At 73.8% G+C, this 57,671-nt stretch carries 24 protein-coding genes and 1 pseudogene (1 of these 25 running past the window's edge); 7 read left to right on the top strand and 18 right to left on the bottom strand.

The window, feature by feature from the left end; translation table 11 throughout:
• Positions 1 to 152 precede the first annotated feature (152 nt).
• The 5 genes from ACZ5OX_RS33885 to ACZ5OX_RS33905 all read right to left on the bottom strand — a co-directional run bounded on the left by ACZ5OX_RS33885 (position 153) and on the right by ACZ5OX_RS33905 (position 29,422).
• A complete protein-coding gene (locus ACZ5OX_RS33885; protein WP_392878922.1) occupies positions 153 to 368 on the bottom strand; it encodes an MbtH family protein in 216 nt (71 codons plus the stop codon).
• A 3-nt stretch (positions 369 to 371) separates the two neighbouring features.
• Complete coding sequence (locus tag ACZ5OX_RS33890) at positions 372 to 24,482, bottom strand: non-ribosomal peptide synthase/polyketide synthase (protein ID WP_465635435.1); 24,111 nt, start codon at positions 24,480 to 24,482, stop codon at positions 372 to 374.
• A 103-nt stretch (positions 24,483 to 24,585) separates the two neighbouring features.
• Positions 24,586 to 26,883, bottom strand: coding sequence for an ABC transporter ATP-binding protein (locus tag ACZ5OX_RS33895; RefSeq protein ID WP_465635437.1), 2,298 nt, complete (start codon positions 26,881 to 26,883; stop codon positions 24,586 to 24,588).
• Between the two features lie 190 nt (positions 26,884 to 27,073).
• A complete protein-coding gene (locus ACZ5OX_RS33900) occupies positions 27,074 to 27,421 on the bottom strand; it encodes a DUF5132 domain-containing protein (protein ID WP_465635439.1) in 348 nt (115 codons plus the stop codon).
• A 312-nt stretch (positions 27,422 to 27,733) separates the two neighbouring features.
• Positions 27,734 to 29,422 (bottom strand): DUF885 domain-containing protein, encoded by a 1,689-nt coding sequence (locus tag ACZ5OX_RS33905; RefSeq protein ID WP_465635441.1) that lies wholly within the window; start codon positions 29,420 to 29,422, stop codon positions 27,734 to 27,736.
• A gap of 276 nt (positions 29,423 to 29,698) precedes the next feature.
• On the opposite strand from ACZ5OX_RS33905, the gene ACZ5OX_RS33910 reads away from it, so the two are divergent.
• Together ACZ5OX_RS33910 and ACZ5OX_RS33915 are read left to right on the top strand one after the other, a co-directional pair.
• The gene (locus ACZ5OX_RS33910) at positions 29,699 to 31,210 is read left to right on the top strand and encodes an ABC transporter substrate-binding protein (RefSeq protein WP_465635443.1); all 1,512 of its coding nucleotides are present in this window, start codon (positions 29,699 to 29,701) and stop codon (positions 31,208 to 31,210) included.
• Positions 31,210 to 32,526 (top strand): NAD(P)/FAD-dependent oxidoreductase, encoded by a 1,317-nt coding sequence (locus ACZ5OX_RS33915; RefSeq protein WP_465635445.1) that lies wholly within the window; start codon positions 31,210 to 31,212, stop codon positions 32,524 to 32,526. Before ACZ5OX_RS33910 ends, ACZ5OX_RS33915 begins: the two co-directional genes overlap by 1 nt.
• On the opposite strand, the gene ACZ5OX_RS33920 is transcribed toward ACZ5OX_RS33915, so the two are convergent.
• Entirely contained in the window at positions 32,516 to 33,598 is a 1,083-nt protein-coding gene (locus tag ACZ5OX_RS33920; RefSeq protein ID WP_465635447.1) for an alpha/beta fold hydrolase, read from the bottom strand. The genes ACZ5OX_RS33915 and ACZ5OX_RS33920 overlap by 11 nt on opposite strands.
• Positions 33,599 to 33,777: 179 nt before the next feature.
• Here ACZ5OX_RS33920 and ACZ5OX_RS33925 point away from each other — a divergent pair, with 179 nt between their 5' ends.
• Positions 33,778 to 34,323, top strand: a complete 546-nt coding sequence (locus ACZ5OX_RS33925) for a S1 RNA-binding domain-containing protein (RefSeq protein ID WP_465635449.1) — start codon at positions 33,778 to 33,780, stop codon at positions 34,321 to 34,323.
• Positions 34,324 to 34,365: 42 nt separating this feature from the next.
• Here ACZ5OX_RS33925 and ACZ5OX_RS33930 read toward each other — a convergent pair whose 3' ends face one another.
• Both ACZ5OX_RS33930 and ACZ5OX_RS33935 read right to left on the bottom strand, forming a co-directional pair.
• Positions 34,366 to 34,875, bottom strand: a complete 510-nt coding sequence (locus ACZ5OX_RS33930) for a hypothetical protein (protein ID WP_465635451.1) — start codon at positions 34,873 to 34,875, stop codon at positions 34,366 to 34,368.
• 333 nt (positions 34,876 to 35,208) lie between these two features.
• On the bottom strand, positions 35,209 to 37,848 hold the full coding sequence (locus ACZ5OX_RS33935) for an RICIN domain-containing protein (RefSeq protein WP_465635453.1): 2,640 nt from the start codon (positions 37,846 to 37,848) through the stop codon (positions 35,209 to 35,211).
• Between the two features lie 160 nt (positions 37,849 to 38,008).
• Here ACZ5OX_RS33935 and ACZ5OX_RS33940 point away from each other — a divergent pair, with 160 nt between their 5' ends.
• Entirely contained in the window at positions 38,009 to 38,557 is a 549-nt protein-coding gene (locus tag ACZ5OX_RS33940; protein WP_465635455.1) for a MarR family transcriptional regulator, read from the top strand.
• Between the two features lie 614 nt (positions 38,558 to 39,171).
• On the opposite strand, the gene ACZ5OX_RS33945 is transcribed toward ACZ5OX_RS33940, so the two are convergent.
• The 4 genes and pseudogenes from ACZ5OX_RS33945 to ACZ5OX_RS33960 all read right to left on the bottom strand — a co-directional run.
• Positions 39,172 to 40,371: a hypothetical protein gene (locus ACZ5OX_RS33945; RefSeq protein WP_465635457.1), complete on the bottom strand. Its 1,200-nt coding sequence runs from the start codon at positions 40,369 to 40,371 to the stop codon at positions 39,172 to 39,174.
• 368 nt (positions 40,372 to 40,739) lie between these two features.
• On the bottom strand, positions 40,740 to 42,071 hold the full coding sequence (locus tag ACZ5OX_RS33950) for an NADH-quinone oxidoreductase subunit D (RefSeq protein WP_465635459.1): 1,332 nt from the start codon (positions 42,069 to 42,071) through the stop codon (positions 40,740 to 40,742).
• A 469-nt stretch (positions 42,072 to 42,540) separates the two neighbouring features.
• Positions 42,541 to 42,813, bottom strand: coding sequence for a hypothetical protein (locus tag ACZ5OX_RS33955; protein WP_465635461.1), 273 nt, complete (start codon positions 42,811 to 42,813; stop codon positions 42,541 to 42,543).
• Between the two features lie 1,174 nt (positions 42,814 to 43,987).
• A pseudogene (locus ACZ5OX_RS33960) lies at positions 43,988 to 44,167 on the bottom strand (IS21 family transposase); the annotation flags it as partial.
• A 265-nt stretch (positions 44,168 to 44,432) separates the two neighbouring features.
• Here ACZ5OX_RS33960 and ACZ5OX_RS33965 point away from each other — a divergent pair.
• From ACZ5OX_RS33965 to ACZ5OX_RS33975, 3 genes are all read left to right on the top strand, one after another.
• Entirely contained in the window at positions 44,433 to 44,957 is a 525-nt protein-coding gene (locus tag ACZ5OX_RS33965; protein ID WP_465635463.1) for a DUF1877 family protein, read from the top strand.
• Positions 44,958 to 45,713: 756 nt separating this feature from the next.
• Positions 45,714 to 47,924 (top strand): DUF7927 domain-containing protein, encoded by a 2,211-nt coding sequence (locus tag ACZ5OX_RS33970; RefSeq protein ID WP_465635465.1) that lies wholly within the window; start codon positions 45,714 to 45,716, stop codon positions 47,922 to 47,924.
• Positions 47,925 to 48,196: 272 nt separating this feature from the next.
• Positions 48,197 to 49,498 carry an eCIS core domain-containing protein gene (locus ACZ5OX_RS33975; protein WP_465635467.1) on the top strand — a complete coding sequence of 434 codons (1,302 nt, stop codon included), beginning with the start codon at positions 48,197 to 48,199 and terminating at the stop codon, positions 49,496 to 49,498.
• Between the two features lie 154 nt (positions 49,499 to 49,652).
• Here the strand turns inward: ACZ5OX_RS33975 and ACZ5OX_RS33980 are convergent, their stop codons facing one another.
• The 6 genes from ACZ5OX_RS33980 to ACZ5OX_RS34005 all read right to left on the bottom strand — a co-directional run.
• On the bottom strand, positions 49,653 to 50,966 hold the full coding sequence (locus ACZ5OX_RS33980; RefSeq protein ID WP_465635469.1) for a sensor histidine kinase: 1,314 nt from the start codon (positions 50,964 to 50,966) through the stop codon (positions 49,653 to 49,655).
• The gene (locus ACZ5OX_RS33985; protein WP_465635471.1) at positions 50,966 to 51,688 is read right to left on the bottom strand and encodes a response regulator transcription factor; all 723 of its coding nucleotides are present in this window, start codon (positions 51,686 to 51,688) and stop codon (positions 50,966 to 50,968) included. The genes ACZ5OX_RS33980 and ACZ5OX_RS33985 overlap by 1 nt, the downstream gene beginning before the upstream one ends.
• Before the next feature lie 80 nt (positions 51,689 to 51,768).
• Positions 51,769 to 53,355: an alpha/beta fold hydrolase gene (locus ACZ5OX_RS33990; RefSeq protein ID WP_465635473.1), complete on the bottom strand. Its 1,587-nt coding sequence runs from the start codon at positions 53,353 to 53,355 to the stop codon at positions 51,769 to 51,771.
• 246 nt (positions 53,356 to 53,601) lie between these two features.
• Positions 53,602 to 54,765 carry a macrolide family glycosyltransferase gene (locus ACZ5OX_RS33995; RefSeq protein WP_465635475.1) on the bottom strand — a complete coding sequence of 388 codons (1,164 nt, stop codon included), beginning with the start codon at positions 54,763 to 54,765 and terminating at the stop codon, positions 53,602 to 53,604.
• On the bottom strand, positions 54,765 to 57,017 hold the full coding sequence (locus tag ACZ5OX_RS34000) for a cytochrome P450 (RefSeq protein ID WP_465635477.1): 2,253 nt from the start codon (positions 57,015 to 57,017) through the stop codon (positions 54,765 to 54,767). Before ACZ5OX_RS34000 ends, ACZ5OX_RS33995 begins: the two co-directional genes overlap by 1 nt.
• On the bottom strand, positions 57,014 to 57,671 hold the 3' end of the coding sequence (locus ACZ5OX_RS34005) for an SDR family NAD(P)-dependent oxidoreductase (RefSeq protein ID WP_465635479.1). The gene runs 16,790 nt beyond the window's last position; the window shows 658 of its 17,448 coding nt (coding positions 16,791–17,448); its start codon lies beyond the right edge, outside the window; it ends in the stop codon at positions 57,014 to 57,016. Before ACZ5OX_RS34005 ends, ACZ5OX_RS34000 begins: the two co-directional genes overlap by 4 nt.

Here is a 57,671-nt window from a genome sequence, read left to right on the forward strand (position 1 = left end):
TCCGTAGCAGGGGCAAGGGGCCTTGGGGGGTCAGGGGATCAGGGCGGGGCAGCGGGCCCAGGAGGGATTGGGGGGTTGGGGGGGGCTGCGGGGCGGGGGGGGCCCCGCGGTGTCGCGGCCCCCGCCCCTGGTGTCGGTGGTGGTCACGTCGGCTACCGCCGGGCGTCCATGGCCTCGGCCAGGCTCCTGGGCCGCATGTCGGTCCAGGACTTCTCGACGTACTCCAGGCAGGCGGCGTGGGTGTCGGGGCCGTGGGCGACGGTCCAGCCGGCCGGGACGTCCGCGAACTGCGGCCACAGCGAGTGCTGGTTCTCGTCGTTGACGAGCACGAGGAAGGTGCCGTCCTGGTCGTCGAAGGGGTTGGTCATGGGTCAGTCCTCCTGGTGGTGGTGGGAAACGGTGGTGTCGCCGGTGGCCTCGGCGATCCTGGCGGCCAGGACCGGTCCGATCTGGGCCAGCGATCCGGCCTGGGTCATCCGGTTGTGCCGGGTGGTGACCTCGTGCGATTCGATCCGGCCGGTGACGTAGGGCTGCCAGATCCCCGGCCCGGCGTTGTCCTCGGCGTTGCGGTCGATCGTGGAGTTGAAGAGCAGCAGGTCCCCGTCGAAGGTCCCGGGGACGAAGTCGACCGCCAGCTTCGCGTTGTTGATCATGATCTGGACGACCACCTCGACCTGCCGCTCGGTCAGGCCGGCCAGCGCGCTGCCCCGCCGGTTCAGCACCTCGGCGACCTCCGCGTAGGTGATCTCCCGGTCGCCCAGCTCGTCCGGGTCGACGTCGAGCACCCCGACGAGCACGTCCCGCTCGGTGGGCACCGGCACCTCCTCGAACTTGACGTCCTTCACCGGGTAGGCGTCGAGGATCGCCAGCAGCGCGGTCCGCTCGCCGCGCGACTGCAGCTCGCAGGCGAGCGCGTGGGCGATCAGCCCGCCGGCGGACCAGCCGAGCAGCAGGTACGGGCCCTCCGGCTGGATCTTCCGGATGTGGTCGGCGTAGTCGGCCGCCATCTCCTCGTAGGACGTCGGCAGCGGTTCGGGCCGGCCGAGGCCGCGCGCCTGGATCGCGTAGACCGGGTGCTGCGGGCCGACGTGGTTCAGCAGCCCGCTGTACGACCAGCTGATGCCGCCGCCGGGGTGGACGCAGAACAGCGGCGTGCCCGTCCCGGTCGAACGCAGCGGCAGCACCACGTCCAGCGCGTCGTCGGGATCGTTCATGACCAGGCGCTCGGTGAGCCCGGCCACGGTCGGCGCCTCGAAGAGCATGCGCAGTCCCAGCTCCAGGCCGAGGGTCTCGCGGACCCGGGAGGCCAGCCGGGCGGCCAGCAGCGAGTGCCCGCCCAGGTCGAAGAAGTTGTCGTCGATGGACACCAGCTCCCGGCCGAGGACCTCGGCGAACAGGCCGCACAGCAGCTGCTCCTGCGGCGTCCGGGGGCCGCGGCCCGCGTCCGACGTCCCGTACTCGGGGGTGGGCAGGGCGGCCCGGTCGAGCTTGCCGTTGGCGGTCAGCGGCAGCGCGTCCACGGTGACGAACGCCGCCGGCACCATGTAGTCGGGCAGTTCACGGCGCAGCCGGGCGGACAGCTCGACCACCTCGGGCGCGCCCTCGGGGGCGGGCACCAGGTAGGCGACCAGCCGCTTGTCGCCCGGCCGGTCCTCGCGGGCGACCACGGCCGCCTGGGCGACGCCCGGGCAGCCCGCCAGGACGGCCTCGATCTCGCCGGGCTCGATCCGCAGGCCGCGCAGCTTGACCTGGTGGTCGGCGCGTCCGGCGAACTCCAGCGCGCCGTCGGCCCGCCACCACGCCAGGTCTCCGGTGCGGTACATCCGGCTCCCGGACGGCCCGTACGGGTCGGCGGTGAAGCGCTCCGTCGTCAGGCCGGGCCGGCCGTGGTAGCCCCGGGCGACACCGACCCCCGCGAGGTACAGCTCGCCGACCATCCCCACGGGCAGCGGCCGCAGGTGCTCGTCGAGCACGTAGGCGCGCATGTTGGCCATCGGGCCGCCGATCGGCACGGAGGCGGCCTGCTCGGGCAGGTCGCGCACCGGGTGGCAGGTGGCCAGGGTGGTGGCCTCGGTGGGGCCGTAGCCGTTGACCACCTCGATGCCGGGGCAGGCCTCCAGCACCCGGGCGGCGGCGGCCGGGGAGACCACGTCGCCGCCGGTCCACACCTCGCGCACCCCGGCGAGCAGGCCGGGGCGCTCCTCGGCGACCAGCCGGAAGAGTCCGGCGGTGAGCCACAGTCCGGTCACCCCGTGGGTGCCGATGGTGTGCTGGAGCAGGTCGAGGTCGAGCTGCTCGGGCGGTGCGACCACGATCCGGCCGCCGCCCAGGAGCGGCACCCACAGCTCGTAGGTCGAGAGGTCGAAGGCCGTCGGCGAGTGCATCAGCACCCGCTCGTGTCCGCCGCCGCGCCATTCGGGGGTCAGCGCGTGGCCGACCACGTCGCGGTGGGTGACGGCCACGCCCTTCGGCCGCCCGGTCGAGCCCGAGGTGTACATGATGTACGCCAACTGTTCTGGCTCACACGGGACTTCGACGTCGGACGGGTCGGGCTCGGCGTCCACCAGGGCGCCCAGCACCTCCTCGGTGAGCACCAGGGCCGCGCCGCTCTCCCGCAGGATCAGTTCGATCCGGGATGCCGGGAAGCGCGAGTCCAGCGGCACGTAGGCGCCGCCCGCCTTGATGATCGCCAGGATGGCCGTGACCAGGTCCGCCGAGCGTTCCATCAGCACCGCGACGGGTGTCTCCGGCCGGACGCCCCGGCGGACCAGTGCCCGTGCGAGCCGGTTGGAGCGCCGGTCGAGCTCCCGGTAGGTCAGCTCGGTGCCGCCCGCCACGACGGCGACCGCGTCCGGGGTGGCCCGCACCTGGCGGGCGAACAGCTCCGGCACCGCGGCCCGGGGCAGCTCGGCCGCCGTGTCGTTGAACCCGTGCAGCAGTTGGTGGCGTTCCGCCTCGGACAGGAGGTCGATCCGGCCGATCGGCCGGTCCGGGTCGGCGACCGCGGTACGCAGCAGCCGGGCCAGGCGGTCGAACAGCAGCTCCACGGTGGGCGCGTCGAACAGGTCGGTGGCGTACTCCACCGCGCCGACCAGGCCGTCGGGGCCGCCGTCCGGGCGGAACTGCTCGGCCAGGCTGAAGGTCAGGTCGACCCGGGAGGTCCCGGTCGGCGCCTCCAGGTGGCCGGTCTCCAGCCCCGGCAGCGCGAACTCGCCCAGCGGCGCGTTCTGCAGGGCCAGCATGACCTGGAACAGCGGGTGGCGGGCCAGCGACCGCGCCGGGTTGACCACCTCGACCAGGTACTCGAACGGCACGTCCTGGTGGTCGTACGCGGCGAGCGCCTTCTGCCGCACCCGGCCGAGCAGTTCGGCGAATCCGGGATCGCCTCCGGTGTCGGTGCGCAGCACCAGGGTGTTGACGAAGAAGCCGACGAGGTCGTCCAGGGCCTGGTCGGTGCGCCCGGCGATCGGGCTGCCGATCGGGATGTCGGTACCGGCGCCGAGGCGGGTGAGCAGCGCGGCGAGGCCGGCCTGGAGCACCATGAACATGCTGGCGCCGCGCTCGGTGGCGAGGTCCCGCAGGGCCTGGTGGAGTTCGGCGTCCAGCCGGACCGCGACCCGGTCGCCCAGCTGGGAGGCCACCGGCGGGCGGGGCCGGTCGGCGGGCAGCTGGAGCTGCTCCGGAATTCCCGTCAACTCGTCCTTCCAGTAGGAAAGTTGCCGGGCGAACAGGCTGTCCGGGTCGGTGGCGTCGCCGAGCAGGTCGCGCTGCCAGAGCGTGTAGTCGGCGTACTGCACCGCCAGCGGGGCCCACCGCGGCTCCTCGCCCCGGCAGCGGGCCGCGTAGGCGGCGGCCAGGTCGGCGGAGAGCGGGCCCATCGACCAGCCGTCGGCGGCGATGTGGTGCACCACGACCAGCAGCGCGTGCCGGTCGGGCGCGAGCGCGTACAGCTCCGCCCGGACCGGCGGCTGCGCGGCCAGGTCGAAGCCCCGCTGGGCCGTCCGCGCCAGCCGTTCGGCCAGGCGGCCCTCGTCGAGCTCGACCAGCGGCAGCTCGGGGTACGCGTCCGCGGCGCTCAGCACGACCTGGTACGGCACGCCGTCCGTCTCGCGGAAGACCGTCCGCAGGCTCTCGTGCCGGGCGACCACGTCCGCGAGCGCGGCGTGCAGGGCCGGCCGGTCGAGTTCGCCGGTCAGGCTCAGCGCGAGCGGCATGTTGTAGGTGGCGCTCGGCCCGTCCATCCGGTGCAGGAACCACAGCCGGCGCTGGGCGAAGGACAACGGCACCCTCCCCCGGCCTTGACCGGGAGGTGCCCCCATCGGGCGCGGCCGGGCGGTCAGCGCGGGCCGCGCCGTTCCGGAGCCGTCGAGGCGGGCCGCCAGGGCGGCCACGGTCGGGGTCTCGAAGAGCGTGCGGACCTCCAGTTCCGCGCCGAGGGTCGCCCGGACCCGGGAGGCCAGCCGGGTCGCCAGCAGGGAATGCCCGCCCAGGTCGAAGAAGCTGTCCTCGACCCCGACCTGCGCCAGCCCGAGCACCTCGGCGAACAGCTCGGCGAGGAGCTGCTCCTGCGGGGTGCGCGGCGCCCGCCCGGCCACGGCCGGGCCGAGGTCGGGGGCGGGCAGGGCACGGCGGTCGAGCTTGCCGCTGGCGGTCAGCGGCAGCGCGTCCAGCGCCACGAACGCCGAGGGGACCAGGTAGTCGGGCAGCCGGCCCCGCAGCCAGTCGCGGAGTTCGCCGATGAGGGCGCCGGTGCCCCGGCTGCCGGTCGGGCGGTTGGTCAGCGAGGACAGCGGGACGCCGGCCCGTCGCGCCGGCCGGTAGGCCTCGACGGGTGCGTCCGCCGGCCCGTCGGTGGAGGCGGAGGCGGTGGAGCCGGTGGAGGCGGTGGAGCCGGTGAAGAGCGCGTCGAGGGCTTCGGGCGCGTCGGCCGACCAGGTGAGGCTGACCCGGCGGCCGAGCTCCCCGCCGAGGGCGTGGAAGTCCTCCGGGTCGGGCAGGTCGGCGCCGTCCGGGCCGTGCAGCCGCTCCAGCAGCCCGGCGAGGGTGCCGTCCCCGTCGCGCACCGCCCGGGCCAGCTCGGCCTCGCGCGCGACGCGGCGGTTCGGGATCCCGCTGAGGCGCACCGGGCCGGTGCCCGGCCGCCCGAGCAGTTCGCGCAGCTCCGCCAGGCCGGCGACGTCCCGGCCCCACGCCAGGTCCAGCGGCTGGACGGGTACGGCGGGCCGCTTGTGCAGCGTCACGTCGTAGCGGTAGCGGCTCAGTTCGTTGTGGTGGCGGCCGCGCTTGACCTCCACGGCCACCGCGCCGATGTCCGTGTCGTGCTCCGCGCCACGCTCCCGCAGGGCGGTGAAGAAGTCCGGGTCGACCAGGAGTTCCTTCTCGACCCGCAGGGCCTGCTCCACCGCGCGGCGCACCGCCGCGAGGTCGGCGCCGTCCCCGGCGCGGTGCAGCTGGACGGCCGTGGCCAGCGGGCGCAGCAGCCGCAGGTTGCGGACGTCGCCGATGAACAGCGCGCCGCCGGGGGCGAGCAGCGCCGTCAGCTTCCCGATCACGTCGGCCAGGTACTCGGCGGACGGGAAGTACTGCACCACCGAGTTGATCACGATGGTGTCGAACGTCCCGGCCGGCAGCCCGTCGGTGTCGTGCGCCGGGCGGGTCCGGAGCACGACGCGCTCGGCCAGGTCCGGTTGGCGCGCCACCTGGGCGGCCAGCGCGTCGATCGCGGTGGCGGAGAAGTCGGTCGCCCAGTAGGTCTCGCAGTGCGGGGCGATCCGGGAGAGCAGCAGCCCGGTGCCGACGCCGACCTCCAGCACCCGGCGGGGGCGCAGGGCCAGGATCCGGGAGACGGTCGCGTCGCGCCACTCCCGCATCTGCTCGACGGGGATCGGGGCGGCGTCGTAACTGCTGTTCCAGCCGACGAAGTTCTGGCCGAACGCGGCTTCCTCGGGGGTGATGGGCAGGGCGTCGTAGATGCCCCGCCACTCGTCCACGTGGTCGGCCTCGATGCCGCTGTCGCGGGCGGGCTCCTGCCGCGGGACGACGTAGCCGATGAGCCGGTCGCCCTGGGCGAGGACCGCGGCCCGGGCGACGGCGGGGTGTTCGGTCAGGGCCGACTCGACCTCGCCGGGCTCGACCCGGAAGCCGCGCACCTTCACCTGGTCGTCGGCCCGGCCGAGGTACTCCAGCTGGCCTCCCCCAGCCTCCGGCCGGGGGGACCCCCATGCACGGAAGCGGACCACGTCCCCGGTGCGGTACATCCTGGCGCCCGAGGGACCGAACGGGCAGGCGACGAACCGACCGGCCGTCAGACCGGGCCGGTTCAGGTACCCGCGCGCCAGGCCGGCGCCGGCCACGTACAGCTCCCCCGGCACTCCCGGCGGCACCGGTCGCAGCCGCTCGTCCAGCACGTAGACCCGGGCGTTGGTGATCGGACGGCCGATCGGCGGCACGCCGGACGCCGGCGACAGCGGGTCGCTCATCGTCGCGCACACGGTCGTCTCCGTCGGACCGTACGCGTTGATCATCCGCCGGCCCGGCGCCCAGCGGTCCACCAGCTCCGGCGGGCAGGCCTCACCGGCCACCACCACCGTGGACACCACCGCCACCGAGCACACCGGCAGGGCGGCCAGGACGGACGGCGGCACGGTCACATGGGTGACCGCCAGGCCCGGGTCGGTCAGCGCGGACAGCGGCTCGGCCGCCGGGGGCAGTACCAGGGCCGCGCCGCGCAGCAGGGCGGTGAAGATCTCCGACACCGAGGCGTCGAAGCTGGGCGAGGCGAACTGGAGCACCCGGCTGCCGGGTTCGATCGCGAACCGCTCGATCTGGGCGGCCACCAGACTCGCCACACCGCCGTGGCCGACCACGACGCCCTTGGGGCGGCCGGTCGAGCCCGAGGTGTAGATCACGTAGGCGGGGTGCCGGACGTCGAGCGCGACCTCCGGGTCGGTGTCCGGCCAGTTGCCGTCCGAGAGCATCGCCGGATCGTCGACCAGCACCGCCGGACGGGCGTCGTCCAGCATGAACGCGATCCGGGCGGCAGGGTACGCCGGGTCCACCGGGAGGTACGCCGCCCCGGCCTTCAGCACACCGAGGACGGCCACCACCGACTCCACCGAGCGAGGCAGCGCCACCGCCACCAGCTGCTCCGGCCCGACGCCGCGCGCGATCAGCGCGTGCGCGAACCGGTTCGCCCGCGCGTTCAACTGGCGATACGTCAGCTCGATCTCGCCGTGGACGAGCGCGACCGCATCCGGCGTCGCCGCGACCTGCGCCGCGAAGGCCCGCGGCACCGGGACGGCGTCCACCTCGCGGGCGGTCGCGTTGCCGCGCTCCAGCAGCCGGTGCCGCTCGTCGGCGTCGAGGAGGTCGATCCCCCCGATCGGCCGTTCCGGGTCGGCGGTGACCGCCTCCAGCAGCCTGGCCCACCGTGCGGCAAGGGCGGTGACCGTCGAGCGGTCGAACAGGTCGGTGGCGTACTCGACCGCGCCGACGATCCCGGCGGGGCTCCCGTCCGGGCCGAACTGCTCGACCAGGCTCACTCCGAGGTCGAACTTGGCGGTTCCGGTGGCCACCGCGTAGGTGGCGACGTCCAGTCCGGGCAGCGAGAACCGGCCCATCGGCGCGTTCTGCACGGCCAGGATCGTCTGGAACAGCGGGTGGTGGGACAGCGACCGGGCGGGGTTCAGCACCTCCACCAGGTGCTCGAACGGCACGTCCTGGTGCGCGTACGCCGACAGCGCCGTCTCCCGCACCCGGCCCAGCAGCTCGGCGAAGCTCGGATCACCGCTGGTGTCGGTGCGCAGCACCAGCGTGTTCACGAAGAACCCGACCAACTCGTCCAGCGCCTCGTCGGTACGACCCGCGATCGGACTGCCGATCGGGATGTCCGTCCCCGCACCCAGCCGGGTGTACAGCGCCGCCAGCGCCGCCTGCAGCACCATGAACAGACTCGTGCCGGTGCGCCGCGCCAACTCCGTGAGGGCGACGTGCAGTTCGGCGTCGAGTTCCAGGCCGACGTGGTCCCCGTGCCGGCCGGCGACGGCCGGCCGGGGCCGGTCGGTGGGCAGCGCGAGCAGCTCCGGGAGGTCGGACAACTGCCGCTTCCAGTAGCCGAGTTGCTCGGCGAACCGGCTCTGTGGGTCGGCGGCGTCGCCGAGCAGCTCGCGCTGCCACAGCGTGTAGTCGGCGTACTGCACCGGCAGCGGGGCCCACTGCGGCTCCTCACCCCGGCTGCGGGCCGCGTACGCCTCGGCCAGGTCCCGGGCCAGTGGGCCGGTGGACCAGCCGTCGCCGGCGATGTGGTGCATGACCAGCAGCAGCACGTGCTCGTCGGCCTTGTCCGCGAGCGCGAACAGCCCGGTCCGCAGCGGGGGCTCCACCGCCAGGTCGAACGGCTGCCGGGCGAACTCGGCCAGCCGTTCGAAGAGTTCGGCCTCCAGCACCTCGGTCGACCCTGCCCGGGGGCGGGCCGCGGCCGGATCCAGGACGCACTGGCGGGGGACGCCGTCGATCTCCGGGAAGACCGTCCGCAGGCTCTCGTGCCGGGCCACCACGTCGGCCAGCGCCCGGTCCAGCGCCGCCCGGTCCAGCGTTCCGGTCAGCCGGAGCGCCAGCGGGATGTGGTAGGTCGCGGCGGTGGCGTCCATCCGGTGCAGGAACCAGAGCCGGCGCTGCGCGAAGGACAGCGGCACCGCGTCCGGTCGCTCGTGCACGGTCAGTGCCGGACGGGCGTGGCCGGCCCCGGCCAGCACCCCGGCCAGGCCCGCCACGGTGGGCGCCTGGAAGAGCGCGCGCAGCCCCAGTTCCACGCCGAGCACCGAGCGCACCCGCGCGGCCAGCCGGGTGGCGAGCAGGGAGTGCCCGCCCAGGTCGAAGAAGTCCTCGTCGACCCCGACCTGCGGCACGCCGAGCACCTCCGCGAACAGGCCGCACAGGATCTGCTCCTGCGGCGTGCGCGGCGCCCGGCCCGCCTCCGTGGCCACGGCCTCCGGCGCGGGCAGCGCGGCGCGGTCCAGCTTCCCGTTCGGCGTCACCGGCAGCGCGTCCAGCACCACGAACGCCGACGGGACCAGGTAGTCGGGCAGCCGGTCGCGCAGGTGCGCCGCCAGCTCCACCGGCCGGACCGCCGCGCCGGGACGCGCGGCCACATAGCCGACGAGCCGGTCGTCCCCGGCCACGACGGCGGCCTGGGCGACGGCGGAGTGGCCGGCCAGGGCGGCCTCGACCTCACCGAGTTCGACGCGGAAGCCGCGCACCTTCACCTGGTCGTCGGCCCGGCCGACGTACTCCAGCTCGCCTCCCCGGACCTCCGGCCGGGGGGACCCCCATGCACGGCGCCGCACCAGGTCACCGGTGCGGTACATCCTGGCGCCCGAGGGACCGAACGGGCAGGCGACGAACCGCCCGGCCGTCAGACCGGGCCGGTTCAGGTACCCGCGCGCCAGCCCGGGGCCGGCGACGTACAGCTCCCCCACCACCCCCGGCGGCACGAGACGCAGCCGCTCGTCCAGCACGTACGCCCGGAAACCCGCGACCGGCCGACCGATCGGCGGCACGCCCGCCCCCGGGGACAGCGGCTCGCTCATCGTGGCGCACACCGTCGTCTCCGTCGGACCGTACGCGTTGATCATCCGCCGGCCCGGCGCCCATCGGGCGACCAGCTCCGGCGGGCAGGCCTCGCCCGCCACCACCAGGGTCGACGCGGTCACCGAGCCCTCCGGCAGCGCGGCCAGGGCCGAGGGCGGCAGGGTGACGTGGGTGACGTCCAGTCGCTGGTCCGCCAGGGCCTCCAGCGGGGCCTCGGCCGGGGCCAGGACGAGGGCGGCGCCGGTCAGCAGGGCGCCGCACAGGTCCCAGAAGGAGGCGTCGAAGCTGGGCGAGGCGAACTGGAGCACCCGGCTGCCCGGCGCCACGCCGAGCCGCTCGGTCTGCGCCGCCACCAGGCCCGACACCCCGCTGTGGCTCACGGCCACGCCCTTGGGGCGGCCGGTCGAGCCCGAGGTGTAGATCACGTACGCCGGGTGCCGGACGTCCACCACGACACCCGGATCGCCGTCCGACCAGTCCCCGTCCGAGACCATCGCCGGATCGTCGACCAGCACCGCCGGACGGGCGTCCTCCAGCATGAAGTCGATCCGCGCCGGCGGGTACGCCGGATCCACCGGCAGGTACGCCGCCCCGGCCTTCAGCACACCGAGGACGGCCACGACGGCCTCCACCGAGCGGGGCAGCGCCACCGCCACCAGCTGCTCCGGGCCGACACCCCGGGCGATCAGCGCATGCGCGAACCGGTTCGCCCGCGCGCTCAACTGACGATACGTCAGCTCGGTGTCACCGCAGACGAGGGCGACCGCGTCCGGCGTCGCCGCGACCTGCGCCGCGAACAGCTCCGGCAGGCTCGCCGCCGCCGCCTCGCCGTCGACGGCGGGCAGCAGCTCGCGCCGCTCCTCGGCGGACAGCAGGTCGATCCCGCCGATCGGCTGGTCCGGGGCGGCGGCGACGGCCGCCAGCAGCCTGGTCCACCGGGCCACCAGCGCCTCGACCGTCGAGCGGTCGAACAGGTCGGTGCTGTACTCGACCGCCCCGCTGAGCCCGGCCGGCGCGCCGTCCGGCCCGTGCTCCTCCGCGAATCCGAAGGTCAGGTCGAGCCGCGCGGTCCCGGTGAGCACCGTCACCCCGGAGACCCGCAGGCCGGGGAGGTCGAAGTCGCCGCCCGGCGCGTTCTGCACGACCAGCCCGGTCTGGTACAGCGGGTGGTGGGACAGCGAGCGGGACGGGTTCAGCGCCTCGACCAGGTGCTCGAACGGCACGTCCTGGTGCGCGTACGCCTCCAGCGCCGTCTCCCGCACCCGCCCCAGCAGCTCGGTGAACGACGGATCACCGCTGGTGTCCGTCCGCAGCACCAGCGTGTTGATGAAGAACCCGACCAGCTCGTCCAGCGCCTCGTCGGTGCGCCCCGCGATCGGGCTGCCGATCGGGATGTCCGTCCCCGCGCCCAGCCGGGTGTACAGCGCCGCCAGCGCCGCCTGCAGCACCATGAACAGGGTCGCGCCCGAGCGGCGCGCCAACCCCACCAGCGCGGTGTGCAGTTCGGCGTCGATCCGGAGTTCCAGCAGGTCGCCGCCGTATGACATGGTGGCCGGGCGCGGTCGGTCGGCGGGCAGCCGCAGCTGCTCGGGCAGCCCCGCCAGCGCCTCGCTCCAGTAGCCGACCTGACGGGCGAACACGCTGTCGCCGTCCTGCTCGTCGCCGAGGATCTCGTGCTGCCACAGGGTGTAGTCGCCGTACGTCACCGGCAGTGGCGGCCAGGTCGGCGCCCCGCCCCGCTGCCGGGTGGTGTAGGCGGTGGCCAGGTCGCGGGCCAGCGGGCCCAGGGACCAGCCGTCTTCGACGATGTGGTGCATGACCAGCAGCAGCACGTGCTCGTCGGTCTTCTCCGCGACCTCGAACAGTTCCGCCCGCAGGGGCACCTCCGAGGTGAGGTCGAAGCCGCGCACCGCCGCCTCGCGCAGTAGGGCGGGCAGTTCCGCCTCCCCGGCCGCGCGCACGGTCAGCGGGACGGCGGCCTCGGCGGCGTCCAGCACCCGCTGGTACGGGACTCCGGCGAGGTGCGGGAAGACGGTGCGCAGGGTCTCGTGCCGGGCCGCCACGTCCGCGAGCGCGGCGCTCAGCGCGGCCCGGTCGAGGTCGCCGGAGAGCCGCAGGGCGAGCGGCATGTGGTAGGTGGCGCTCGGCGCGCCGAACTGCTGGAGGAACCAGAGCCGGCGCTGGGCGAAGGACAGCGGCATCGGGTCACGGCGGGGCCGGGCCACCAGGGCCTGCCGCGCGGCGCCGGCGTCGTGCAACCCGGCCGCCAGTCCGGCGGGTGTCGGGGTCCGGAACAGGCTGCGCAGCTCCAGCTCGACCCCGAGGGTCGCCCGGACCCGCGAGACCAGCCGGGTGGCGAGCAGGGAGTGCCCGCCCAGATCGAAGAAGTCCTCGTCGACCCCGACCCGGGCCACTCCCAGCACCTCGGCGAACAGCTCGCAGAGGATCTGCTCCTGCGGGGTGCGCGGCGCGCGACCGCCGACGGTCGTGCCGGTCGGCTCGGGCGCGGGCAGCGCGGCGCGGTCCAGCTTGCCGTTGGGCGTCAGCGGCAGCGCGTCCAGCAGTACGAACGCGGACGGCACCAGGTAGTCGGGCACCCGCTCGCGCAGGTACGCCGCCAGCTCCGCCGCCGTCGCACCGGTCCCGGCCGCAGGGACGACGTACGCGACGATCCGGGTCTCGCCCGGCCGGTCCTCGCGGGCGAGCACCGCGACCTGGGCGACGCCCGGGTGGGCCGTCAGCTCGGCCTCGATCTCACCCGGTTCGATCCGGAAGCCGCGCACCTTCACCTGGTGGTCCACCCGCCCGGCGAACTCCAGCTCCCCGTCGGCGCGCCAGCGGGCCAGGTCGCCGGTGCGGTACATCAGCGCGCCCGCCGGGCCGTACGGGTCGGCGACGAACCTGCTCGCCGTCAGCCCCGGCCGATTGAGGTAGCCGCGGGCCAGCCCCGCGCCGGCCAGGTACAGCTCGCCCAGCACCCCGGGGGCCACCGGCCGAAGAGACGAATCCAGCACGTACACCCGGCAGTTGGTGATCGGTCGGCCGATCGGCACCGGCAGCGGGCAGTCCGCCGGGTCGGCCGGCAGCGGGTAGGCGGTGATCACATGGGTCTCGGCGGGCCCGTAGTGGTTGTGCAGCACCCGGCCAGGGCGGCGGGCCTGGAAGCGGCGCACCGCACCGCCGAGGCGCATCGCCTCGCCGGCCTGGGCGATCAGTCGGAGGGCCGGCAGCTCCAGTCCGGCCTCCTCGGCGGCCTCGGCCAGCGCCTCGACCACCAGGTTGGGCGCGAACAGCTCGCCCACCCGGTGCCGGTCCAGCCAGTGCGCGAACAGCTCGGCGCTGCGGCGCTGTTCCTCGGTCGGCACCACCAGGGTCTTGCCGTACAGCAGCGCGGAGAGCAGCTCCTGCACCGAGACGTCGAAGCTGATCGCGGTGAACTGCGCGGTGCGGGTGCCGGGTTCGCCGCCGACGGCCTCGTGGTGCCAGGCCAGCAGGTTGAGCAGGCCGGCGGCGGGCATCACCACGGCCTTGGGCCGGCCGGTGGAGCCTGAGGTGTAGATGACATAGGCCGGGTGCCGGGCGTCCACGGCGACGGCCGGGTCGTGCTCCGGCCACTCCCCGGCCGGGGTGACGGCGGCGAGGTCGTCGAGGACGACGGCCGAGCGCGCGTCCTCCAGCATGTACGCGATGCGAGCGGCCGGGTAGTCCGGGTCGACCGGCAGGTACGCCGCACCGGTCTTCAGCACCGCGAGGACGGCGACCACCAGCTCGGCGGAGCGCGGCAGCCGCAGCGCGACGACCTGCTCCGGCCCCACCCCCCACGCGATCAGCGCGTGCGCCAGGCGGTTGGCCCGGCGGTTCAGCTCCCGGTAGGTCAGGGTGTCCTCGAACACCACCGCCTCGGCCTCCGGGGTGGCCCGGACCCGCGCCTCGAACAGGGCCGGCAGTGTGGCGGCGGGCACCGGCCGGGCGGTGTCGTTGCGCGCGACCAGCAGCTCGTGCCGCTCCTCGGCGGTGAGGACGTCGATCCGGCTCAGCGGCCGGTCCGGCTCGGCGGCCACCGCCGCCAGCAGCCGCAGCCACCGGGCGACCAGCGCCTCCACCGTGGCGTGGTCGAACAGGTCGGTGCGGTACTCGACCCGCCCGACGATGCCCTCGGCCGGCCCGCCGGTGCCGCCGCGCTCCAGCAGGTGGAAGCCGAGGTCGAACATCGTCGTCGGCGTCCGCACCAGGAGGATCTCGGCGCTCAGACCGCTCAGCGTGAACTCGGTGCGGGGCGTGTTCTGCAGGGCGAGCAGCACCTGGAACAGCGGCTGGCGGGCGAGCGAGCGGGACGGGTTGATCGCCTCGACGACGTGCTCGAACGGCAGGTCCTGGTGGGCGTACGCGCCGAGCGCGGCCTCCCGGACCCGGCCCAGCAGCTCGGCGAACGACGGGTCGCCACTGGTGTCGGTCCGCAGCACCAGGGTGTTGACGAAGAACCCGACGAGGTCGTCCAGCGCCTGGTCGGTGCGGCCGGCGATCAGGCTGCCGAGCGGGATGTCCGTGCCCGCGCCGAGCTTCTCCAGCAGCGAGGCCAGGGCGGCCTGCAGCACCATGTACACACTGGCGCCGTGCTCCCGGCCCAACCGGACCAGCCCGGCGTGCAGTTCCGCGTCCAGCTCGACCGCCAGGTGGCCGCCGCGGTGGGAGGGGGTCGCGGGGCGGTGGCGGTCGGCGGGGAGCCGGATCTGCTCCGGCAGGCCCGCCAGCGTCCGCTTCCAGTAGGCCAGCTGATGGGCGAACAGGCTGTCCGGGTCGGCGGCTTCGCCGAGCAGCTCCCGCTGCCACAGGGTGTAGTCGGCGTACTGCACGGGCAGCGGCGCCCACCGCGGCGCCTCGCCCCGGCGGCGCGCCGCGTAGGCGGTGGCCAGGTCGGCGGCCAGCGGACCCAGCGACCAGCCGTCACCGGCGATGTGGTGGATCACCAGCAGCAGCACGTGTTCGTCGGCGGAGAGCTCGAACAGCTCGGCGCGCAGCGGCGGTTCGGTCGCGAGGTCGAATCCCCGCGCCGCCACGGCCGTCAGCAGCCCCGACAGCTCCGCCTCGCCGACGCGGGTGACGGGCAGCCGCGGCGGGGCGCTTCCGGCGTCCAGTACGTCCTGGTGGGGCACCCCGTCGACCTGGGGGTAGACGGTGCGCAGGCCCTCGTGCCGGGCGACGACGTCGCCGAGCGCCGCGTGCAGGGCGGCCCGGTCGAGCCCGCCCGACAGCCGCCACGCCAACGGCATGTTGTAGGCGGAGCCGGCGTCCTCCAGTTGGTGCAGGAACCAGAGCCGCTGCTGCGCGGACGACAGCGGCACGGTGCCGGGCCGCTCCGCGCGGCGCAGCGCGGTCCGCGCCCGGCCGCTCCGGCCGAGCCCGGCGGCGAGCCCGGCCACCGTCGGCGTCTCGAAGAGGGCGCGCAGCTCCAGTTCCACTCCGAGGGTCGCCCGTGCCCTGGCGACCAGCCGGGTGGCGAGCAGGGAGTGCCCGCCGAGGTCGAAGAAGTCGTCGTCGGCCCCGACCTCGGCCACGCCGAGCACCTCGGCGAACAGCTCGGCGAGGACCTGCTCCCGGGGCGTGCGCGGGGCCCGGCCGGTGCGCGCCGCCCCGTGGACGGGTGCGGGCAGCGCGCGCCGGTCCAGCTTGCCGGTGGCCGTCAGCGGCAGGCTCTCCAGGGGCACGAAGGCGGCCGGGACCATGTGGTCCGGCAGTCGCTCGCGCAGGTGCGCCCGCAGCTCGTCCGCTCGGAGTTCCGCCCCGGCGACGGGCACCGGATAGGCGACCAGGCGCACGTCCCCTTCCCGATCCTCTCGGACGGTCACGGCGACGTGGGCGACCTGCGGGTGTTCCGCCAGCGCCGCCTCGATCTCGCCGAGTTCGATCCGGAAGCCGCGCACCTTGACCTGGTCGTCGGTCCGGCCGAGGAACCACAGGTTCCGGTCCGTGCCCCAGCGCACCAGGTCGCCGGTGCGGTACATCCGCGAACCGCTCGGACCGAACGGGTCCGCCACGAACCGTCCCGCGGTGAGTCCGGGCCGGTTCAGGTAGCCGCGGGCCAGGCCCGCTCCGGCGAGGTACAGCTCGCCCGCCACGCCCGCGGCCACCGGCTGCAGCGCGCTGTCGAGGACGTACAGCCGGATGCCTCCGAGCGGCCGGCCGATCACCGGGCGGGGGCTCGACGCCACTGCCGCGACGACCGCGTCGACCGTGCACTCGGACGGTCCGTAGTAGTTCAGGCAGGAGACGTCCTCGACCGCCCGCAGCCGCTCCCACAGCCGGTCCGGAACGGCCTCCCCGCCCATCGAGACCACCGCCGGACGACGCGTCGGATCGTCCAGGAGCCCCCGCGCCACGAGCACCTGAAGGTAGGACGGGGTGGCGTTGACGTAGTCCAGCCCGGCGCGTGCCACGTAGTCCACGAAGGCGTCCGGGTCGGACCAGGTCGCCTCGTCCAGGACGTGCAGTTCGTGGCCCGCGTACAGGCTGGAGATCTGGTCGCAGGAGGCGTCGAACGACACGGAGGTGGTCAGTCCGATCCGCAGCCGCTCCTTCGTCCGCCGGGGGAAGAGCAGCGGACGCTGGCTGACGAAGAGGTTGAGCAGGCCGCCGTGGGTCGACACCACGCCCTTGGGCTTCCCGGTGGAGCCGGAGGTGTAGATCACGTAGGCCGGATGCCTCGGGTCGATGGCCACCAGGGGGTCCGTCGCCGGGCAGCCGGCCACCATGGCGGCCGTCCGCGGGTCGTCGAGCACCAGCCACCCGGCCGGGCCCGCCTCCGGCAGCCCGTCCCGTGTCCGGGCGTCGGTCACCACCAGGACCGGACGGGCGTCATCGAGCATGTGCCCGATCCGCGCGGCCGGGTACTCGGGATCGAGCGGGACGTAGGCCGCTCCGGTCCTCAGCACGGCGAGGATCGCCACCACCAGCTCGGCCGACCTCGGCAGGGCGACCGCCACCAGCCGCTCCGGCCCCGCGCCACGCGCGACCAGGGCGTGTGCCAGCCGGTTCGCCCGCGCGTCCACCTCCTCGTACGTCAGCGAGACGTCCCCGCACACCAGTGCCACCTGCTCCGGTGTGGCGCGCACCTGCGCCCGGAACAGCTCCGCCACGCTCGCGGCCGGAAGCTCCACCTCCGGTCCGGTGCCGAGTGCCGCCAGGTCGCCGTGTTCCGCGGCGGAGAGCACGTCGCACCGGCTGAGTCGCCGCCGCGGGTCGGCGATCACGGCGCGGAGCAGTCGCTCCCAGCGCGCGACCATCGTCTCGACGGTGGCCGGGTCGTACAGGTCCGCGGCGTACTCGACGACGACGTCGATCCCCTCCGGGGTGGGGGCCCCTCCCGGGCCGCCGGACCCGGCGGGACCGTCCGACGCGTGCCGCTCGGACACCGTGAAGGTCAGGTCGAGCTTGGCGGTGGTCGTGGTCAGCGGCATGTCGTCGACGTGCAGCCCGGGCGGCGTGAAGTCGGCGCCGGGGGCGTTCTGCAGCACCAGCATGACCTGGAACAGCGGGTGGTGCGCCAGCGAGCGCGCCGGGTTGAGGTCCTCGACCAGGTGCTCGAACGGCAGGTCCTGGTGGGCGTATCCGGCCAGCGCGGTGTCCCGGACCCGGCCCAGCAGTTCCACGAAGGTCGGGTCGCCGGAGGTGTCGGTGCGGAACACGAGGGTGTTGACGAAGAAGCCGACCAGCTCGTCCAGCGCCTGGTCCGTCCGGCCGGCGACCGGGCTGCCGAGCGGGATGTCGTCGCCCGCGCCGAGCTTGCTCAGCAGTGCGGCCAGACCGGCCTGGAGCACCATGAACAGACTGGTGCCGTGCGCACGGGCGAGCTCGCGCAGACCGCGGTGCAGTTCGGCGTCCAGTCCGGCGTGCACGAAGCCGCCCCGGTGCGAGGCGACCGCCGGGCGGGGCCGGTCGGCGGGCAGCTGGAGCAGCTCCGGCAGATTCGCCAACTGCCGGGTCCAGTAGGAGGACTGGCGGGCGAGCAGGCTGTCGCGGTCGCCGGCTTCGCCGAGCAGCTCGTGCTGCCACAGGGCGTAGTCGGCGTACTGGACCGGCAGTTCCTCCCACCGCGGCGCCTCGCCGCGGCGGCGCGCCGTGTAGGCGGCGGTCAGGTCCCGCGCGAGCGGGCCGAGCGACCAGCCGTCACCGGCGATGTGGTGGAGCACCAGCTGGAACACGTGGTGGTCCGGTGCCGGCTCGAACAGAGCGACCCGCAGCGGCACGTCGACCGCCAGGTCGAACGGGCGGTCCCTCGCCGCCGCCAGCGCGGCCGGCAGCCCGGCCTCGGTGGTCGGGCTCACGAGCAGCCGCGGGCGGGCCGCCGCGACGTCCAGCACCCGCTGGTGCGGCACGCCGTCCACCGCGGGGAAGACGGTGCGCAGGCTCTCGTGCCGGGCCACCACGTCCGCCACGGCGGCCTCCAGGGCCCGCCGGTCCAGCACCCCGGACAGCCGCCAGGCCAGGGAGATGTGGTAGTTCGCGTCGGCGCCCTCCAGCTGGTGCAGGAACCACAGCCGCCGCTGCGCGAACGACAGCGGGATCGCCTCGGGGCGCTCCCGCCGTACCAGGGCGGCCTGCGCCGGTCCGGCCGCCACCAGGGCGGCGGCCAGGCCGGCCGGGGTCGGTGCCTCGAACAGGGTGCGCAGCGGCATCTCCACGCCGAGCGTCGCGCGGATCCGGGCGGCCAGGCGGGTGGCCAGCAGCGAGTGCCCGCCGAGGTCGAAGAAGCCGTCGTCGACGCCGGCCGACGCCACGCCGAGGACCTCGGCGAACAGCTCGCAGAGGATCTGCTCCTGCGGGGTGCGCGGCGCGCGGGCGGCGGCCGCCGGGGCGAGGTCGGGGGCGGGCAGGGCGCGGCGGTCGAGCTTGCCGTTGGCGGTCAGCGGCAGCGCGTCCAGCAGGACGAACGCGGACGGCACCAGGTGCTCCGGCAGCCGCTCGGCCAGGTACCCGCGCAGCTCGGCCGGGCGTGGCGCGGCTGCGGCGGCCGGCACCAGGTAGGCGACCAGCCGGGTGTCGTCGGCGCGGTCCTGTCGGGCCAGCACGGCGGCCTGGGCGACGCCGGGGTGCGCGGCGAGGGACGCCTCGATCTCGCCGAGTTCGATGCGGAAGCCGCGGACCTTCACCTGCTGGTCGGCCCGGCCGACGTAGCGCAGGCTGTGGTCCGTGGCCCGGCGCACCAGGTCGCCGCTGCGGTACATCCGGGAGCCGGCCGGCCCGAAGGGGTCGGCGAGGAACCGCCCGGCGGTCAGGCCGGGCCGGTTCAGGTAGCCGCGGGCCAGGCCCGGGCCCGCGACGTACAGCTCGCCCGCGACGCCCGGGGCGACCGGGCGCAGGCCGTCGTCGAGCACGTACGTCCGCAGGTCCGGCAGGGCCGTGCCGATCTCCCCGGCGGCGGTGCCGGGGCTGTCGAGGGCCGCGTGGGTGACGTGCACGGTGGTCTCGGTGATGCCGTACATGTTGACCAGCAGCGGCGCGTCCTCGGGGTGCCGCTCGTACCAGCTCGCCAGCCGGGCGTGCTCCAGCGCCTCGCCGCCGAACACCACGGTGCGCAGGGCGAGTTCGGGGCCCGCCTCCTGGTCCGCCCGCATCAGCTGGTAGAAGGCGGAGGGTGTCTGGTTGAGCACCGTCACCCGCTCGCGGGCGAGGAGTTCCAGGAACGCGCGGGGCGAGCGGCTGGTCTCGTGGTCGACGACCACCAGCCGGCCGCCGTGCAGCAGCGGGCCCCACAGCTCCCACACCGAGAAGTCGAAGGCGTAGGAGTGGAAGAGCGTCCAGACGTCCTCGGCGGAGAAGTCGAACAGCTCCCGGGTGGTGTCGAACAGCCGCACCACGTTCCGGTGCGGGACCACGACGCCCTTGGGGTTGCCGGTGGAGCCGGAGGTGTGGATGACGTAAGCCGCCTGGCCGGGGTCGACCGCGACCTTCGGATCGGTGTCCGGCTGTCCGGCCAGGTCGGCGGTGTCCAGCGGAAGCCGGTCCACGCCGTCCGCTCCCGGCAGCTCGCCGGCCGCGCCGGTCGTCACCAGCAGCGCGGGGCGGCCGTCCTGGAGCAGGTAGGCGATCCGGGCGGCCGGGTAGTCCGGGTCCACCGGGAGGTACGCGCCGCCCGCCTTGAGCACGGCGAGCACCGCCACGACCTGCTCCGCCGAGCGCGGCAGGGCCAGTGCGACGAGCTGCTCCGGGCCCACCCCCCGGTCGATCAGGGCGTGCGCCAGCCGGTTCGCCCGGGCGTTCAACTCGCCGTAGGTCAGGGTGACTTCGCCGTCCGTGAGGGCCTCGGCGGCCGGGTTCGCCCGCACCTGCCGCTCGAACAGCGCGGTCAGGCCGAGCTCCGGCGGCCGCTCGCCCCGGTCGGTACGGGCCGGGAGCAGCGCGGCGAGTTCCTCGGCGGACAGCACGTCGACCCGGCCGATCCGCCGGCCGGGGTCGGCGGCCACGGCGCGCAGCAGCCGCAGCCACCGCTCGACGATCCCGGCGGCGGTGGCCTCGTCGAACAGGTCGGTGCTGTACTCCAGGACGCCCGAGAGCCCGTCGGGCTGTTCGGCCAGGATGAAGGTCAGGTCGCACTTGGCCGTCCCGGTGTGGACCAGGTCGGTGGCCACCCGCAGCCCCGGCAGGTCGAAGGTGGCGAGCGGCGCGTTCTGCAGGGCGAGCATGGTCTGGAACAGCGGGTGGTGCGCCAGTGTCCGGGTCGGGTTCAGCGCCTCCACCAGGTGCTCGAACGGCACGTCCTGGTGCGTGTACGCGGCGAGCGCGTCGGCGCGCACCCGGCCGAGCAGTTCGGTGAAGGACGGGTCTCCGGAGAGGTCGGTGCGCAGCACCAGGGTGTTGACGAAGAAGCCGACCAGCTCGTCCACGGCCTCGTCGGTGCGTCCGGCGATCGGGGTGCCGATCGGGACGTCGGTGCCCGCGCCGAGTTTGCCCAGCAGGGCGGCCAGTCCGGCCTGGAGCACCATGAACAGGCTGGCTCCGCCGTCCCGGGCGAGCGCACGCAGGCCCTGGTGGAGCTCGGCGTCGATCCGCACCGGCAGGTGGGCGCCCCGGTAGGACATCGCGGCCGGCCTGGGCCGGTCGAAGGGAAGCTCGACCTGTTCCGGAAGGTCCGCCAACTTCTCCTTCCAGTACGCGAGTTGGATGCTCAGCAGGCTGTCCTGGTCGGTGCCGTCGCCGAGCAGCTCGCGCTGCCAGAGGGCGTAGTCGGCGTACTGGACGGGCAGCGGCGACCACTGCGGCTTCGCGCCCTGCGCGCGGGCCGCGTAGGCGGTCGTCAGGTCCCGTGAGAGCGGCCCGGCCGACCAGCCGTCACCGGCGATGTGGTGCATCACCAGCAGCAGCACGTGCTCCTCGGCCGCCGTCCGGAAGAGTTCGGCGTGCAGCGGCGGCTCCCCGGCGAGGTCGAAGCCGTACCGGGCCGCCGCCGCCAGCCGCTCCGGCAGCTCGCGCTCGGCGGTCTCGGTCATCCGCAGCCGAGGCCGGGCCTCGTCCGGGTCCAGCACCCGCTGGCACGGCACGCCGTCGACCGTCGGGAAGACGGTGCGCAGGCTCTCGTGCCGCTCGACCAGGTCCGCCAGGGCGGCCTCCAAGGCCCGCTGGTCCAGCTCGCCGGACAGCCGCAGGGCCAGCGGGATGTTGTACGTGGCGCTCTGGGCGGGTTCCATGCGGTGCAGGAACCACAGCCGCCGCTGCGCGAAGGACAGCGGAACGGTGTCCGGCCTCTCGCGCGGCCCCAGCGCCGGGCGTGCGCGGCCCGCGACGTCCACGGCCGCCGCCAGTTCCGCCACCGTCGGCGCGTCGAACAGGTCGCCGAGCCGCAGTTCCACGCCGAGTGCCGAGCGGGCCCGGGCGACCAGCCGGGTGGCGAGCAGGGAGTGCCCGCCGAGGTCGAAGAAGCTGTCGTCCAAGCCGGGTTCGGACACCCCGAGCACCTCGGCGAACAGTCCGACGAGCAGGTGCTCGGTCGCGGTGCGCGGGGCGCGGCCCCGGACGGCGGTGGTCTGCTCGGGCGCCGGGAGGGCGCGCCGGTCGAGCTTGCCGTTCGGGGTCAGCGGCAGGGCGTCCAGCAGCACGTACGCGGCCGGCACCATGTGCCGGGGCAGCCGGTCCCGCAGGTGGTCGCGCAGCGCGGTGTCGGTCGGCGCGGCTCCGGGCTCCGCGACGGCGTAGGCGACCAGCCGCGGTTCCTCCTCGGTGCGCACCAGCACGGCGGCCCGGGCGACCAGCGGGTGCTCGGCGAGCACGGCCTCGATCTCGCCGAGTTCGACCCGGAAGCCGCGGACCTTCACCTGGTCGTCGGTGCGGCCGAGGAACTCCAGGTTGCCGGACGCGTCCCAGCGCACCAGGTCGCCGGTGCGGTACATGCGCGATCCGCTCGGCCCGAACGGGTCCGCCACGAAGCGCCCGGCGGTCAGCCCCGGCCGGTCGAGGTAGCCGCGGGCCAGCCCCGCGCCCGCGACGTACAGCTCACCCGCCACACCGGCCGGCAGCGGCCGCAGGGCGCCGTCCAGCACGTACAGCCGGGCGTTGCCGACCGGCCGCCCGATCACCGGGCGCGGGCTCGAACCCAGCGGCGCCACCACCGAGTTGACGGTGCACTCGGACGGTCCGTAGAGGTTGAGGCAGCGCACCCCCTCCGCCGCCCGCAGCTGCGCCCAGAGCCGCTCCGGGACGGCCTCGCCGCCCGCCGCGACCACGGCCGGCCGCCGCCGCGGGTCGCTCAGCAGCCCGTGCTCGACGAGTACCCGGAGGTAGGACGGGGTGGCCTCGACGTAGTCGAGCCCGCACCGCCCGGCGTAGGCGACGAAGGCGTCCGGGTCGGTCCAGGTCGCGTGTTCCAGGACGTGCAGCTCGTGGCCCCCGAACAGGGCGAGCAGCTGGTTCCAGGAGGCGTCGAAGGAGACCGAGGTGGTCAGCGCCACCCGCAGCCGCCGCCGCTCCGCGAGCACCGGCGCGAGCTGCACCTGGCGGAGGTCGGTGAGCAGGTCGAGCAGGCCGCCGTGGGTCGGCAGCACGCCCTTGGGCCGCCCGGTGGAGCCGGAGGTGTAGATGACGTACGCGGGGTGGTCCGGGTGGACGGCCACCATCGGGTCGGTGTCCGGCAGCCCGTCCAGGTCGGCGGTGTCCAGCACCAGCCGGTCGACGGACCCGGCCTGCGGAAGCCGCCCCTCGCCGCGGGAGTCCGTGACCAGCAGGGCCGGCCGGGCGTCGTCGAGCAGGTAGGCGATCCGGGCGGCCGGGTACTCGGGGTCGACCGGGACGTACGCCGCGCCGGTCTTCAGCACCGCGAGGATCGCCACCACGAGCTCCGCCGAGCGTGGCAGGGCCACCGCGACCCGCCGCTCCGGCCCGGCTCCCCGCGCGATCAGGGCGTGCGCCAGCCGGTTGGCCCGCCGGTCCAGCTCCGCGTACGTCAGCGAGACGTCGCCGCAGACCAGCGCGACCAGGTCCGGGGTCGCCCACGCGTGCTCCCGGAACAGCTCCGGCAGGCTCGTGGCCGGGGCCGGCGCGACCGGCCCGGCACCGAGCACCGCCGCCTCGCGCCGCTCCTCGGCGGTGAGCAGTTCGATCCGGCCCACCGGCTCGTCCTGGTCGCAGTCCGCGACGGTGTCCAGCAGCGCGAGCAGCCGCTCCTGGTGGCCGGCGAGGTCGTCGTCGCCGTAGGCCTCCGGCGAGCCGTGCAGCCGCAGCAGCGGCGGGTTGCCGTCCCGGTAGTCGAAGACCCAGACGGCGAGGTCGGTGGTCGACCCGGACACGAAGTGGTGCACGTCGGCGGGGTGCCCGGCGAAGCTCGGCCGGGAGTTGAAGGCCATGATGTTGACGATCAGCGGGAACGCCGTGCCGATGCCGCCGGGGGCGCCGAGGTCGCGCAGCAGGTCCTCGCTGCGGTAGCGCTCGTGCGCGACGGCCGTCTCGACCTCCCGCGCCGCCTGGGCGACGAGCTCGCGCCACGGCAGGTCCGGTCGCACCGTCAGCCGCAGCGGCACCACGTTGGACATGGTGCCCGGCACCGCCGTCAGGTCGCGGTCGGCGCCCCGGCGCGCGGTGACGGGCATGGCGAGCACCACGTCCTGGTTGCCGGTCAGCCGGTGGACGTAGAGCGCCGTCGCCGCGATCACCAGCCGGGACCACCGGACGCCGGAACGGCCGGCCGCGGCCCGCAGGGCGTCCGGGCGGCGCAGTTCCCGCTCCTCGGCCAGCCGGAGGGCGCGGTGCGGGTCGGTGGCGGAGGTGTCGGCGAGCCAGGTCGGGGCGGGCAGGTCGGCGAAGCGCCCGGTCCAGTGGGCGCGGTCGGCGGTGAAGTCGGCGGACGCGCGGTAGGCGGCGTCGCTGTCGACCAGGTCCCGTAGCGAGCCGAAGGGGCACGGCGGCACGGCGCCGCCCTCGGCGAGCGCCGAGTACACCTCGCCGACCCGCTGCCGGAGCATGGAGCTGCTGATCGCGTCCAGCACGACGTGGTGGTAGTTCAGGTACCAGAGGAACTCCGTCGGCGACGCCTTGATCAGCGCGTGGCCGAACAGTGGGTCCCGGGCGAGGTCCAGCGGGCGCAGCAGGTCCCGTTGCATCCACTCCACGGCCGCCGCCCTGGGGTCCGGCTCCCCGCTGAGGTCGAGGTGCGCGGGCGCCCAGTCCCAGCTCTCCCGAAGGACCTGGCGCGGGCCCTCGCCGTCCTCGACGAAGGTCACGTGCAGGGCGTCGACCTCGTCGACGACCCGGCGCAGCGCGGTCTCGAAGAGCTCCCGGTCCACCGGCCCGTGGATCTCCAGGCACTCGCCGACGCGGTAGCCCGGGATCGGTGTCCTGGAGCGTTGCTCGGCGAGCCAGATCTCGCGCTGGGCCGCGGTCAGCGGAAGGACGTCGCCGTCGCGACGGGACATGGGGGTACCTCCAGAAGTGTGGGCAGGCGTGCGGGCAGGGCGCGCCGGGCCCCGCCGGCCGCGGTGGCGTCACGCGGTCGGCGGGCGGGCGCTGCCGCTGTGGTCAGGCGGCGAGTTCGCCGGCCTGGAGCTGCCAGAGGGATGCGTAGAGCCCGCGCAGGGCGAGGAGTTCGTCGTGGGTGCCCTGTTCGGCCACCACGCCGCCCTTGTCCATGACGTAGATCCGGTCCGCGTGGCGGACGGTGGAGAGTCGGTGGGCGATGACGACCATGGTCCGGTCGGCCGCGAAGCTGCGCAGGGTGCGCTGGATGGCGGCCTCGGTCTCGTTGTCCACGGCGGAGGTGGCCTCGTCGAGGATCACCACCGGCGAGTCCTTGAGGATCGCGCGGGCCAGGGCGATCCGCTGCCGTTGGCCGCCGGAGAGCGCGGCGCCGCGTTCGCCGATCAGGGTGTCGTAGCCGTCCGGGAGCGCCGCGACGAAGGTGTGGGCCTCGGCCATGGTGGCCGCCCTGGCCACGGCCTCGTCCGAGGCCCCGAAGCTGCCGTAGCGGATGTTGTCGGCGATGCTGCCGTCGAAGAGGAACGGGTCCTGGGCGACGAAGCCGATGGCGTGGCGCAGGTCGTGCCGCCGCAGCTCCCGGATGTCCTGTCCGTCGAGCAGTACGCTGCCGGACTCCGCGTCCTGGAAGCGCATCAGCAGTTTGGCGACCGTGGTCTTGCCGGAGCCGGTGGCGCCGACGAGGGCGGTGACCTGCCCGGCGGGGATGGTCAGCGAGAGGTCCTCCAGCACCGGCGGCCGGCCGGGGTAGGCGAAGGTCACGTCGTCGAGGACGATCTCGCCGCGCACCTTGTCGGTGTCGAGCGGGTCGCCGGTGCCCTCGGCCTCGACGGGCAGGGCGCGCAGCCGGTGGACCCGGTCGTAGGCGGAGAGGGTGCGCTGGTACTGGTCGACGATGCCGCCGAGCCGGTTCATCCGCAGCAGCACCATCTGGGGCAGCCCGATCAGCGGGCTGAACACCTCGAACCGCAGGCTGCCGTCGAGCACCGACCGGCCGCCGATCAGCAGGGTGCCGGCCATCGAGCTGGTCGTGCAGACTCGGACGGTCTCGGCGTGCCGGATCGTGCTCCGGTCGGTCTGCTCGTTGCTGTCCTGGGCCCGCGCGCTCAGCCGGTCGATGCGCCCGGCCTCGTAGTCCTCGGTGCAGAAGCTCTTGACGGTGGCGCCGGCCTCCAGGGTGTTCACCAGTTGGCTGTGCAGCCTGGCCCGGTCCTCCCCGGCGACGGCGTAGTCGGCGGTGACCTCCTCCTGGTAGCGGAGCGACAGCCAGGCGATGACCGGGATGGGCAGGAAGGCGATCCAGGCGATCTGCGGTGCCAGCAGCAGGAACACCGGCACCAGGACGGCCAGGCTGGTGCCCATCTGCAGCACGTCGTTGGCCGAGGTGGCGAAGAAGGCGCCGAGCTGGCGGACGTCGTCGGTGAGCACTCCGGCGATCCGGGTGGTCCGCTCGCCCTCCAGGTGCCGCAGTTCGAGGTGCTGCACATGGTCGTAGGTGCGGCTGCGCCAGTCGTGCTCGATGTCCTGGCCGAGCCCGCGCCACTGGAGGTTCGAGGAGTACGACAGGCCCGCGACGGCGGCGCAGGCGACGGCCACCAGCCCGGCCAGGCCCCAGAGTTGGGCGGAGGCGGTGGTCAGGCCGAGGCGGACCAGCGGTGCGGCCTCGCCCTTGATGAGGACCAGGGCGGTCCAGCCGAGGAAGGTGGCGAGCGCCATCTCCGAGAACTGGCAGGCGACCGAGAGCGCGGAGGCGCGCAGGAGCCGCCGCCGGTGTGGTCCGACGATCTCCAGCAGGGGATGGCGTTCGTCCCCGAGCCCGGTCAGTTCGCCGGCCGTGTCGACGGTTCTGCGCCAGGCCTTCCGCAGGACGGCCACGGACGCGGCCGCGACCCCGCCGAGTGCCACCAGCTGCCTGCTGAGCGCCGACCCGCGGATCAGTGCGACACCGGCCGCCACCCCGCCGCCGACGGCGAGGACCGGGCGTACGACCAGGCCACGGTCCGGGCGCGGGGCCGGTGCGGCGGCGGGCCGGGGCGGCGGCGGACCGCCCGTCCCGGCCGGCCCCTGGGTGACCAGGGCGACCGCCCTGCGGATGATCCGGCCGACGTCCGCGGCGCGCACCCGCGCGTCGTACCGGACGAGGACCCCACCGGTGATCGGGCTTGCCTGCGCCTCTGTGATCCCGGGGACGCGCCGTAGGGCGGCGGCGAGGATTTCGGCGGTCCTGGGCCGCCCGAGGACCGGCTTGACGTCCCAGCGCTGGCGCCCCGGGACGACCGAACGCGGGCGCACGTCCGAATCCACGGAGAGGTTCCCGGCTGCGGCACCCAGCAGAGATGGCATGTGTACGATCACCTGTTTGCGGAGGTCGCGGATGGGCCGTCATTGGGCATGGCGGAGCACTGCGACGAAGTGGGAATTCTGGAGGGGAATGCGGTGCGGCCTTCGGGCCGGCGGCCGACCCGCCGCTCGGACACATCCTCCGGGTTCGACCGGAACATGCACCCGGGCGGCGGCTCGGGCGGCGGGGGCGTCAGTTCGTCTTGCCTGCGCCGGAGCCGGCGGTCGCGCGGATCCTGGGGCCCCTCGCCTCGTGCTCGGCCCGCTGGACGGCCTCGTCCTCCTTCTCGCCGTTCGGCGTGGCGCTCTCGGCGGCCCGGTGGTGGTGCTCGTCGGACGCGACCTGCGCGGCCACCATGTCGGCGGCCACCTCGGCCGCGAGGTCGTGGATGTTCTCCCCGGCCTCGTGGGCCGCCTTCTTCACCTCCATCACGATTCCGACGGACGTCTTGACGACGCCGCGCACCAGCGGCTTGAGGAGGCGCTTGGCCAGTGGCGCGACGATGAGGCCGACCAGGAAGGGCGGTACTACGGGCGGCATGATGCTCCAACCTCTCTACGCAGACGGATGACAGGGGACCCCGGGGGCACTGCGAACTCCGGAGCACGCACAACAGAGCGGGCCGAAGCACCCATGTCCGGAATTCTCGATATCCCGTGCCGGATTTCCCTGCTGGGCCGAATTCCTCGTCGATGGGGTCCACCGCCCGCTCCTTTGCCACCGTAGTCGAGCCGGTCCCGTCGGGACCAAATATCCTCGGCAGATTCACCCGTGCGAGTGCTTTACAAAACACCCCTTCCGCAGGTTGTGCCATACGGGACCATTGATTCAATAAATGATCCCATTTTCAGATCAATGCAGATTGCCGGCCTCCCGCTCCACCCGCCGCCCCAGCGCCGGAAACGGCAGCCCACCGCCACCCAGCACCGCCTCGTGGAAGGCCCGCACCTCGAACCCGGCGCCCAGCTCGGCCTCCGCCCGGGCCCGCAGCCGGACGAACTCCAGGTAGCCCGCCCGGTAGGAGAGCGCCTGCCCGGGCAGGTCCGTCGCGTAGCGCAGCAGGTCCGAGGCGATCTGGCCCTCCGCCTCGGTGGAGTTGGCGCGCATGAAGTCCCGGGCCTGCTCCAGGCCCATCGTCCCGAGGTTGAGCCCGGTGTCCACGACGAGGCGCTGCGCGGTGAACCGCTCCTGCGCGAGGCGCCCGTAGGCGTCCCACGGGTCGTCGTAGAGGCCCATCTCCCAGCCGAGGCCCGCCGCGTACTCGGCCCAGCCCTCGTTGAAGGCGCCGAACTCGGCCACCTCGCGGCGCAGTTGCGGCAGGGCGCGGTTCTCCGCCTGCCGGGCGAGGTGGAAGTGGTGCCCGGGAGCCAGCTCGTGGTGGATCAGGGAGGCCGCGCCGATCAGCGAACGCCCCTCCAGGCCGGACCCGTTGTAGCGGTAGCGCCCGACCGGCGCGGCCGGAGTCGGCTGCTCGTAGTACCCGAAGGTCATCCCCGCCTCCAGTGCCGGGTCCAGCCGCGCCAGCCCGTACGGCGCGGCCGGTAGCACCGCGAACCAGCGCGGCAGCAGCGGGGCGAGCCGGTCGAGGTAGCCCTGGTAGCGGGCCTCGACCTCCTCGGGGGTCCGGGCGTACAGCCGGGGCTCGGCGCGCAGCTGCTCGTGGAACTCGGCCTCCGAGCCGTGGAAGCCCAGCGTTTCGCGCACCTCCCGCATCCGCTCGGCGAGTTCCAGGCACTGCTCGCGGCCCAGCTCGTGCAGGCGCTCGGGCGGCGTGTCGCCCCCGCTGTGGGTCCGGGCGAAGTCCCGGTAGGCCTCCTCGCCGCCCTCGTAGCGCGCCCAGCCGACCTCCTGCGGCGCCTCCCGCCGGTAGTCCGGGTCGTCGAGGAGGGCGAGCAGCCGGTCGAAGCCCGGCACCAACTCGCCGTCCACCAGCCGCCGTACGCCGTCCCTGAGGTGCCCGTGCTCGGCCGGTCCCAGCCCGCGGAGCCGGCCGTCGTCCACCTCCACCCGCTGCGCCACGGAGGTCCGCAGGCCGACGAGCGTGGCGCGCGCCCCGGCCAGGGCCGGGGCGGGCACCCGGAAGCCACGGGCGGCCTGTTCCGCCGTCCGGTCGGCGATCGAGCCGACCACCCGGGCCAGCTCGCGCACCAGCGACACGTACCGTTCGGAGTCGGCCCGACCGGCGAAGACGAACGGGCGGAACACCGCGTCGACGTACAGCGACAGCGGGAACAGCCGGTACGGCGTGGCCGCGGGCGTCAGCCAGTAGCAGCGGTGGGCGCGCACCTCCTGCTCGGCCAGCCCCGCGAGGAATCCGACGGTGTCGGCATCCGTGCCGGACAGCTCCGCGCCGTCGAGCGCCCGCACCCCGGCCAGCACCCCCTCGGCGAACCGCGCCCGCTCCTCGGCCTCGGCGGGCGAGGCCGGGGGCAGCGTCTCGACCGGGAGTCCCTGGCGGGCTCTCAGCAGTGGCTCGCGCTCCAGCAGGAACTCCCAGTAGCGGTCCGCCAGATGGCTCGGCTCGTTCGTCCTCACGCTCATGCGGCCAGTGTGGCGGTGACGGGCCGCCCTGCCACCCGGTCCACGGGGCGGCAGCCCCCGTGTCCCTCGAACGGGTGAGGCGACGGAGGGCGCACCGGCGCCGGCCGCTACGGAACCCCCGTGCCGGCCCGTCGGGCCGTCCCGACCGAGGCCTCCGGGAGCGTCACCCGGGAAGGACCGATCCGACCCCGACCTGCATCACGCGCTATTCGAACACGCTGACTGCGCAGGCGAGTTGGCTCGCCAGTGACAGAACTCGGTGGCACCATGACGCCCATGCCCCGTCGCACCCCGTCGGCCGCCCGCTCCCTCACCGCCGCCGCCGCGCTGGCCCTCGCGACGGCCGGTTGCGGGGGCGCCGCCCCGTCCTCGACGAGCACTCCGCTCGTGGAGCGCGGGACCGTCCGGATCGCCGCGTCCAGCGAGACGCCGAGCTTCGACCCGTACTCCACCTTCGGGGCCAGTCAGGCCCGTCTCTCCTACGACTCGCTGGTCAACCTCGCCCCCGACGGCACCGTGGTCTCCGGCCTCGCCTCCTCCTGGCAGGCCTCCACCACCACGGCCACCTTCACCCTCCGCCCGGAGGTCACCTGCTCCGACGGCACCCCCCTCACCGCCTCCGCCGTGGCCCGGGCGCTGACGTACGCGAGCGACCCGGCCAAGCAGCTGGCCGGCGCCCAGACCGTCCTGCCGAACGTCCCGTTCACCGCGAGCGCCGACGACCGGGCCGGCACGGTGTCCGCCACCACCACCGCGCCCTTCCCGTTCCTCACCCGCACCCTCGGCCTGCTGCCGATCGTCTGCCCCGCCGGGCTCGACGATCCGCCGTCGCTCGGACGCACCACCCGGGGCACCGGCCCGTACGTGCTCACCCGCTACTCCTCCGGCGGGCCCTACGAGTTCACCGTCCGCGAGGGCTACGCCTGGGGGCCCGGCGGAGCGACCACCGCGACACCCGGCCTGCCGGCCCGGATCGTGCTCTCGGTGGTGCCCCAGGCGTCCACCGCCGCGAACCTGCTGCTCACCGGCGGCATCGACATCGCGAGCGTGAACGGGCCAGACCGCGCCCGGCTCACCGGCCACGGCCTGACCGCCGAAGACGTGGCGACGGTGGTCGGGCTGACCTTCTTCAACCAGCGCCCCGGCCGCCCCCTCGCCGACCCGGCACTGCGCCGAGCCCTGGTCGCCGCACTCGACCGCCGGGGCCTCGCCAACGTCGCCGTCGGCGGCACAGGCCACCCGGCCGGCGACTTCGGCGCCGAGGGAGCCCTCTGCCACGCCGACCTCGCCGACGCCAACCTGCCCACCCAGGACGCCGCCGAGGCCCTGCGCGCCGCCGGCTGGGCCCGCGGGCCGGACGGCCGGCTGACCAAGGACGGCCGACCGCTGCGGCTGCGCCTGATCACCAGCCCCGACCTCGGCCCCACCCTGCCACCCGCCGCCGACCAGCTGTCCGGCGGCCAGCGCCAGCGGGTCGCCGTCGCCCGCGCCCCGGCCGTCGAGCCCGGCCTGCCGGTCGCCGACGAGATCACCTCGGCCCTGGACGTGTCGGTGCAGGCCGCCGTCCTCAACACCAACCGTGACCTCCAGCGGCGGCTCGGCCTGTCGATGCCGTTCATCGGCCACAACCTGCCCGCGGTCTGCCACGTCTCCGACGTGCTGGCGGTCATGCGGGACGGCCGGATCGTCGAAACCGCCCCCACCGAGGCCCTGTTGCGCACGCCGCGGCACCCCTACACTCGGGCGCTGCTCGACGCCGTGCCCCGCCTGCCCTCCGGGAGGTCCTGATGCCCAGTCGCCCAGCGGACGCCGTGGTGGTCGGAGCCGGAGTGATCGGCGCCGCCATCGCCCTCGAACTCGCCCGCACCGGACGGCAGGTGACCGTCGTCGACAAGGCGGGCGCCGCCGGCCACGGCTCCACCAGCGCCTCCAGCGCGATCATCCGGTTCAACTACTCCACCTTCGACGGAGTCGCCACCGCCTGGGAGGCCCAACACCTCTGGACGTCCTGGCCCGAGCACCTCCGGCTCACCGGCCACCGCCCGCTCGCCGCCTTCCACCGCACCGGCGTCGTCCTGCTCGACTCCCCCGCCGCCGACCCGTCCGCCGTCACCGCGCTGTTCGACCGCGCCGGCGTCCCGTACGAACGGTGGGACGCCGGCGCGCTGCGCCGCCACCTGCCCGGGATCGACGCCGGCCGGTACTGGCCGCCGAAACCCGTGGACGACGACGCCTTCTTCGACGCGCCTTCCGGTGAACTCGGCGCACTCTTCACCCCGGACGCCGGGTTCGTCGACGACCCGCAGCTCGCCGCCCAGAACCTCGCGGACGCGGCGGGCGAGCTGGGCGCGCGCTTCCTGTTCCACCACACCGTGGTGGCCGTCGACCGCGCCGCGGGCCGGGTGACGGGCATCCGGCTCGCCGACGGCACCCGGATCGCCGCACCGGTCGTGGTCAACGCCGCCGGCCCGTGGTCGGGCGGCCTCAACCGGCTGGCCGGCGTCGGCGACGACTTCACCGTCGGCGTACGGCCGCTGCGCGAGGAGGTCCACCAGGTCACCGCACCCGGCTTCGGCCCGGTGGCCGCCGACCTCGACCTCGGCCCGGTGGTCGCCGACCTCGACCTCGGCACCTACCTGCGAGCGGCCCCCGGCGGCCGGCTCCTGGTCGGCGGCACCGAGCCGGCCTGCGACCCGCCGCAGTGGATCGACGACCCGGACGAAGCCGACCCCCGCCCGACCGCCCGCCGCTTCCGGACCCAGGTCACCCGGGCGGCCCGCCGCTTCCCGGAGATCGGCGTCCCCAACCGGCCCCTCGGGATCGCGGGCGTGTACGACGTCGCCGACGACTGGACCCCGATCTACGACCGCACCGCGCTGGCCGGCTACTACGTCGCCATGGGCACCAGCGGCAACCAGTTCAAGAACGCCCCGCTGGTGGGCCGCTACCTGACCGCCCTGATCGACGCGGTCGAGTCCGGCCACGACCACGACCGCACCCCGGTCCGCCACCGCTGCGACCACACCGGCAACGTCGTCGACCTGGGTGCCTACTCCCGCCTGCGCCCGCTGCGGCCCGACTCCGCCCGGACGGTCATGGGCTGACCGCGCCCAGCTCCCGCACCAGGTCCTCGACCACACCGACCACGAACTCGGGCGCCTCGTGCGGGAAGTCATGGCCCGTCCCCTCCGGCGTGTACACCAGCCGGGACGACGTCGACGCCGCCAGGTACCGCGTCCTGCTCCGGAGGTAGAAGCGGCTGATCCGCTCCGCCTCGGCCGCGTCCCGGGCACCGGCCAGCACCGCCTCACCGCCGACGAGGTCCCGCGGTATCACCAGCACCAGCGGCAGGTCGCCGAGGTCACCGTCGTACACCACGGTCTCCCAACCCACTCTCGCCAGCCCGGACGGCGACAGCTCGGCGAAGACCGACGCGGCGGCGCAGCCCGGCCCGGTCCTGAGCCCGGGGCCGCGGCGGGCGCCGAACAGCTGCCGCACCGCCGTCCGCAGGAGGCCACGGCGCATCGCCGCCAGCTGCCGGTTGGGCGGCGCGAAGGCGATCACCTCCAGGGGCGTCGGATCCAGCAGCACGAGGCCGGCCACCAGGTCCGGCCGACGCCTGGCCACGTTCGCGACCAGCAGCCCGCCGAAGGAGTGACCGACGAACACGAAGGGAGCCCGCTCCCCCGCCTCCTCCAGCGCCGCCGGAAGCTCCTGCGCCTCGGCCGCCGTCGTCCGCGGGAACGGCCCGACATCGCTCCAGCCCGTCCCGAGGCGGTCCACCAGCACCGACCGGGCCCTCGCCGCCAGCATCGTGTGCAGCTCCCGGAGGTCCTCACCCGGGGCGTGCCCACCGGGCACCCAGACCACCGTCGGCCCGCCCCCCGCCTCCCCCTCGGCGAGGACGTGCATCCGGTGACCGCCCACGTCCACCAGCCGCCCCGGCGGCGGATTCCCCCGCGCCTCGCGGGCCACCAGCACCAGGTGCCGCACGGCTCCCGCCGCCAGCAGGACACCGACGGCCATCACCAGGCCACCGAGCGCCACCGCCCAGGCCGCCCCCGTCCCGACCAGCAGGCCCCCGACTGCCACCACCAGCACCGCGACCGGCACTCCCAGCCAGTCCCGGCTCAGCAACGCGAGCAGGGAGTCCGCGACCCGTCCGTCCTGGCGCATCGGTCCTCCGCGAGGGCAGTCGAAAACCGATCCTTGCCAGTATCCTCCCCCGGGCCGTCCAGCACGAGGCCGGCGTCTCCCGCGCCTTCCTCTTCCTCTCAACCACCCCGGCCTGCGCCGACGCATCGAACGCCCAAGCCGGTCGCCCACTGAAGCAGGGGTGGCATAGGGTCACGGCCGTGACCCATCCGCTGCCTTCCCCTGCGCTCAAGGAGTTCCTGGCGACACTCCGTCGGGGCGAAGAACGCTCGGGAGTGGTTACCTCGATCGAGACCTTCGGCGTGTTCGTTGACGTTGACGGAGCCCCCGAACCCTCGGTGGGCTTCATTCCACCACCGGAGGTCTCGTGGAAGTGGATCTCCTCCTGCGGCGAGGCCGTGACGATCGGCCAGCGGGTGACCACGGCGGTCCTCGGAGTCGACGCCGAAGGCCGCGGGCAGGCTGTCCTGTCCCTGATCGCCCTGCAGCCCAACCCGTGGCTGGCCTGGGTCGATCAGGTCGGCAGCGTCCTGCGAGGACGAGTCACGAGATCGGTCCCGTTCGGGCTGTTCGTGAGCGTTGCTGACGGAATGGACGGCCTACTCCACAGCTCCGAACTGTCGCAGCTCGGTGGCGACCGCGACATCCAGGTCGGCGACGAGCTGACAACGCGGATCGCCGAAGTGGACCCGGCACGGCGCCGCATCCGCCTCTCGCTCCCGACCGAGCGCACGGCACCGGACTGACACCCTGCGGCCCGGCGCCCGCGCACCACCGAAGCCGGGCCGTCAACCTCGCCCGCCGGCATCGGCGGCGAGGCGGCCGAGCATCGCCATCACGATGATCCGCGTCTTCTTGTCATTCGTCACCGCGCAGTGGGCGTCGACGCCCCGCTCGTCCGGTGCCGCGTCCGGGTCGGTCAGGCCCAACCGGACCAGGTCGACGGCATACTCGTGACACCGGGAGTAGTCCGCCGCGGCGCTCACCGCCTCGACGTGGTCGATGCGGACAGGATCCTCGGCACGCAACCGTGCCGGGGTGGGTGCAGGGCCCAGCGCCTCCCCGATCCACGCCGACACGGCCTCCCGGGAGCAGCCCTGCTCGAGCTTCGAAGCGCTCGCGGCGGTGAGCGCCAGATGGACAAGGAGCAATCCGAACCACTGGGCGGCCTCGCCGGGAGGAGTGTCCACGCCCATCGGCGGCATCACGGCCTGGTACAGCGCAGCCACATCATCGTCGCGCGCGGCAGCGGCGACGGCCTTCACGGCGCTGCCGAGGGCAGCCTGGTCGATGGTCACGTCGGTGGTTCTCCTCGTAGTCGGCAGCATCAACGTACCGCTCCCTTGGGGGGATCGGTGCGGGTTGCGCACGGTGCTCGCCGGTCGACCTGTAGCGGTGCCCGGCCGCAGGGCGACCGGGTCGTCGGGTTGTGCGCCCTGGACCCGGCAGGTCTTGACTCTCCGTCAATTCCTCCTCGACGCCTTCGTCACCGGCGCCTGCGGGCGGGGCGGCCGGAGCGTCCGAGCCCGGGGTCCGGCCGTCGGCCCGCCCGGGCGCGGGCACCATCGCTCGGGAACGCGTCGAAGGGCCGGCGGGGGGCCGGCCCTTCGAGCGGGAGGGGAGGGCGGTGGTCAGAGGCGGAACGGGTTGGTGTTGCGGGCCGCGAGGAGGTACCAGGCGGTGGCGCCGGTGTGGAGGGAGGCGTAGTACTGGTCGCCCATTCCGGTGTCGAGGCCGTCCCGGGACGCGGCGACGATGCCGAAGCCGTCGTGGTTGGGGGCCTGTTCCTGGGCGGTGGCGAGGGAGGAGACCAGGGCGGCGGCGGTGGCGGTGTCCTCGGCGCGGCCGCGGGCGTAGAGCGCGCTCAGCAGTTGGGCGGTGCCCTCGAACCAGACCTTGCTCCGGTCGGCGCTGCCGAAGGGGACTCCCTGGTAGGGGCCGTCCTGGGTGAGCTGGTTGCGCACGAGCCAGTCCACCGCCGGGGCGTCGTCGGGGCTGAGCGTGGCGAGGTAGCTCCAGACCTGGACGTCGGCGGGGACGACGTCGGTGTTCACGCTGACCCCGTCGAGTCCGGTGCCGGTCCACAGGTGGCCGTCGGCGGCCCGCATGGAGCGCACGAACCCGAAGGCGGCGTCCGAGCGGTTCTTCCAGGTCTGGTCGCCGGTCAGGGTGGCGAGCATCGCGAAGAAGGCGCCGACGTCGATGTTGTGCTCGGTGGCCTTCCAGGTGATGGCCTGGTACTCGGCGCCGACCTCGTCGAGCGCCCGGACGCCGCCGGTGTAGCCGCCGGTGCCCCGGCTGTCGGCGGCGTGGCTCTGGATCCACTCGGCCGCCTTGCGCGCACCGTCCAGGTAGCGCTGCTGGCCGGTCGCCCGGTAGAGGTGGGACCAGGCCATGCCGACCCACGCCATGTTGCCTGTGTAGGTGGACCAGCCGCCGATGTAGGGCGTGCCCGTCTTCGTCACGAACGGCTCGGGCAGGTAGGAGGAGCGCAGCCGGCCGTCCGGCTGGGGGTCGTGGTCCTGGGCGTAGAGGAGGGCGTCGCCGAGGGTGACCGCCCGGGCCCTGTCGTCGGCGTTGCCGCTGCCGAGGAACGCGTCGATCATCAGGGCGTCGTCGTAGACGAATGAGGACTGGAAGCCGGTCGGGCCGAACTGGTCGCCGGGGGCGAAGTAGCCGCCCCGGTAGCTGCGCGGCAGGCCCAGCGAGACGGGGTAGGGGAACTCGTTCATGGCGCTGCGCAGGAAGGAGTACCCCTTGGCCACCGAGGTGTCGGCGGGGCGGGCGAAGCCGGTGGGGACGGTGGGCGGGGCGACGGGCGCGGCCGGGCCCTCGACGTAGTGGAGGCGGTTGATCGTCTGGATCGCCCGGTGGGTGGCACCGCCCAGCGGGATCTCGTAGAAGTCCACGGCCACGTAGTTGGGCGTCTTGCGGGCGGCCGGGCCGCAGTAGTTGCGGGCGCGCTCGACCAGCTTGTCGCCGTTGTCGATGGCCGCGCTGATGATGGTGGGGGCGTTGCGGAACTGGTTCATGACGAACAGCGGGGAGAACTTGGCGTTGCGCTGGGTGAGCGGGACGCCGCCCCAGCGGCTGTAGCAGTCCCAGTTGCTGCCGGTGTCGCCGATGCTCCAGTAGTTCTCGACCGTCCAGTCGCTGCCGGGGCGCAGTCCGACCTCGGGGATGGCGGTGCCGTGGTCGTCGGTGAAGAGCAGCAGCCGCTTGTCGGCGGCGCGCAGGGCGGACAGGGTGGGCCATCCGTTGGTGCTCACGCCGTTCGCCTCCGGGTCGAAGACGAGGTCCTTCAGGCCGGGAACGGCTTCGAGGGTCTGGCGCATGCGGGTGCGGTCGGCGTAGTCCTCGAAGAAGACGGTGACGATCGGCTTCTTGCCGTCCACCTGTTCCGTCTTCATGAAGGTGACGATCTCGGCCATGGCGTTCGACAGGAGGCGGGGGCGCCCGTCGATGCAGGGCTCGTGGCAGAGCACGACGTTGTCGCCGCGCATGTGGGCGTCCAGCATCAGGCCGCTCACGCCCTCGCGGAGCTGGGTCAGCAGGGAGCGGCTCTGGTTGGGCGCGATCGGGTACGCGTCGTCGGAGTTTTGGTAGGCGTTGTGCGTGGTCAGGAAGGTGGCCTGGTCGAGTCGCGGGTCCGCGGGCGCCTCGCCTTCCTGGAGCGAGGTGTTGGTCAGGTACCACTGGCTCTGGGTGCCGGGCTGCTTCGCGCCCGCCGTCAGCCGCCTGCCGTTCGCGGAGTCCCCGCCGAAGTCGGTCGCGGGGTTGAGGTAGACCTCCTGACCCGGTGCCTTGATGTGGAAGACGTCCGGGCTGACCTGCTCGAACTGCCACTGGGTCTCGGGGCCCCCGCAGGTGCGCAGCTCGGCGAGGACCTGCCCCTGGGCGTCCGGCGCGGTGCGGGACAGGCAGTACGCCCCGTTGACGTTGCTCTTGACGTAGTAGGCGGAACCGACGGGCTCGAACCACCATTCCTGGTTGGCCTGGGCCTTGAAGACGTACTGCAGGATCGGCCGCCCGTCCGCCATGTCCCGCCCGGCGGCGTCCACGGACAGGCCGGTGGTGACGTTCTGCAGCTGGACCGGGCCCAGCTTGTTCGGCGGGCCGGGCTGGGCGGCCGCAGGCGGGGCGCCGACCGGCACCAGCAGGGCGGCGCCGATGGCGGCGGCCAGGCCGAGGGCGGTCGCCCGGCCGCGGTGGCGGGCGGTCGGCGCGGGCCCGGTGCGGGCCGCTGGTCGGCGAAGGGCGGGGAACAACACCAGGGATCCTCCGGGAACTGAGGCCGCGCATGGCACGGCGGCCGACCGGGCGCGGCCCGGCGGCGGAAGGCAGGCGCGACGTACGCTTGCGAGGGGTCACTTTACACAGTCACTGCGCTGCGCAGTGATTGCACGAGCGGGAAGAGTGGAGAGACAATCAATGACTGCACGTCCCACGAGAGGCGGCGGTACGGACCGAACGGGCGACCCGGCTCCGGACGCCCCCGGCCCGGGGCGCACCCGGGAGGAACTGGTCGCGTGGGTCGCCTCGCTCGGCAACCGGCGGCACGCCGTCTGGGTGCGCTACCAGCAGGCGCTCGCCACCGGCCTCGGCCTCGGCCTGTCCGACGTCCAGTGCCTGCGCTCGCTGGCCCAGCAACGCGGCGAACTCACCACCCGGCAGATCGCCGACCTCACCGGCCTCACCACGGGCTCGGCGACCCGGCTCGTCGACCGCCTCGAACAGGCACGGCTGGTCGCCCGCCGCCGCGACACCGCGGACCGCCGCCTCGTCCACGTCCGGCTGACCCTCGAACGGCGGCCCGACGTCGCCGCCGCCTGGGAGCAGGCCGAGCAGGCCCAGGCCGAACTCATCGCCTCCTACGACGACGCCCAGCTCGCCGTCGTCGGCGACTACCTCAGCCGAGCCGCCGACATCGCCGAAGGACAGATCGAGGGCCTGCTGCGCCTCACCCCGCCCGTCGACTGAAGCGTGCCCGCGTCGGAATCGGCCGCGACGCCGAGCACGGGACGTGGACGTACACCGTCGACCTCGCGCGGGAGAACGGCCGACGGCGCGTCCGGCACCGGGGCGCGTGTGCGAGCCGTGTTTGCGAGCCGCGCCGAGGGAGCTCGGGAGATGGCTGCTGTGCTGGACGGTGAGCTGCGCGGTGACCCGCGCGCCCGTCCCTGCCTGCCGAGCCGGTGCCGCCGGCTCGGCAGCGACGGGCGACTTCGGAGGTTCAGGCAGGCCGGCGAGCGATGATGGCGGGAACCAAGAGCGGCATGACACGAGGTCCGGCATTCCCGGCACGGCGGCCCCACCACAGCGCCACCGGGCCGCGGAGCAGGGCGGCCGTGCCATGCCCCGGGAACTGTTGGCCTCCCCACCGGCTGGGCCGCGGGGCACCCCGGCCCCCGCGGTCCCGGCCGGCCTGTCCCGCAGCGCCGGGGAGGTCCAGGCCTGGATGACCTCGCTCGCCTGGGCAGCGGAACGGTGAAGGGCCAGGCCTCCCGGGCAGCGGGAGGCCTGGCCCTTCGGCTTCAGGTGCGGGCTCGCGGCGTCAGCTCCGGACGGTGGGCGTCAGCTCCGGACGGCGGGCGTCACTTCCGGACGGTGGGCCGCAGGGTGGTGACGGCGCCGTAGTGGCCGTCCGAGGCGCCGCCGACCTCGATCCCGACCGGTGCGGCGGGGGCCCGCTTGAGACCGACCCGGAAGGTGTACGCGACCGGGTTGCCCTTCGTCACGCCCTCCAGCTGGGCCGGCGCCACGCCGAGCCGCCCGTTGCAGTCCTCGGTCACCTCGAAGGACTTCCACTCGTTGCCGACCTTGGCCTCGACCGTGACGTCCTCCCCGGTCAGGCCCTCGCTGGCGGGCAGGGACAGGTACACCGTCGGGCGCAGCCGGCCCGGGCCGTCGGGCGAGGCGACCTTGAAGGTGAACTCGGTGGGGGTCTTGCCGATGACGAGCGGGGAGGGCTTGGAGGCGGAGGCCACGGCCGGGCGGTGGCTGTCGACGACCGAGGTGGTCACGACGCCCTTGGTGAGCACCTGGTAGGTGGACGGCGTCACGGCGTCGGCCTCGACGAGCAGCCGGCCCGGCTGGTTGCCGCGGTCGAGCACCATCCGGTACTCGATGGTGCGGCTCTCGCCCGCGGCCAGGGTGAAGGCCGCGTCGTTGCCGGTGCCGGCGTAGTCCATGCCGCCGCCCTGGCTCAGCGCCGGCATGGCCTTCCAACCGGAGGCGTCCTTGCGCTCCAGGGTGCCCTGCGCCATGGAGAGCATCCGCCGGCACTGCGCGCCCTCGTACTGCTGGGTCGCGACCACCGGGGCCACGCTGCGGGTGCCCGAGGCGTCGTTGTTCTTCCAGGTGACCGAGAACGAGACCTGGCTGCCGACCTGGATCTTCTGGCCCTGGTGGAGGCCGTTGAAGGTGATCCCGATGCCGCCGGCGGGCTTGGCCGGAGCGGGCTTGGCCGGGGCCTTCGTGGCGGGCTTGGTGTCGGCCTTGACGTCGGTCCTGACGTCGGTCCTGACGTCGGTCTTGGCGACGGTGGGACCGGCCGGGGCCTCGGCGGCCGACGGGGCGGTGGTCGGGGCCGCCTCGGTGGTGGGCGCGGCCGGGGCGGGGGTGTTCGGGACGGCACCCGCGCCGGGGGTGGCCGAGGAGCCGGCCGAGGGGGTGGGGGCGGAGGCGGCGACGGACGACCCGCCGTTGGTCGGGCCGCAGGCGGCGACACCGACGGCGGCGACGACGGCCAGCGGGACGATCTTCGCAATACGGGCGATAACGGACGCGTTCATGTGACAGTCCCCCCAAAGGACACGGTGATGGTGATCGGATGAACGGGCGCCTACTGTCGCGCCCCGAGGAGCCGGCCCGAGCCCCCGGCTTCGCCGGCTCGCTCTCCCCGCCTCTCACCCTGATAGACGTCCATCCCGCCGGGGGGTTGCACCCGGGTTCGAAGAAACTTTTCGAGGCCGCAGTGGACTGGTGAGGGGACGTCAATTCCCGCCCTGATTCAGGAGGAACTCCTGGTAGTGCTGCAGCGACGCCACACGGGCAACGAGCCCGGCTCCGCGCGCCAGATGCATCTGCTGCCGCGCGCGGAAGGCCGAACGCCGCGCCTGCTTCCGGCCCGTCTGACGGCGCGTCCGCGGTGCGCCGGTTCTCATCGGTCCACGCCTCCCATCACCGGGTCGATGCTCGCCACCGAGACGATGACGTCCGCGACCTGCCCGCCCTCGCACATCGCCGCCACCGCCTGCAGGTTGGTGAACGACGGATCGCGGAAGTGCACCCGGTACGGCCGCGTGCCGCCGTCGGAGACGACGTGCACGCCCAACTCGCCCCTGGCGGACTCGACCGCCACGTACGCCTGCCCCGCCGGGACGCGGAAGCCCTCCGTCACCAGCTTGAAGTGGTGGATCAGCGCCTCCATGGACTCGCCCATGATCTTGCGGATGTGGTCGAGGGAGTTGCCCAATCCGTCTGGTCCGACGGCCAGTTGGGCGGGCCAGGCGATCTTCTTGTCGGCCACCATGACCGGGCCGGGAGCCAGCCGGTCGAGGCACTGCTCGACGATCCGCAGCGACTGGCGCATCTCCTCCAGCCGGATCAGGAACCGGCCGTAGGAGTCCGCGGTATCGGCCACCGCGACCTCGAACTCGTAGGTCTCGTAACCGCAGTACGGGTCGCTCTTGCGCAGGTCGTGCGGCAGGCCGGTGGCCCGCAGGATCGGCCCGGTGGCGCCGAGGGCCAGGCAGCCGGGCAGGTCCAGGAAGCCGACGCCGACCAGTCGGGCCCTGAAGGCGGGGTTGTGGCTCGCCAGCTTGTCGTACTCCGGGATCCGCGAGCGCAGCAGCCTGACCGCCTCGCGGATCTGGTCCGGCGCGCCCGGGGGCAGGTCCTGCGCGAGGCCGCCCGGCCGGACGTAGCCGTGGTTCATGCGCAGGCCCGTCACCAGCTCGAAGACGTCCAGGACGACCTCACGGTCCCGGAAGCCGTAGACCATCAGCGTGGTGGAGCCGATCTCCATCCCGCCGGCGGCCAGTGCCACCAGGTGCGAGGAGATCCGGTTGAGCTCCATCATCATCACCCGGATGACGCCGGCCCGGTCCGGGACCTGCTCGGTGATCCCGAGCAGCTTCTCCACCGCCAGGCAGTAGGCCGTCTCGTTGAACAGCGGGGTCAGGTAGTCCATCCGGGTCACGAAGGTGGTGCCCTGCACCCAGTTGCGGAACTCCATGTTCTTCTCGATGCCGGTGTGGAGGTAGCCGATGCCGCAGCGGGCCTCCTTCACCGTCTCGCCGTCGATCTCCAGGACCAGGCGCAGCACGCCGTGCGTGGACGGGTGCTGCGGACCCATGTTGACGATGATCCGCTCGTCGTCCGCCCGTCGCTGCGCGGCGGCGACCTCCTCCCAGTCGCCACCGGTGACGGTGTAGACGCGGCCCTCGGTCGTGTCCCGCGCTCCTGCCGACTCGTGCTCGATGCCGCTCATCAGCCGTACGACCTCCGCTCGGGTCCGTCGGTCACGGTCTGTGCGCCTGTGTCGCGACGCACGATCGGGCGCGACGGGCCGCGGTCTCGGCAGGCCGGCCTTCGCGCCGGCCACACGGGCCCGACTCGGCGGCGCGGACTGCCCACGTCCAGGATCTCGCACATCTGCCGTGAACACCCGGCTGGACCGGCAGCGCACCGGCCACGGCCATACTGCGGAACAGTCACGGGTTCCGGGCCAGACGGACCGCTTGCATGATCGGCGCGCGCCGAAGGTCCGGCGGGACCGCGCAGCCGGGGCGCAGCGGCTTGCCGGGACGAGAGGGGTGGGCACAGTGACCGGCTGCCACAGGACCGGCGACTCATCACGTCCCGGGACGGGCCGTAGCGGGCGCCTGCGTGCCGGTTACGGTTCCCCGCCTCGTCCTTCCGGTCGGGGCGGGCGTTGGCGTCGGCCGAGTACCGGCGGTTCAGGACTGCTTGGGCAGTGCAGGGCTGCCGTACTCCTCGAGCGCGTCGATCACGGTCCGTAGGTCCAGTCGGGTGTCCGTGCTGCCGGGACCGGTCGCTCTGGCGGACGAGAACCGGCCGTCCGGGGAGAATTCCACCCGCAGCGTCCAGTCGAGCAGTGAGAACCGCATCGCCCCGTCCTGCTCGCGCGTGACCTGCCAGCCGTAGAGGTGGGCAGTCGCGCCGAGGTAGTGGGCGTCGTGGCTCACCGGTGGAGGCTCGGATTCCGTCATGGCCCGATGCTCGCGTGACCGGTGCCTCGGCGCCAGTCGCCATGCCGCCCCGGCCGTGGACACGGCGGGGGCGGCCGAGCCGACCTGCCGCTGCGGGACGCCCGCTCTACCGTGAAGACGTGGGCGGCGACAGGGCGGCCCCGGGCGTCGACGCCGTTCCAAGTGTCGATGTCGATGTCGATGCATGCCTCGTCCGGTGCCGGCAGCGACCGACGGCTCCGAGCACCGACCGGACGTAGCTGAGTCCGCGCGGGCGATCGCGCTCACGCGGTGTCCACCGGCGGACACGTCGAGCCGGAAGGAGCGACAGAATGGGTACACCTCCGAACGATCCGGTGCCGCCCAACCCGACCCCGGCGCCAGGCCCCGGTGGGCCGGAGCCCGGGCCCGTACCCGGCCCGGTTCCCGCGCCGGGTGGCCCCGACCCGGTACCGCCGGCTCCTCCGCAGCCCGAGCCCGATCCGCAGCCGCCCCCTGCACCCGCGCCGGAACCGGGCCCTCACCCCGGCCCGATGCCGGGACCCGTACCGGCACCCGAGCCGGTCACCTGACCGACGCGACGGACGGGGAGACTTCATCGGGTCATATGGGCACCACGGTCTCCGGTGAGACTCGGCCCCTTGGTTGGACCGTTCGTGACGCGGATGCACTTGATCGTGCTTCTCTGCACCAATGCCGAGGTGGACGGTGGTGTGTCGGGCTGCGAGGTCGCGCATGGCGGCGAGCTTCAGCTCGGTGGCGGCGGGGCTGGCCTCGATCGCGGCGACTTCGCCCAGCCAGCCTTGTTCCTGGGCCGCACGGAGCCGATCGTCTGGCACGGCCACGGTCACAGGTCGCGCCACCTCGCATCTGAGCCGACTTCACGGGTGTCCAGGTGCGAGCGCACCGAGCACCCCAGGCCGTCATTGCTTATCGGAGCTCAGGCAGCGGTCCGGAGTTCTTCGGGTAGCAGCCCTCTTCAAGCCGGAAGAGGTACTTCCGGATGTCCGCGCCGAGCCCTTCAGTGATGTAGGCAGCAAAGTCCCTCAGCCCCTCCGCGGCTTCCCGCTCGTCAGACCTGTCGCTGGACGACCATCTGGGCAGGAGGGACTGCAGGTACTCGGTAACCCGCCCACGGTCGCGCCACCAGTCCCGAACAGCCTCGGGTGTCCATCGGCTGTCACCGTCGCAGGCAACGGGGCCGGGAGCGGATCCGGCGGGCCTCGTCCTCCTCGTCCCACCGGTCGATCATCGCGTTGAGGTCGGGCAGCGTCGCGACATCGGGCACGGGGGCCAGGTGGTTGCGGCGGAACCAGCCGATCTGTCCCTCGAGGCCGCCCTTCTCGTGGGCACCGCCGATGCCGGGCTGGCAGTGGAGGATGGCCAGGCCGATCTTTCGTGAGTACAGAGATTCTGAAGCGCCCGCCGGGCGAACCCACGGAAGCTCGGGCGGTATTGCAGGATGAAGGAGCCGAGTTCGGGCCGGAAGAAGCCGGGACTGGTGGGTTGGTGCCCGCGTACCCATCTGAGTGCTCAGCTTGGCATCCTGCCATTCGCCCGGCTTGTCAGAGGGACTTCCTAACCTGTTGCGCGAGCGGCACTGAGGATGCCGGGGCAGCAGTACCGGAGTGGGTGCCGAGATGAGTGTGGACTTCTTCTGGCGGCGTGTGGACGGCAGGGCGTTGGACGAGCTCTCGCCGAAGGAGCTGGGCGCGCTGGTGCCGCACTGGTTCGACGCGAAGTTCGAGCCCCTCTGCGAGGCCGGTATGGTCATGGGCGTCACGCGCGACGGCTACCTGATGCACTTCGCGTTGACCGCGGGCGAGGCGGCCCGGGACGGCGCGGCTCAACTGCCGGTGTTCGGAGGCGAGCAGCGGGTGGAGGGCGAGGAGCACCCCGAGTGCGGGTGGGTCGGGACGGAGCTGTGGGTGCTGCGACCCGACGACGTGCGGGAGGCCTCGGCGTTCCTGGACCGCGTCGTGGTCGACGACCTGATCAACCGCTTGGACGCCGCGCTGGCGCGAGAGGTCGTGTCCCTCGGCTTCTCCTCTCCGTGGAGCCCGGCGTGGGCTGGGGAGTTGACGACGGACCTGAGCCGGTTGACGGACTTCTTCGCCGCTGCCGCGGCTGCGGGCGACGCGGTGGTCAAGTTCGAGTCGGCGTGACCACCGCGATGCCGTGAGGCGGCCGGGATCCGCGAGTTCCCGGCCCTCCCGTCCCGCTGGACCGGCGCCTGTTCCCGATGCGGCCGACGGCCGACCTGATCGGGGACCGGACCGCGCGGCGCTGTCGCCCGACACGGCCCTGTGGACGGGCTGACGCCGGACGAGGCCGTCGAGCTGATCGGTGACCAGCTCGTCCGGGACGGGCGCGGCAGTCTCGCTCCGGACTGCTCCGACCGCAGGGAGCGGGCCGTCGCGATGACCGTCGAGGCGAGCCTGCGGCGACTGGACGGCCCGAGTCGGCGGTGCTTCCCGCAGCTTGGCATCCTCGCCGAGGACGTCGCCGCCCCCGCCGAGGTCCTCGGTCTGCTGTGGGCGACGGGCGGGCTCGATCCCGCCGGCAGTGGACGCCTGATCCGCGGCGGACGCCCGATCAGGAGACTCCCCCGGATCACACGGTTCCCGGCGACCCGGTCAGGGCCATGCTCCTTGCCCGGGGCTCTCGGCGGACGGCGAGGGATCACCACGCGCGTGCGTCGACGGTCGGGCGGGGCGCCCCATGACCCGGGTGACGGTTCTGTGAATTTCCGACATATATACTCTTTTCATATTACGGCCGTTCAGGTGGCTCTGACGGCCTCCTGACGGTTACCTCAAACCCTCGGAGGCCCTCCCGTGTCCCACTCCTTCCCGCGCCGCGAACCAACGGGAGGCGCTCGTCCCGGCGGCGGTCGGCCCGCTCTGCGCACCGCTGTCGGTGTGCTGACCGCCGCCGTCCTTTCGCTGTCGCCGGTCATACCGGCCGCCACCGCCGGGGCGGCGGGCTCGGGCGGGCAGGCCGTACGGGGTTCCGGGCAGGAGCGGCCGATCGGGCCGAAGCCGGTGGTGGACCTGCTGGCGCACGGCAATCTGACGATGGCGTCGAACTCGGTGGTGTCCTGCGACCCGGAGGACTCCGCCTGTGACGACAACGCGTACAACAACAACCGGGTGAACTGGGTCAAGACCGACCCCGGCGCCCCCGGCAACACGGCCTCCTCGGCCAAGCTGAACATTCCGGCCGGCGCCCGGGTCCTGAACGCCCGCCTGTACTGGCAGCTGAACCCGGTCGGCACCTCGCTCACCTCGACCTCCGGGGACGCGTCCAAGGCGGACCAGGTGTCCGTCAAGGTCCCCGGCGCCACCGGTTACCAGCGCCTGACGGCCGACACCTACGACTGGTTCGACCAGAAGGTCGGCGGCACGCCCCCGGCGCCGCTGACCGCCCACGCGGGCGTCAAGGACGTCACGGAGCTGGTGCGCTCGGCCGGCTCCGGCGAGTACACCGTGGCCGACATCCAGGCCTGCCAGGGCCGTTCCTCCGCCGGCGACTTCGGCGGCCAGAACGTCGGCTGCTGGGGCGGCTGGTCCCTGGTCGTCGCGTACGAGGACCCGAAGGAGCCGCTGCGCTACCTCCAGGTCTGGGACGGGTACCAGCTCATCCGCCCGCCCGTGCCCAGCATCACCATGACCCTCGACGGCATCCGCACCCCGGCCGGCCGAGCGCCGGCGGCGACCATGGGCGTCATCGTCGGCGACGGCGACGCGCCGATCGCCGGGGACTCGCTGGAGGTGGGCCCCGACGCCGGCAAGCTGACCGCCCTGCCCATGCCCACCTCCGGCGGCCCGGCCACCGACAACGCCTTCACCAGCCGCATCGACCGCGTCGCGGCCGACGGCACCGGCAGCAACATCACCGACCGCACCCCGAACCCGGTCGACAACGTCGGCTACGACGCACGGATGATCGACGTCACCGGCAAGATGCCCGCCGGCAGCACCAAGGCCGTCCTGCGCGTCACCGGTCAGGGCGACGCGCTGGAGCCCCAGGCGATCTGGCTGGCCGTCGAGGCGCGTGAGCCCGACCTCCAGCTCACCAAGGCCAACAAGCCGGCCGGCGACACCAGCGGCCAGGCACCCGGACTCGTCCAGCCCGGCGCCGAGATCACCTACACCTTCACCCTCGCCAACCGGCACCAGGACGGCACCAGCGCCGACCTGGACACCGCCACCGGCGTCACCCTCACCGACCGCCTGCCCGACGGGACCGGCTACGTCGAGGGCTCCGGCGCCGGCTGCACCGCCTCCGGACAGACCGTCACCTGCCCGACCGCCGACCTCGCCCCCGGCGCCGAGACCACCGTCTCCTTCCGGGCCCGCGTCGACGCCTCCCTGCCCCCTGGCACCAAGCTCGACGACACCGCCTCCCTCGCCTACCGCGGCGCCCAGACCGGCCGCGACCAGCAGCGCACCAGCAACACCGTCCGCAACACCGTGGCCGAGAACGCCGGCTACCGCCTCACCAAGACCGCGGACAAGACCGACGCGAACCCCGGCGACACCGTCCACTACCGCGTCGACATCACCAACACCGGCAACACGCCGCTCAGCGCACTGACCGTCAGCGACGACCTCACCGCCGTCCTCGACGACGCCGCCTACAACGACGACGCCACCGCCACCACCGGCACGACCACCTACGCCCAGCCCGTCCTCGGCTGGAAGGGTGACCTGGCCGCCGGCGCCACCGCCAAGCTGACCTACAGCGTCACGCTCCACAACCCGGCCGCCGGGGACCACACCCTGCGCAACACCGTCACGGCAGACCGGCCCGGCGGCAACTGCCCGCCCGCGGCGACCGCCGGCGAGTGCACCGCGACCGTCACGGTCCACACCTCGACCCCGGCACCGACCGGCTCGCCCACGCAGAGCCCCGGTGCGAGCACCGGCCCGAGCACCGGCCCGAGCACCGGCCCGAGCGGTGACCACAGCCCGGCGCCCACCGGCCGGCCCAGCCAGCCGTCCTCGGGCGGCGGCATCCTGGCCAGCACCGGCAGTCAGATCGCCCTCACCACCGGCATCGCCGCGCTCGTCATCGGCGGCGGCCTGATCCTGCTGGCGGCTTCCCGCCGCAAGCGCCACCGTCACTGAGCCGGACACCGAACGGCGGCAGGGCGGTCACCACCTGGTGGTGACCGCCCTGCCGCCGTTGTACCGTCGGGGGCCGGCCGGGGCGCGGTCGTCGCCGGCCGGCTCCCGCACCGCCCCGCCGTCGCGGGCGGCCGGTCGTTCCTTCCCCGTCGCCCTTGTGGGCACCCCGGGCGTATCAGCTGGTACACGAACACTGCCCCTCCCGACATGGTGCGTTCACGCTCGGTCTGTTGTGCTGTCCGGGTAGCGACATCGGATACCGGAGTGTGCCCATGCCCGTACACGACCACGGCCGTGAGACCGGCCGGCGCAAACCCGCTCAGCGGCCTGCCGCGCGCTCCTCCTCGACGCCCGCCCCGGGACTGACCCCCGATCAGGGACTCCTCGGCCTGCAGGCTTCGGCCGGCAACGCCGCCGTCGTCCAGATGATGCGCCGGGCCGGACTCCTCGACGACAGGCGGCGGCCCGGGCACAGCGCCGGCCTCGAAGACCGGCAAGCCGCGCACGACGCGCCCGCGGTGCAGCGCTCCTCCGTCCATGCCGTCCTGCGCACCGCCGGACGGCCCCTCGACGAGGCCACCCGCACCGACATGGAGAACCGCTTCGGCGCCGACTTCACCGATGTCCGCGTCCATGACGACGGTGCCGCCAGGGCCTCCGCCGCCGAGATCGGCGCTCACGCCTACACCAGCGGCAGTCACATCGTCCTCGGCGACGGCGGCGGCGACCGGCACACCCTCGCCCACGAACTCACCCACGTCATCCAACAGCGCCAAGGCTCCGTCGCCGGCACCGACAACGGAGCGGGCCTGCGGGTCTCCGACCCCTCCGACCGCTTCGAACGCGAAGCGGAGGCCAACGCGATCCGGGTCATGCGGGCGCCCGCCGGCGAGACCGCTGTCCAGCGGGCACCGCGCGCGGTGCCGCACGCGGGAACGGGAACGGGACCGGTCCAGCGGATGGGCAAGAAGAACAGCGGTCAAGGGTCCTCGAAAGGCGATGCCGCAAAAGGCAAGGCCGTGGACGGCCCCAAGCAGGGCGACCACCTGTTCAACGCCCTCGGGGACGCGATGATCAGCATCATCCCGAAGCTCAGGGAACAGAACGAGAGCCTGCTGTACGAGAGTCCGGACGCGCAGCAGGTGGTCACCGGCCTGATCGACGAGCTGCAGACGCTCGCGGAGCAGGCGAAGAGGCTGCGTGCGAACGAGGAGTACGAATCGGCACAGGCCGTGGTGGGGGGTGGTGCCGGCCGAGCCGGTGACACGAACTCCCAGGTCTACGGAAAGTTCGTCGAGGACATGCGGCACGCGGCCGCCACCCTGCACTACGGCGTCGCCTGGGAGGAAGATCCGCTGGTGATGTCCGTGACCGCCGTGACGACCGCCGGCGACCTCGAGGCGAAGATCTTCGACCAGGACGCCTACCGGAGGAAGACGCAGGAGAACGGGATGAGGGGGAAGAAGAAGCAGGACTCGCTCAACGACTGGGTCCGAGCGACGAAGGCTCACATGTTGAACCTCTTCCAGAAGTACCTGCAGGTCATGAACAGGATCCACGAGGAATCCAGGTAGCCGCTGATCGTCGGATAGCTCCCCTCGCCCCACACCGCGGTCAGGTCCTCACGGCGCGGGGCGAGCGGCGCTCGGCTCCCCGACGGGTGGTCAGTGCTCTCCGACGGGCAGTCAGTGCTTCCCCGACGGGTGGTCAGTGTTCCCCGACGGGCGGTCAGTGCGCAGGGGCGGGCGGCAGGTGGAAGCCGACCTCGGCGCCGCCGCCGGGGGCGGCGGTCGCGAAGACGGTGCCGTGGTCGGCGGCGACGAGGTCGTGGACGATGGCCAGCCCCAGCCCCGAGCCCGGGGTGGCCTGGGTGCCGGCGGCGCGGAAGAAGCGCTCGAAGACGGCCTGCCGGTCGCCGGGGGCGATGCCTGGCCCGTGGTCGCGCACGGACAGCCGGGTGCCGGTGACCCGGATCTCCACCGGGGTGCCGTCCGGGCTGAACTTGACGGCGTTGCCCACCAGGTTGTCCACGCAGCGTTGCAGTGCGCGCGGGCGGGCCAGCACCGGTACCGGGTCCTCGACGGTGACGGCGATCTCGCGGCCGGTTCGGCGGTGGAACCGTCGGGCGCTGTCCTCGGCGGCGGCCGGCAGGTCGAGCGGTTCCGGGTCCTCCGCGGTCTGCTGGTCGGTGGCCAACTCGACGAGCTCGCGCACGATTTCGTCGAGCGCGACGGTCTCGTTGACCAGGGTGGCGAGGATCTGCTCCTCGTCCTCGGGGGCGAGCCGGCCGCGGGCGCGCTGGAGGAGTTCGGCGCAGCCGCGCACCGAGGTCAGCGGGGTGCGCAGCTCGTGGCTGGCGTCCTGGACCAGGCGCTGCTGCTGCTCGCGGGAACGGCGCAGCGCGCCGACCATCGACTCGAAGGCCCGGGTGAGGCCGCCGATCTCGTCGCGCCCGGCGGCGGGCAGCGGGGTGGTCAGGTCGCGGGTGGTGGTGATGTGTTCGGCGGCGGCGGCCAGGCGCCGCACCGGGCGCAGGATCCGGCCGAGGACGAGCCAGCTGAGCAGGGCGCAGGAGACCGCGGCCGCCGCGCTGGTGACGGTGATCCGTTGCAGGAACGCCTCGTCGACCTCGGTGACCCCGGCGTAGGTCTGGCCGACCATCACCGCGCCCTGCCCGTCCGGGCGGGCCTGCGTGAGCACGCCGTAGGGGGTGCCGTCGACGGTGGCGTCCTCCTGGTGGGAGCCCTGCCCGGTGCGGGCCACCTCCAGGGCGCGGGCCGAGACCGGCAGCGCGGGTCCGCCCGGGGTCAGCGGGCGTGCGGTGCCGTCGGCGGGCAGCAGCTGTTCGACGGTGTCGGGCCTGGCGGGCGGCAGGCGGCCGAGGTCCAGGGCGGCGAGCACGGTGTGGGCCCGGTCCTGGAGGCTCCGGTCGAGTTGGTCGGAGACCAGGGTGCTGACACCGCGGTAGGCGGCGGTGACGGGCACGGCGATCGCCAGCAGGACGGAGGCGAGGACCACGAGGCCGATCCTGGTGCGCAGCATCAGGCGGTCCTGACGGTGTAGCCGACGTTGCGCACGGTGTGGATCAGCCGGGGCTCGCCGTCCTCCTCGGTCTTGCGCCGCAGGTAGCCGACGTAGACGTCGAGCGAGCGCGAGTCGGTGTCGAAGTCGTAGCCCCAGATGCGCTGGTAGATCTGATGACGCGTCAGGACGGTGCCCTGGTTGCGCAGGAGCAGTTCCAGCAGGTCGAACTCGGTCTTGGTCAGGTCGAGTCGGCGTGTGCCGCGGTGGGCCAGGCGGGCGGCGGGGTCCAGCGCGAGGTCGGCGAGGGCGAGGTGGGCGCTGTCGGCGCCGTCGCCGTCCTCGGCGCGGGGCGGCTCGGTGCGGCGCAGCAGGGCGCGTATCCGGGCCAGCAGTTCCTCGGTGGCGAAGGGTTTGGCGAGGTAGTCGTCGGCGCCCGCGTCCAGCCCGGCGACCCGGTCGCCGAGCTGGTGGCGGGCGGTGAGGACCAGGATGGGCAGGCGGTCGCCGCGCCGGCGCAGCATCCGGCACAGCGCGAGGCCGTCGAGGCGGGGCATGACCACGTCCACCAGCGCGAGGTCGGGGCGCCGGTGTTCCAGGAGCTCCAGGGCCTCCTGGCCGTCGGCGGTGGTGAGCACCCGGTAACCCTCGAAGCGCAGCAGGTGGTCGAGGGTGCTGCGGACGCCGGGGTCGTCCTCGACGACCAGGACGGTACGCCGGGCGGCGGCGGTTGGATCTGTCATGGCATCATCTTCGCTGGTGGCGGGCGTGGTCATGCCGGCCGGGGGTGGCCGGTCAGCGGGTCGGCGCGGGTCAGCGCGGGTCAGCGCGGGACGGGGACGACGGTGACCGGCGGGATCGCGGACAGGCAGGAGGTGTCACCGACCTCCCCGGTGCGGATGAAGCCGCTGGAGATCTCCAGGGCGCAGCCGGTGGACTCCATCTCCGGGAGGTGTCCGCTGTTGGGTACCGAGACGAACGCGCTGTGGCGGAACTGGGCCGCCGACTGGCGGGAGTTGACCTCGGGGGTGTTGGTGTCGAGGTCTCCGGAGAGCACCAGGACGGGCACGTCGGGCAGGTTCTTGAGGTCGGTCGGCTGCGGGCGGGCGGTGCCCCGGCTCGGCCAGTTCAGGCAGTTGTCCCCGCCATCGGTCTGGCCCGCTGCCCAGCCCTTGGGGCTGAAGGCCCCGAAGTCGGCCGGGTCGGCGGCGGCCAGGGCGGCGTTGTACTGGCGGCGGCGCTCCGACACCGGGGCGTTCGGGTCCCAGGTGCGGACGTAGTCGTTGCAGGTGACGGCCAGGAACGAGGCCTGGTCCTCGGTGCCGGTGCCCTCCATCTCGCCGCGCACCAGGGCGGACAGGGGCCCCTCGTCGCCCGCGGCGTAGGCGTGCAGGGCGGCGGGCAGGGCGCCGAGCAGTCCGGGCTCTCCGGGGTGCAGGCCGATGCCGCGGGTGGCCGGCTCGTACATCAGGTTGGCGAGCTTGTCCTCGGTGAACAGGACGGTGCGCCGCTCGCCGTCGAGCTTGGCGGTCACCTTCAGCGGGCGGTTGCGCAGCCGCTCGGTGACGGCGGCGAGGTCGTGCACCGCGGTGTCCGGGTCGCAGGCGCCGCTGCGCTCGCAGATCCGGCGCAGCGTCAGGGAGACCTGCTGGGCGCCGGGCCGGGCCAGGGAGTCGAAGGCGACCGGGTAGGCGCCGGACAGCACCATCTTCTCGACCCGCTCGGGGTGGCGGTCGGCGAAGACCGGCATCAGGTAGGTGCCGTACGACATGCCGTACAGCACCAGCTTGGGGGCGCCCAGGCGCTCGCGGGCGGCGTCGATGTCGTCGGCGGTGGCGGCGCTGGTGTAGCCGCGGGCACGCGGACCGAGCTCCTCTGCGCACTCGGCGACGGCCTCGCGCTGACCGGCCCGCGGGGCCCAGCGGTACTCGGCCTCGGTGACGTCGCAGGGCAGCCGGCCGGAGCGGCCGGTGCCGCGCGGGTCCAGCAGCAGCAGGTCGTAGTCGTCCAGCACTCCCTGCAACGCGCCGGCCACCTGCTCGGCGCGGTCGATCAGGGTCTCGCCGGGGCCGCCGGGGTTGAGCGCGACGGTGCCCAGCGCCGGGCCGGGGCGGCTGTGGCGGACCACCGCGTAGCTCACGTCGATGCCTCCCAGGCGCGGCTCGTCCGCGACCAGCGGGCGGCGCATGGTCGTGCAGTCGACCCGGTGCCCGGGGACGGCCGGACACCATGCGGCTCGGCCCCTGGTGTCGGCCGGGGAGGCCTGCGCGGCCGGGGCGGCGGTGAGGGGCAGTGCGGCCGCCAGTACGGCCAGGGCCGCGGCCGCCAGGGTGCCGCGCCTCGCCGGCCGGTTCGCGCCCGTCTTCGTGCCCGTGCCCGTGTTCGTGCCCGTGTTCGTGTTCGTCGTCATCGCCGTGCCCTCCATGCGTCCTGCGGTCGGTGTGAGCACGACTCTGCCGGGCGCCCGTCAGCCGCCCGGCAGAGCGACGGCAAAGGCGTGTAAGAACCCGCAGGTTCGCCGCCACCGTGCAGGACGTCTTCGACCGGATGGGGTGGGCAGACACCAGGACTTGGTGGGAGCCCGTCCGCGTTCTTGCGCGGGAACGGGCTCCGCCGGGCGGTCCGCACCCGCGCACCGCCCGGTGGAGCCCGGCCGCTACCGCGTCAGCAGCTCCTCCAGGACGTCGGCCCCCTTTGACGCGCCGCCCGCCCCGCGCACGATCCGGCTCAGGGCCGCCGCCCGGGGGCGGCAGGACCGGACGTCCTGGACGGCGTCGCGCAGGCCCTGCACGGTCGGCTCGGCGAGCGTCCTGCCGACCCGCAGCTCCTCCGCCCGCCGGGCGACCGCCCGCTGTTCCGGGATCTGCGGCACCGCCACGAAGGGCACCCCGTGGTAGAGCGACTCCATCGCCGAGTTCATCCCGGCGTGGCTCAGGAACACCTCGGTGTGTCGCAGCACCGCCACCTGCGGCACGTGCGCGTGCACTTCGACGTTCGCCGGGATCGGGCCCAGCGACTCCTGGTCCAGCCCGCCCACCGCCATGACGACCTGCCAGTCGCTGTCCCCGAACGCCTCGACGCAGGTCCGGTAGAACTCGGGCCGGTCGTTGAAGACGGTTCCCAGCGATATCAGCAGCACCGGGGCCTGTGACCGGGGGCTCCACTCCTCGGTGGTCTGCCGGCTGCTCAGCGACGGCCCGACGAAGTGGAAGCGCTCGTCGAAGGTGTCCCCCGACATCTGGAACTCGCGGGGGATGAACACCAGGCTCGTCGGGGCCACGTGGCCGAACATCAGGTTCGGGTCCCCGAGGAAGGCGTGGCCCTGCGCGAACTTCCCCATGTCCTGGATCGCGGCCACCAGCCGGGGGTCGGTGTGGTCGAAGTCGGCCGGTAGGTACACCTGCGCCGCCGAGAAGGACTCGTTCTCCGCGAAGGTCGGCACCAGGGAGATCTCCGGCACGTCGAGCAGGTTCGCCAGCATCCTCCCGGTGAAGGTCACCGAGTCGTAGCACACCGCGTCCGGCGGGTCGGCCGAGAAGTGCTCGGCCAGGACGGGGAAGGAGGCACGCGCGTCGTCGAGGTAGTACTCCATCGTCACGGCGAGCTGTTCCGCCGTGAACTCGCCCCGCGCCGCCATGTCGGGCGGCAGCTGCGAGGGCAGGGTCACCGGCGACGCCCCGGCGGCGACGGCGGCGTCCATGGTGGCCGGTCCCGTGGCGTAGCTGACCCGGTGACCGCGCCGGACCAGCTCTTCGACCAGCGGCAGGGTCGGGTTCACATGCCCGGACGCGGGCGCGCTCACGAAGGCGACATGGGCCATCAGCTCTCCTCCAGGATGACCGGAAGAGTCTTGTGTCCGTTGGTGAAGAAGGAACCCAGCGGCTCGAGTTCGGACGACGGGACGGCCAGCCGCAGCCGGGGGAACCGGGAGAACAGCGCGGACAGCGCCGTCGTCGCCTCCAGCTTCGCCAGGGGGCTGCCGAGGCAGAAGTGCACGCCGTGCCCGAAGGTGAGGTGGTCGGCCCGCGACGGCCGGGTGACGGAGAAGTCCTCCGCGTCGGCCCCGTGCCGCGCCGGGTCGCGGCCGGCCGCGCCGTAGGACAGCAGGATCGCCTCGCCCTTGCGGATCCGCACGCCGTCCGCGGAGATGTCCTCCACGGCGTACCGCAGCGGCAGGTTCGGCACCGGCGCCTGCCAGCGCAGGGTCTCGTCCACCACGTCCTCCCAGGTGCTGGTCCCGGACCGGACCAGGGCGAGCTGGGACGGGTGCGTGGCCAGCGCGTGGATGGCGTGGTCGAGCAGGTTGACCGTCGTCTCGAAGCCGGCGGAGATGGTCAGCAGCAGGGTGTCCAGCAGTTCCCGCTCGGACAGTCGCGTACCGTCCGCCTCCTGCGCGGCGATCAGGTCGCTGGTCATGTCGTCGCCGGGGTCGCGCCGCTTGGCGGCCACGAGGTCCTTGAGCAGCATGTACAGCTCGCCGGAGGCGGCCTGCACGCCCGCCGGGTCCGCGTCGAGGCTGAACACCGCGTCCACCAGCCGCCGCAGGTCCGCGCCCGTCTGCGCGGTCACCCCGAACAGTCCGGTGATGACCTGGATCGGCAGCGGGAACGCGAACCGTGCGCGCAGGTCGACCGTCTGCCCCGGCGGCACCGCGGCCAGGTCGGCGATCAGGCCGGCCGTGATCTCCTCGACGCGCGGCCGCATCGCTTCGATGCGGCGCTGGGTGAACGCCTTGGCCACCAGGCTGCGCAGCCTGGTGTGATCGGACCCGTAGGCGGTGAACATGTTCTGCATCGCGACCCACATGATCAGCGGCCAGTCCGGCGGGATGTCGCCGTCGCGCCACAGGGGCCAGTGCTTGTTCGCGTCCTTGGAGACCTTCGGGTCGAGCAGCAGCTTCTTCGTCAGGTCGTGCCCGGTGACGGCCCAGGCCGACACGCCACCGGGCAGTTCGACGGGCGTGGCCGGGCCGCGCTCGCGCAGCGCGGCGGCCTCGCCGAAGATGTCGCCGCCCGAGGGGTCGATGACGTACGCGTCGGCGGACGCGACCTGCGCGCGCACCGGTTCGGTGAAGACGGTGGTCGTACGGGGCTTGGGGGGCTCGGTGACCTCCAGCAGGGTCGCGGTGAACCGCGAGCCCATGCCGAGGCCGATCGACATGATGGTGTCCCCGGGCTTGAGGGTCTCGTCGTGCAGCAGGTGGTCCATGCCGAGCAGTTGGTCGCACGGCCCGACGTGGCCGAGCTCGCGCAGCATCGGCCAGGTGGTGCGGCTCAGGTCGATGCCGAGCGGCTCCAGCACGACGACCTCCAGTTGGGCCAGGCCCAGACCGGTGACGACGAACCTGGTGATGTCGGCGATGCTGACGCCGGCCTCCTTGGCGGCCTGCTCGACCGCGGTGACCAGTGCCCCGCTCATCAGCGTCAGGTACGGGGCCAGGCCGGTGACCTCGATCGGCGTACGGTTGCGGTGGCCCTTGGGGTCCGGGATCGTCGGGGTGGCGAGGACCTCCATCTGGGTCGCGGAGCTGTTGGCGGTCGCGACCAGGCGCGCCCGGCCGCCCTCGCGGTTGAGCACGGCCGCGACCGCACCGTCGGCCAGGAAGATCCCGACGGTGGGCTGCCAGCGTTCCCACCGCGGCGGCAGGAACCGGGCGGTGGCCGTGACCAGGGTCGCGGTCGCGGCCGGGTCGGCCACCAGGTGCGCGGCGGCGGACTGCAGCGCGGCCGAGCCGCCGTTGCTGGTCGCCTCGACCTCGTAGACGAGGGCGTGGCCGAGGCCGAGGACGCGCTGCAGGTGGCAGGAGGACGCCATGTGGTCCTGGTGGTCCATCTGCGCGTAGGCGGCCATGGAGATGTCGGCGCCGCTGAGGCCGGACTCGCGCAGGGCTCCGATCGCCGCGTGCACGGCCATCGCGTGCTCGGTGACGTCGTCGGAGCTGGTGAACGACACGAAGTCCGAGAGCGCGAGCAGCCGCCGCATGGTCTCGGTGTCCGGCACTGCCTGCGTCGCGGGCGTGCGGGGCGGCAGGTACCGCCCCGTTCCGCCGATGTAGACGTTGTCCCAGATCATGCTTGGTCCTTTCCCCTGAGTTCGGACAACCCGGCCCCGTACCCGTCGAAGTCGAGGAGCCATGTACTGATGGCCAGCGCCGTGGCCGCGGAGTTCTCCTCCAGTGCGGTGAAGTGGTCGCCCGGGACGGTGAGCACCTCCTGGACGGTGGTGGACAGCCGGGGCCACGAGCGCTCCCCGGTGCCCACCAGCAGCACGGGCGCGGTGACGGGCTCCGGGGCGCCGGCCAGATCGAGGTAGCGGCCCATGGCCACCAGCCGGTCGTCGTCGACCGGGTGGACCTGGTGGCCGGCGTCGAGCATGCCGGTGAGCACACCCGGCAGGTCGTCGGGGTAGCCGTCGATGAGCACCACGGCGCTCGGCCGGGCCCCCCGCCGTTCCAGTTCCCTGGCGGTCGCCAGCGCCAGCCACGCGCCCACCGAACGGCCGACCAGCACCGGCGCGGCGACGGCCGACGCGGCCTCGGCGAGCGCCTGGACCAGGACGTCGGCGTCCGCGGGCAGCGGGTCGCCGGCGAAGCCCGGCAGGGTGACCGCCGTGACGTCGCGGGCGGCCTCCAAGGCCGCGGCGAACCGCCCGTACTCCTCGATGCCGCCGGACGCCAGCGCGGACGGCAGGCAGACCAGCGACGGCTGGAGGAAGCCGGTCGCGAGG

The sequence above is a fragment of the Kitasatospora sp. NPDC032121 genome, assembly GCF_055580145.1.

Bases quoted from the DNA above. Each gene is read 5' to 3' on its own strand.
- ACZ5OX_RS33885 (WP_392878922.1), bottom strand. From the start codon at position 368: ATGACCAACCCCTTCGACGACCAGGACGGCACCTTCCTCGTGCTCGTC.
- ACZ5OX_RS33890 (WP_465635435.1), bottom strand. From the start codon at position 24,482: ATGTCCCGTCGCGACGGCGACGTCCTTCCGCTGACCGCGGCCCAGCGC.
- ACZ5OX_RS33895 (WP_465635437.1), bottom strand. From the start codon at position 26,883: ATGCCATCTCTGCTGGGTGCCGCAGCCGGGAACCTCTCCGTGGATTCG.
- ACZ5OX_RS33900 (WP_465635439.1), bottom strand. From the start codon at position 27,421: ATGCCGCCCGTAGTACCGCCCTTCCTGGTCGGCCTCATCGTCGCGCCA.
- ACZ5OX_RS33905 (WP_465635441.1), bottom strand. From the start codon at position 29,422: ATGAGCGTGAGGACGAACGAGCCGAGCCATCTGGCGGACCGCTACTGG.
- ACZ5OX_RS33910 (WP_465635443.1), top strand. From the start codon at position 29,699: ATGCCCCGTCGCACCCCGTCGGCCGCCCGCTCCCTCACCGCCGCCGCC.
- ACZ5OX_RS33915 (WP_465635445.1), top strand. From the start codon at position 31,210: ATGCCCAGTCGCCCAGCGGACGCCGTGGTGGTCGGAGCCGGAGTGATC.
- ACZ5OX_RS33920 (WP_465635447.1), bottom strand. From the start codon at position 33,598: ATGCGCCAGGACGGACGGGTCGCGGACTCCCTGCTCGCGTTGCTGAGC.
- ACZ5OX_RS33940 (WP_465635455.1), top strand. From the start codon at position 38,009: ATGACTGCACGTCCCACGAGAGGCGGCGGTACGGACCGAACGGGCGAC.
- ACZ5OX_RS33945 (WP_465635457.1), bottom strand. From the start codon at position 40,371: ATGAACGCGTCCGTTATCGCCCGTATTGCGAAGATCGTCCCGCTGGCC.
- ACZ5OX_RS33950 (WP_465635459.1), bottom strand. From the start codon at position 42,071: ATGAGCGGCATCGAGCACGAGTCGGCAGGAGCGCGGGACACGACCGAG.
- ACZ5OX_RS33955 (WP_465635461.1), bottom strand. From the start codon at position 42,813: ATGACGGAATCCGAGCCTCCACCGGTGAGCCACGACGCCCACTACCTC.
- ACZ5OX_RS33965 (WP_465635463.1), top strand. From the start codon at position 44,433: ATGAGTGTGGACTTCTTCTGGCGGCGTGTGGACGGCAGGGCGTTGGAC.
- ACZ5OX_RS33975 (WP_465635467.1), top strand. From the start codon at position 48,197: ATGCCCGTACACGACCACGGCCGTGAGACCGGCCGGCGCAAACCCGCT.
- ACZ5OX_RS33980 (WP_465635469.1), bottom strand. From the start codon at position 50,966: ATGCTGCGCACCAGGATCGGCCTCGTGGTCCTCGCCTCCGTCCTGCTG.
- ACZ5OX_RS33985 (WP_465635471.1), bottom strand. From the start codon at position 51,688: ATGACAGATCCAACCGCCGCCGCCCGGCGTACCGTCCTGGTCGTCGAG.
- ACZ5OX_RS33990 (WP_465635473.1), bottom strand. From the start codon at position 53,355: ATGACGACGAACACGAACACGGGCACGAACACGGGCACGGGCACGAAG.
- ACZ5OX_RS33995 (WP_465635475.1), bottom strand. From the start codon at position 54,765: ATGGCCCATGTCGCCTTCGTGAGCGCGCCCGCGTCCGGGCATGTGAAC.
- ACZ5OX_RS34000 (WP_465635477.1), bottom strand. From the start codon at position 57,017: ATGATCTGGGACAACGTCTACATCGGCGGAACGGGGCGGTACCTGCCG.